Here is a 42,412-nt window from a genome sequence, read left to right on the forward strand (position 1 = left end):
TTTGTATACTATAATAATTTAAATTTTATATAGAGATTTACATGAAAACAGCAGTAATTACAGGCATTACAGGCCAAGATGCAGCATACCTTGCAGAATTGTTACTAGAAAAAGGTTACAAAGTATACGGTACCTACCGTCGTACAAGCTCTGTGAACTTTTGGCGTATCGAAGAGTTAGGGATTGAGAATCACCCTAACCTGGAACTTGTTGAATACGATCTAACGGATCTTTCTAGCAGTATTCGTTTACTACAAAATACTGGTGCAGATGAAGTGTATAACCTTGCTGCGCTTAGTTTTGTGGGCGTATCATTTGATCAACCACTTACTACTGCAGAAATTACCGGTATCGGTCCGGTTAATCTTTTAGAAGCTATTCGTATTGTTAACCCTAAGATTCGTTTTTACCAAGCATCTACTTCAGAAATGTTTGGTAAAGTACAAGAAATCCCTCAACGTGAATCTACGCCATTTTACCCACGTAGCCCATACGGTGTTGCTAAACTGTATGCTCACTGGATGGTGATTAACTATCGTGAGTCTTACGATATTTTTGCGACAAGCGGTATTTTGTTTAACCATGAATCACCGTTGCGTGGTCAAGAATTCGTTACACGTAAAATCACTGACTCTGTAGCGAAAATCAAGCTAGGTAAGCTAGATGTGCTTGAGCTTGGTAACATGGATGCGAAGCGTGACTGGGGCTTTGCTAAAGATTATGTAGAAGGTATGTGGCGTATGCTTCAAGTAGACAAGCCTGATACTTATGTGCTTGCTACAAACCGCACTGAAACAGTTCGTGATTTTGTTACGATGGCATTCAAAGCTGCTGACATTGAATTAGAGTGGAACGGTTCTGAAGAGAACGAAACAGCAACAGATAAAGCGACTGGAAAAGTGGTTATGAGAATTAACCCTAAATTCTACCGCCCTGCAGAAGTTGAGCTGTTGATTGGTAATCCAGAAAAGGCGAAGAAAGAGCTTGGTTGGGAACCTACAACGACACTTGAAGAATTGTGTGCAATGATGGTTGAAGCTGATCTTCGTCGTAATGAGCAAGGTTTCTCATTCTAGTATTTGACGTTTTTTGTAAAATGGCAGCAGTTTTCTGTTGCCATTTTTTTTGAGATTAAATTATGAAAAAAGTATTGTTAACTGGCGCTGATGGTTTCACTGGCAAGTATGTTGAAAGTGAACTGCTCTCAAGAGGCTACTCAGTGGTTGGGCTCGTTTACCGCGAAGCTAAAGATGGTCAGGTTGCTTGCGATCTAACTGATCGTAACGCTGTGTTGGAGTGCCTCAAAGAAATAAAGCCGGACTACATTATCCATCTTGCTGCGCTGTCTTTTGTTGGGCATTCTGACCAAAAAGCATTTTATGATGTTAATGTTTTTGGTGCTTTGAATTTGCTAGAAGCCGCGAAAGAACTTGGGCTAGAATTAAAGAAAGTGGTACTTGCAAGCAGTGCCAATATATACGGCAACCCCGAGAATGTGCAGCGTATTTCGGAAACCGTTTTACCTTCGCCAGTTAACCATTATGCAATGAGCAAACTTGCTATGGAACATATGGCGAAGTTATGGTTCAGCCAGTACCCAATGATCATTACTAGACCATTCAACTACACTGGTCCTGGTCAAGCTGGGCAGTTTTTGATCCCGAAAATTGTGTCTCACTTTCAGAAAAAGGCTTCTGAAATTGAGTTAGGTAATACCGATGTGTCTAGAGACTTTAGCGATGTCCGTGATATAGCATTAGCCTATGCGAACCTTTTGGAATCTGGTGCTCAATCTGAAATCGTGAACTTGTGTTCTGGTCAAGTGACTTCACTACAATCGATTATCTCGATGATGGAAGATATTGCTGGTTACAATATCAAGGTTCGAGTTAACCCTGACTTCGTTCGCGAAAATGAGATAAAAATATTAGGTGGTGATAATACTAAACTTACATCGTTAACAGGCAAGGCCCCCTCGATCATGATCGAGAAAACTCTGGCTGACATGTATCATGCAAAATAAGTTGTTGATCAACGTATCGCCAATCAGGGAACCATTGACGGGTATAGGCTACTATACCCTTAATATCCTTAGTGAACTGCTCTCGCGTGATGTGGATGTTATTGGTATAAGGAATGGCAAGTTGTTAACTCCAGAATTACTGGTTGAACTTGTCTCTCAATTTCAAAATCCGATGTCAAATGATAAGTCTTTAAGCAGTAAGAAACGATTGATTGTAGAGTTTTTAAGAGCAATTCCAGGTGTTTATCAACTTAAGAACTATTTGTTGTCTTTGCGAGCACAAAAGCGATTAAAAGGTTTGGCAAATCAAGGGTATGTCTATTTTGAACCAAGCTTCATACCCTTTGATTACGAAGGAGTAACAATTACTACTGTCCATGATTTGTCGTTCCTGTCTCATCCTAGTTTCCATCCTGCAACAAGAGTTTCATACCTAACGAATAAAATGCAGGGCTCAATTTCTAAATCTGATCATATAGTTGTAGATTCTGATTTTATTTTGAAAGAGCTTCATGACTTCTTTCCTGACAGCAAGGATAAGAGTTCCACGTTGTATTTGGGAGTAGCCGATGGTTTTAGGCCTTATGTAAAAGGCGAGTGTGATGGGTTACTTCGTTCACTGAAAATAAAGCATAATCACTTTGTTCTGAGCGTGGCAACGTTAGAGCCTAGGAAAAATTTAAGCAAGCTGATTGATGCTTATAAGCTGTTACCCATATCGATTCGTAATCAGTGCCCTTTAGTCTTGGTTGGAGATCAAGGTTGGAAAAATACAGAGCTTATGAATAATGCGAAAGATTTGGTTGAGCGTGGTCAAATAATTTTTACAGGTTACGTAGCTGATGGTGACTTAAAGCGTTTGTATGCATCGACCGCTGCTTTTGTTTACCCGTCATTATATGAAGGCTTTGGATTGCCGGTTATTGAAGCGATGGCGTCTGGAGCCCCTGTGATTACGTCTGATATTGGCGCGACAGCTGAGGTGGCTGCAAGTGGAGCTCTTCTTGTCGACCCTTGTGATGAAGTTGCTATTTCTGATGCGCTTGTAAAGCTTATTCTGCACCCTCTAGATAAAGTGAAACTGGCAGAGAGCGGTATTAACAGAGCTTCTAAGTTTAAATGGTCAAATACGGTTGAGCAACTCCTTGAGATAGCGTCTGTTACCTCAAGAAGTTCATAACTTAGTTCCTTGTAAGCTTATGCGATGCAATGAGTTGGTTATATAGCGCTATGTAATTATCCGCATAGCGTTTTGCTGTAAATTCATTTTCAAAACGTTGGCGTGCTCTTTGTCCGAGCCTTTGGCATAGCTGCTCATCATTGTCCAACGTTTGCATAGCCTCTGAAAATGCTGAACCATCTGCAGGTAGAACTGTGAGCCCTGTTTCTCCATTTGCATTCACATAAGAAGAGCCGGTTCCTATATCGGCACTTACAATAGGCTTACCAAACATCTGCGCTTCTACTAATGAAATCCCGAATGCTTCAGAGCGCAAGTGCGAGGGAAAGACAAAGGCTTTTGACAAAGAGTGAAGTGCGACTTTATCTTCTTCAGAAATGAATCCAACGAGTCTCACATTCGTGAGTGAGTGCTCTTTGATATACGCTTCTAGATTATCCCTTTCTGGACCATCACCAGCAATTACAATAGGTAATCCATTTAATTTAGCCGCCTCAAGAAGGTATTGCAGTCCTTTATAGTATCGAAGTACACCTACAAACAAGAAAAAACCTCTACCAACGCGGTTCTCCCACTTTTTCAGTTCGTTTTCATTTACAGTTGGATAAGTAGATTCATCGATTGCAAGAGGAATAACATCGACTTTATTCGCATATTTGATCAGGTTTTCGCTTGTCTGCGCATATTGAGGTGAACTGGCAATGATTCGGTCAACTTTAGTCAGGAAATGTTGCTCAAGGGGCTGGTAAATTTTCTTTAGTAACTTTTGTTTAACTATGTCGGACTGATAGCTTACTAAACATGGTTTTTTAGGTGCGACGAGGCTGAGCAAATCACCAGTAGGCCAAGGATATTGATAATGGATTATATCGTGTTGCTTACTTAACTTTCTAAAACGGCGAATTAGACTAAATGAAAACCCGTTAGACGAGATCTCGAAATCTTTTTTGACGACAATGATTCGACTACCTTCAAAGTCATACTCTTTATTCTCTGAGCCTAAAGTTAGGATGGTATTTTTGATGCCTTGCTCACTGCTACCTTTACAAATATAACGAATTGCTTGCTCTAAGCCTCCTTTTGTTTCTGGGTAACAAGTGCGGTAAACATGTAGTACTTTCATTAGGTTCTTAATCCATCAACTTAAATTAGGTTTATATCCAGTTGGAGCTTCTAACAATATTTGAATAATGCATTCTTCATCAAAGTTATGGCAGCACAAATCCAGTTGATCCAACAGGGGCTGCATTTCGTTCCAACTGAGTATCTGTTCTCTAGCCGTCATTATTTTCTGGTGGCCGCTGCCTTCCACATTATCCCCAATTAACAGCTCTTCATAGAGCTTTTCGCCTGGACGTAGTCCGGTGAATTTTATAGAAATATCGCCCTCTTGAGGTGATCCTTCTATATTTTCTTGCATACCCATGAGGTGAATCATTCGTTTCGCTAGGTCTAAAATCTTGACTGGTTCACCCATATCGAGGACGAACACTTGACCATTGTTACCCATTGCTCCTGCTTGTATAACAAGTTGAGCAGCTTCGGGGATCAGCATGAAATAACGAATGATATCAGGGTGAGTGACAGTTACAGGGCCGCCACATTTGATTTGCTTTTTGAATAATGGAACAACCGAACCTGAAGAGCCTAAGACATTCCCAAAACGTACCATTGTGAAATTTGTGGTGTTTTGCTTATCTGCCAACGCTTGAAGAACCAACTCAGCCATGCGCTTGGTTGCCCCCATTACGTTGGTTGGTCTCACTGCCTTATCTGTTGAGATTAGAGTGAAGTTTTTTACCCCGGTCTGGATCGCAGCTTCAGCGCAAGCAAGTGTGCCAAACACATTATTACGAACGCCTTCAACAATATTATCTTCAACTAATGGAACATGTTTATATGCTGCAGCATGGTAAACAGTTTCAACTCCATGCGCTGCCATCACTTTTTCTAAGCGGTTTTGTCTCTGAACGGAGCCAAGAGCTGCAACAATTCGAGTTTCGCTTTTTAAGTTTATTTTTGTCGAATTTAGTTCTTGGTCGATTTTGTAAAGGTTGTATTCATTTAACTCAAACAGCACAAGAGTTTTGGGTTTCTGTGACATGATTTGACGACATAGCTCAGAGCCAATAGAGCCTCCAGCACCAGTGACAAGAACATTCTTATTAAAAATATTTTGCGCTAAAAGTGCCTTGTCAGGGTCAACTGCAGCTCTTCCAAGTAGATCTGCAACGTCTAAGTCCTTTACGTCAGTTGCTGTCGCTTTTCCAGCAGCAATATCTTCTACTGATGGAACGGATTGTACTGCGATTGGCCAATGTGACAACTTTTCAACCAGCCTCAAGCGCTCTCCTTTATTTATCCCATTAATGGCTAAAAGCAGCTTTACGGGTTGATAAAGGGATTGAAGGTGTTCAAATTCACTTGGGTGATGGACCTTTAGTCCGAACATTATTTGACCTGACTTTGTAGGGTCATCATCAAGTAAAACTACTGGGTTGTATTCGTCTCCCTGAATTAGGGCATATGTTAGATCGCGACCAGTTGCTCCCGCGCCATAAATAAATACATTGGGCTTCTGACGTTTAAACCAGTGATAATAAATTGAACGGATGAGGATTCTGGGGCCACCTAAAGTCAGCGTTGCCAAACCTGCATAGATAAATGGAACACTTCTAGGGATGAACGAGTGGAAAAAAAAGCCGCTCATAATTAAAGCTAAGGTGGAAATTATTACGCCAAAGAAGATGTTGCCAACTGCGGGCAACATCATATAACGTAAAACTGCTCGGTACATCCCTAGCTTAACAAAGCTATAAATAGTGATCGATACAGTAACAAATAGTGTTATTAGTTCTTCGACTTCTACTTCAAAAAATGCGTTTCCAAGTCGTAAGACAATCGCCAAATAGAGTGAAATAACGATAGCAAAAATATCATAGCCAATACTGATGAAACGCTTATGCTTGCGTTTAGCATTTAGCAAAATGTGTATTGGTCTGATCATGATATTCCTTAACGTGTCACTGAGCGTCTTGAGTTTGATTGTTGTTAGTTTTTAGCGTGTATTTTAATGTTCTTAAGTGCGGTAAGCTAGATGTAATTGGTTGTTATGTGTTACCTAATCGGTTTACTGTTTATTTTGTTTGTTATTTGTTCGATTGTTGAGCGGTTTGTTTTATGAAACTTTTGGTTACAGGTAGTACTGGTTTTGTCGGCTCTAGAGTTGTTGAGTTGGCCAAAAAGCGAGACTGGGCAGTCATTCCGGTTGTGCGTAAGCAAATAGAGCCACTAACTAATAGCTTGGTTATCCCTTCCATTGATGCTTCTACCGATTGGTCTGGTGCATTCGAAGGTGTGGATTGTGTTGTTCATTGTGCTGCTCGAGTGCATCAAATGAATGAGAGTGAGCAAGGTGCTTTAACTGCCTATCGAGATATCAACACCCTTGGCACTTTGAACCTAGCGAAGCAAGCCGCTGTAGCGGGCGTTAAAAGGTTTGTATTTGTCAGCTCTATTAAAGTTAACGGTGAATTCAGTGAGCCAAATTTACCCTTTGAACCGAATTTAAAGAATACTCCGCAAGACCCTTATGGTTTGAGCAAGTATGAAGCTGAAGTTGAGTTGGCTAAGCTTTCAAAAGAGACAGGGCTAGAAGTGGTTATCATTAGGCCTCCATTAGTTTATGGGCCTGGCGTCAAAGTAAATTTCTTATCTATGATGCGTTTGATTGATAAAGGCATTCCGTTACCGTTTGGTGCTATAAAGAACCAGAGAAGCTTGGTTTATTTGGATAATTTGTCCGATTTGATACTAACTTGTTGCGAGCACCCTTCAGCTCCGGGCTATACCTTCTTAGCTTCTGATGATCAGGATGTATCGACAACTCAATTGATGCAAACCATCGCTCATGCTATGGGGAAATCACCGCGATTAATTCCAATCCCAATGTCTTGGATACAAGCTGGATCGTCAGTTTTAAATAAACAGCACATAGCGCAAAGAATATGCGGCAACCTCCAAGTGGATATAGGTTTGACGAAAGAGATCTTGGGATGGAAACCTCCTGTAAGTTTTGAACAAGGGATCAAAAGAACCGTAGAAGCTTACTTGAAGTCGCATTGATGCGTTTTAGGTAGCTTATGGCTTTCATATCCATAAATTCTTCAGGTATCCTTTATTGATTAGTGGTGCTTATAGCGCCCCATGTTTTCAATCCGAATTTGATAGGACACATATTTTGATTCGTTTGTTAGATTTTGTTTTTGCTTTCTTTGGCCTGCTGTTCCTATGGCCAGTATTTCTCATTATTTGTATCCTTGGTTACTTTGATACGGGGTCGCCTGTCTTTTTTCAGACCCGTGTAGGTCGTAACAAAAAACCTTTCACCTTGGTCAAATTCCGCACCATGCCAGTCGAAACCAAGTCTGTAGCGACTCATTTAGTTGGAGCGAGTTCAGTGACTAAGCTTGGTGGATTCCTGCGTAAGACCAAGCTTGATGAACTGCCTCAGTTATACAACGTACTTAAAGGTGAAATGAGTTTAGTTGGTCCAAGGCCATGCCTGTTTAACCAGCAAGAGCTGATTGATGAGAGAGAGTCGAGAGGAGTGTTGTCGGTTAGACCGGGTGTGACGGGGTTAGCTCAAATTAATGATATCGATATGTCGACGCCTAAGCTGTTGGCGGAGTGGGATAAAACGATGATTCAAACGCTCTCAGTAAAACTCTACTTTATTTATATTCTACAGACAGTTTCAGGTAAGGGCTCTGGAGATAGGGTTTAGTGAATAATGGCGTAAGTAAGCCGAGTGGATTGATTAAGCAGGGAATTCAACTTGGTTCTCTTAAGGTTATAGGTGCAATCGGGGCTTTACTAGTTAACCTATTGCTGGCTCGTTCATATCAACCTGAGATTATTGGACAATATTTTATCTCTCTTGGCATTCTTGTTTTTGTATCACAATTGGCTACATTAGGAGGGGGGCGATTACTCGTAAAGAAGATTGCCGCTAGTTATGACTTAAAAGAAAAATACTGCGCTATTTCTGCTACTTTTTTGCTCTCATTATTGGGTTCATTGCTCTGTTTTGGATTGTATTTTGGGGTGTTAGTTAGGCTACTTGACTTTACTGTCAGATTAGGTTTATTTGAAATATACGTAATGTCATTGTTTTTTTTAACAATTGCTATATTTCAAGGGTATAATAAATCGCCTTTGGGGGCGTTTTTTCAATTTGTTTTACAACCATTTCTATTTGTTTTTTTAGTTCTGATTATACCTCAACATTCTCTTATTAAATTGTATTCTTTTAGTGTCTTTTTGACGCTAGTTATTGCGCTAGGTTATTTGATTAAAATGGGTGATATAGGGTTTAGTCGAATATCAGTTGTTGAGTTAAATAAGACATTCAAAAGCACATTGCCATACCTGTCGATTATGGTTCTTGGTCTTGCGGTTACACATCTGGTGCTGCCTTTATCTTCATTTTGGTTAGATGATAAGAGTATTGCAGTGATGGGAGTTACTGCTCGTTTAATGAATGTTTTGTTCTTTGTTGTTGTTGGAGTAAGAATATTACTCTTACCTCGTTTTACTAAAGCGGTGAGTCTTAAAGATTCAAAAGCAGTATTGAAGTTGGGTTATGTGGGGGCATTCTTTCCTGTCGTTACCATGCTGTTTGGTGTGATGATTATATTTGTTTCCAGTGAAGATATTATGAGGATGTTTGGGGAGGAGTATGTATCTTTTCATGAATTATTGATTTATAGCTCACTATTGCTGATTCCTGCAGCTTTTTTGGGGTGGACTGAAAGCTTTTTAATAGCCCAAAATAAATTAGGCTATATTACTATTTCAACAATTATGTCAGCACTAGTCGTTTTTGTTTTACTCGCTGTGTTAACTATTAACTATGGAGTATGGGGGGCTGTGTTAACCTCGATTGGAGGAAAAACTATTTATACTTTATTCACGGCTTACTTTTCATGTAATTTTCAAAGGAGCGTACAGAAAAGTTAATTCTTATATTGAGCAATTAAAACAATATCACCGCTGTGTGTGAATAGTTTTGACTTTACTATTGACCATAAGGTTCCCAATACTCGGTGTTTTTTACCTGATTTTATTCTTCTATCTTGGTCAAAATAGAGTGCTTTTACTTCAAAGTTCAATCCTTTGATAAGCTTTACAAAGGTGATTGGTGTAAAAGTGTAATAGTGGTCATTACTGACTTTTTCTCTTTGTAGTAATAGAGCGGGGAGCGCATGTTTTATATTGTATGCATTTGGTACCGCAAAAATAACTTGTTTGGTTTTTACAGTGTTCATTACTTTGTTTATGAAGCCCGTTAAATCAATCATATGCTCTAAAACATGAGACAAAACGACATAATCATACTCTTCCTCTAGATACTTACTTTGACCGTTGAATATGTCGCAATGATCAACATGGTATCCTTTTTCTTGCAGTAATTTAACGCCCTTTTCATTGATATCAAGTCCTGCCGTATAGCTGGCTTTCTGGGAAATATTGTGGAATTGATGTTCTCCTTGTTCTATGTACTTTTGCATAGAGAGCATATCAATCATATCTACACAGCCAACCACTAAAACTCGCTTATCTTCACATAGTTCCGGGATTGATTTGCGTCGGATATCTAGTACCCCTACTTTCTTAAATGAGAGTTGAGCATTATCCCCAACTTTGGTAGATGTAGTAATTATGTTCACTATTGTTTCCTTTTATGGGGTAGGAGAGTACAGCTCTTGAAGTAAATATTGGTGGTAAAGGACAACATCGCTGGCTTTCCAATCTTGATAAAAACTGTTGCCATAAAGGGTTACTGGTTTTTCAAGGAGTAAAGAATGTAACCCTCCAGTGGAGTTTATTGTATATATATGCTCACTTTGAAGAACGCTTTCAAGTAAAGCTCCTTGGTTGCAAATGAGGATGCCTTCTTGTTTACAAAAATGGATTTGTTCCTGTATTACGCAAAGTTGTTTTTCTCCAGGGTGAAGCCGAACGATAAGGGGGAGTCCTTTTGATTCTGAGTCTTGGTGTGCTTTTTTAATTGAATCAATGGCATTTGTATTAGATTGAAATAGGGTTTGTGAATCTTGTGCTACTTGACCTATGAATAAATTGAAGTTACTTGGGTGTTGTAAGCTCTTATGGCTATGAATTACCTTTCTAACTCGATAGATCTCTATTGCTGTTTTTAATTGCTGCAAGGGTGATGAATGAGGTGCTGTTGTTTTTAGGCAATAAAAACCTATCAGGTTCACAAACTGTTCTAGAGCTTTGCTTAATATTGATGAGTCAACGTGTGGTGGACGAAAAGTTAGTAATCGTTTTTTTAGCAGTTCTATTTCTCTAGGCGTCACAGTACGAGTTCTTCGCAATTCTTCTATTTTATGATGATGATCTGCATCCGCATTTACCCCTGTATAACTTGACTGGTATTTATTCGGGAAATTAGCTATTTCAAAGTAACGAATATTATGATGTGTAGTCTTTATTTCTAAAGCGACGTATTGAAATCCTGAGAATACCCATAGTTCATCATTTGGTTCTACTAATTTTTTAAAGTTACTTCGGTTAATACCATAGTGATATTCTCTTTGTCCCTTAATCTCTTCAATGCTTGACTGTACTGTGTTTTTCTTAACTTTACTTTGTCTAAGTAAAATATGGCTGCCAGGATACTTTTTTGTTTTTGCTAGCACATAGGTATAGATGTTCGAATGAAGTACATAAGAGGGTGTAGTATTTTCATTCTTAAGGACTCGTTGGAAAAATTCAAGTCGAGTGGCATTGTCAATGAGTATATGTACTACTTTTTTTTGCTTCATTACGCAGATCCATCAGTTGTTAGTAAGGTCCTAACCGTTTTTATTGCGATAGTTAAATCTAACTCGAAGCTGTAGTGCTTAATATAATAGATATCATAGCCTAGCTTTGTCTGCGTTGATTCTGAATTGTCGGTATATCCTTGATTTATCTGTGCCCAGCCGGTGATTCCTGGCTTTACCGTATGGCGATAGTTGTAAAATGGGATTTGCTGTTTGTAGGACTTAACAAATTCAGGTTGCTCAGGTCGAGGGCCAATTAGGGACATATCTCCCTTTAATACATTATAAAACTGCGGTATTTCATCCAATCTAAATTTTCTTAACCAAGCACCAATAATATGAATTCGATGTTTTTCTTGAGTAGCAAATTGTGTACTTTTGATTGATGCTGAATTGTACATGGTTCTGAATTTATACAGAGTAAATGTTGTACCATTTTTTCCAACTCGAGTTTGGGTGTATATTACTTTTCCTGGATCTTGTATATAAAGTAGAGCTGAAACAATAGAGCATAAAATAAGAGTTATAGGCAAAAATAGTAAGATAAGAGTTGCTTCTAGTACGGGCTTTATTTTTAAGTATCTAGAGTTTGGGATGAGAGATTGTAAGGTGGTTTCGGATAAATGAGTAGTTGATACTTGTTTATTTAATCGCTCAGTAATCACTTCCGAATGATAAACGGGTATTTGAGCAAGAGCACAATCTGCAAGGAATTGAGCTGTATCTCTTGAGTGTATTTCATGGAGATTAGTAACCAGTCCATCGGAGTTTTTTTTGATTTGATGTAGTGATATGTCTTTTTGATACTGATATATGGTAATGTTTTTATAACGTGAGTCAACACTATCTACTGATCCAGTAAGAGAATATAGTGTAATTTTTTGTTTTTTATGTAAACGATAATAGATGAGAATCCAAATAAAGGTTAAGGCAGCCCCTATAAGCAAAGCAGGACGAGAGTAATCTATTCGGATGAGTGTAATAAATAGAGCTGAAACGCCATAACTACTTATAAGTGTAATAATGAACTCATGCTGTTTATTTGAAAATAGTCTATTTTTTGACGGAAGAGTATAAGTAGTTAATAAAAATACAAACATAACCAAAATCATAGAATTAAGAACAGTGTTTGGTAAATGAGAGTATGTGAATAGACACCAACTTGTTATGATTAATTGAATGCTAAGAAGTGCCAATGAATGTTGGATCGTATAAAGCTTCATAGTAATTCGTATATTGTATTTCCTGTGGTGGAGTGTATCAAAATTTTAGGTTAGCAGCGAGGTTATAAGGTGCAGGTTTTTCCTAAATTTAGGGAGCTTAATCTCAATTTTCGACCTGTTTTACTCAGCTTTCATTCCAAGATCTAGATTAATGACCAAACTTAGTAAATCCTGGGTCACTGACGTTTGGATTGGTGAAGGAGCATGCTAACAATGACAACAACACAACCATTGCGGATCTAGTTTGACTCATGCGAACTAGCTCATTAACCAAGCGTGCATTGTTACTAGTTCCGATAATGGAGGCCAGCATTCTGGGAATTGGTTATCATCGGGAGCTAGGTGTTAGTTGTCAGAATTTATATGCTTCAAACTAGCATTGGTAAAAAGGGTGCTTCGATCATAAGTATTCTCTTTTAGATAGCGTTGTATGAAGAGTTAGAACCTTACGTGCTGATGCGTGAATTTAAGAAGCAACAACACTCAAGTTTGTTAGACTTATCCGATAAACAAAGCTTTAAGCAAGCTGGCCTGATGGATTAGCGATCACCGAATACTTAGCCTCTGCGGAATTATTTATAAAAACTTTAATTTGGAAATAAAGCATTGGTCACCATCAAATGACGCTTTTTTTCACATTCGATCATCCTACCTGCGCCCTTTCTTGATCTTCCACTACAGTTTTGACTGTAAACTGTAGTAAAATTACGCTAATTTGTTTTTATACCGATTTATTTTGAATTGAACGAGGTCAGTCCTATGTCAGCTAAGAAGCCAATGGCTCTAGTGATCCTTGACGGTTACGGTTACCGTGAAGACAACCAAGACAACGCTATCGCGAACGCTAAGACTCCAGTTTTAGACGGTCTTATTGCTAACCAACCTAACACGCTAATCTCGGCTTCTGGCTTAGATGTAGGCCTACCTGATGGCCAAATGGGTAACTCTGAAGTGGGTCACACCAACATTGGTGCGGGTCGCGTGGTATACCAAGATCTTACTCGTATTACTAAGTCAATTTCAGATGGTGAATTCGGTCAAACTGAAACACTCGTGAATGCTATCGATAAAGCAGTAAAAGCGGAGAAAGCGGTTCACATCATGGGCCTTATGTCTCCAGGTGGCGTTCACTCTCATGAAGATCACATCTACGCGGCTGTTGAAATGGCAGCAGAGCGTGGCGCAGAGAAAATCTACCTGCATGCATTCCTAGACGGCCGTGATACGCCGCCACGTAGCGCAGAAAACACACTGGCACGTTTCCAAGAACTGTTCGCTAAGCTAGGTAAAGGCCGTGTGGCTTCTCTTATTGGTCGTTACTACGCAATGGACCGTGATAACAACTGGGATCGCGTTCAAGAGTCTTACGACCTGCTGACTCAAGCAAAAGCAGAATTCACATTCGACACAGCTGTTGCTGGCCTAGAAGCGGCTTACGCTCGTGACGAAAACGATGAGTTCGTAAAAGCGACTGAAATCAAAGCGGAAGGCGAAGAGTCTGCCGCTATCGTTGATGGCGATGCGGTAATCTTCATGAACTACCGTGCTGACCGTGCTCGTGAAATTACACGTGCATTCGTTCCTGATTTCGATGGTTTTGCTCGTAACGTATTCCCAGCGATCGATTTCGTGATGCTGACTCAATACGCAGCAGACATCCCACTTCTATGTGCATTCCCACCGGCTTCTCTAGAGAACACCTACGGTGAATGGCTATCGAAAGAAGGCAAAACGCAGCTACGTATCTCTGAAACAGAGAAATACGCGCACGTGACTTTCTTCTTCAACGGCGGTAAAGAAGATGAGTTTGAAGGTGAAGAGCGTCAGCTTGTTGCTTCTCCAAAAGTAGCAACGTACGACCTACAGCCAGAAATGAGCGCACCAGAGCTAACTGAAAAGCTTGTTGCAGCAATCAAAGGTGGTAAATACGACGCGATCGTTTGTAACTTCCCTAACTGTGACATGGTTGGCCACACTGGCGTTTACGATGCAGCAGTTAAAGCGGTAGAGTCGCTAGACGAATGTCTTGGCAAAGTGGTTGAAGCAATCAAAGAAGCCGATGGCCAACTGCTTATCACTGCAGACCACGGTAACGCGGAAATGATGGTAAACCCAGAAACGGGCGGCATCCACACAGCGCACACGAACCTACCAGTGCCACTTATCTACGTAGGTAACAAAGACGTTGAGTTCAAAGAGGGCGGTAAACTGTCTGACTTAGCGCCAACGATGCTTTCTTTATCTGGTATCGCAATCCCGGCTGAAATGTCAGGCGATGTGATCGTTAAATAGTCAGTAGTTAAATAGTTGTTTGGCTCAGCGGTTCACTGAGCTTTAACGATTTTGAAAGCCCGCACTTAAAAGTGCGGGCTTTTTTATAGATGTGAGATACGAGTAAGCGAGATGAGAAGAGCTTAAGAACGGATGCGTGATGTGAGATACGGGTAAACGAGTAGCGAAGAGCTTAAGGACAGGTATTGGGTAAGAAAAACATGCAGGGGAGAACATAAGGGCACGACCTTAAACAAAAGACGAAAAGAACAGTCTTGATGAATATCGAAAGAGTGACATTGCTTGAATGATTAGGTAGCTTAAGGCTCATACTATACTTGTCTTTTACCTTATATTTAGGCTGTTTATATGAACTCAAACCCAGACCGTTGGAAGCAACGACTGCAAAACTTAATGAAAGCGCAGCAAAGGCTTGAGAGAGCGTGCTCACAAGATAGCTACAATGAGTTAGAGCTCGCTGGGTTAGTACAAACTTTTGAATTTTCTTTCGAACTGACATGGAAGACCCTTAAAGACTTACTTGAGTTTGAAGGGTTTGATGTGGCTTCGCCGAGGAGCGTTTTTCGTACGGCCTTAGAAGCTAAGCACCTGTCTTCGGAGCAGTGTGAGATTATGCTTGAAGCACTCATAAAACGAAATTTATTGTCCCACACCTATGATGAGGAAAATGTCCTTGAAGCTCAGTCACTGATCTTAGAGTCATTTTCACCAGTGATAGGGCAAGTCACACTCTATTTAAAGCTTAAATGTGATCAAGAGGGTCAATGCGAACAAGAGGTTAAATGTGATCGATAGTTATTTGGTTAAACCAGACTCGGTCGGCCTTAAGCCTCATCAGTATCAGCTGATTGAGGATATTGTTTTGAGTCATGCCGCAGTCATTCATGCCTGGGTATTCGGTTCTAGAGCCCTTGGAACTTATAAAGATAACTCCGACATCGATATTGTTATCGAGGGGCATGGGATTTCGTTAAGTGTCGTCGCAGGCTTGCAAGATCGTTTAGAACAGTCGCCGCTTCCATTCAAGGTTGACTTGCTCGTTAAGCATAGAATTACATCAAGCGAGTTACTTGCCCATATTGACACTTATGGGATTAAACTAAAGTAACCGAACGTATTATTATCAGCGTAACGGTGATGTTGATTCTTGAACCGATTGTTTACGTTTTGCCAGTTTATCTCGAATCTGAGTACCTGAATTGACTCGGTCATGTTTTTTATCATCAATAGAAAACGATAATAGTTTCATTAGCGCTATAGCTCCATCTCTACGCTTTCGATCTTCATAAGATTAAATCGTATCAGTGGACATTACCATCACCTCTTTGTATGAAATTTTAAATATAGACTATATGTTGTCTGGTGATAATGGCGCTTCTTGATGGTGAAACTTTATATTATTGATCTAGCGAGGTAAGGCTTATTGCGTTCTATCTACAACCGAACGCTCAAAATCCAGTAACCACTCTTTGCGGTTCATGCCGCCGGTGTAGCCGGTTAATGTGCCATTTGCGCCGATGACTCGATGGCAAGGTACAACAATACTAAATGGGTTCTTGCTGTTCGCACCACCCACTGCTCTTACGGCTTTTGGGTTGTCCATTCTCTTTGCTTGCTCACCGTAACTGATGGTTTCGCCATAAGGAATGGTTGTTAAAGCTTGCCAAGCTACTTTTTGAAAGTCAGTGCCTTTTATCGCTCTTAATGGCAAATCGAATTCTATTCGATGACCTGCGAAGTACTCATCTAACTGTTTCGCTGCCAGTTGGCAAAGGTCATCTGGATTGCTAATCATTAGCTCTTCGTGATTTACATGGTCAATTTCAATAAGCGACACACCATTGCTCACAATGATCATCTTGCCAATTGGTGCGTCATAGAACATTTTGTAAGTGGTGTCTTCCATGTCATCTTCCTTTTTTTAGTCTTTTTCTGCTCTCAAGCTCTTCGAATCTCGTAACTGCTCTTAAGCTCTTAAATCTTTTCGCATCCCGGTTACTCGCATCTCGTATCTGCTCTTATATCTTTTCGCATCCCGTAGCTGCTCTTATATCTTTTCGTATCCCGCATCTGCTTTAGCCCTCACACGAAGTGCAAAGCAATACCCTGAAATACCGCCGACAATGTTCCCCAAGGCTAAGCCTATAAACAGCCCTTCGACACCATCAATTTGGCTGCCTATCCAAGCGAATGGCAAGGTAAAGACAAACAAACGCATGAAGCTCCATTGAAAGGCTTTGAGTGGTTGATGCATGGCATTCATCCCACTGATCAGCATCATCACAATGCCTTGGAATCCATAGCTAAAGGGCACGACTAACAGGTAATGCCACAATATGCCTCGGACGGATTCTTCTTGAGAGAACAGGGCAGCCAAAGGAATGCTCAACGGCACCATCATTAAGAAAATCAAACCTTGGAACATCACAGCAAAACGCATACTCAGAAACAGTGCCTTAAAACTGCGTTGTGGGTTGTTTGCGCCAAAGTTCTGCGCCATGAAAGGCGTAAGCGCCGAAGTAAGAGACATCAACACAATGATAAGAATGGACTCGATACGTTGCGCTGCGCCATACGCCGCCACGGCTTCAGTCCCTTGTTTGGCCAGCATCATCATGATGATAGCGCCGGCAAGTGGGTTCAGAGCGTTAGACAAAGCCGCTGGGGTGCCTATTTTTAAGATCTGTCGCCAGTCACTGACGATGTTTGTCAGCTTAGGCGGCGCAAGCAGTTTTTCTCGCACTATCAATACGTAGAGTGAGCCACACAAAGCACCAAACCAACTGAAACCACTGGCAATCGCAGCGCCTTGAATCCCCAGTTCAGGAAAAGGCCCATACCCGAAGATGAGTAGCGGATCTAAAACGCCATTGATAAGGCCAGCCAGTAGCATGATCTTAGCGGGTGTTTTCGTATCACCGGTCGCTCGAATCGCGCTGTTGCCTGCCATGGGGATGACCAAAAATGGGATCGCGAGATACCACACCGACATGTATTCCGATATCAGCGGCAACAACTCTTGCTTTGCTCCTAGCAGGCTAAACAGTGGTTCTAAGGCGATAATACCTAATGTAGACGCGCAGCCGACCAGAAGCAGAGCCAGCAATAAGCCATGACAGGTAAAGCGTGCTGCATTTTGTGCGCTGCCTTGGCCAAGCAATCGACCGATACATGTCGATAAGCCAATACCAATCCCCATGGTGATGCAGTTAATCGCAAAGGTGACTGGAAAGGTAAAACTCACCGCGGCTAAGGCTTGGGTGCCAAGCAATGAGATGAAGAAAGTATCGACGAGGTTAAACATCAAGATCGCCACCATACCGAATATGGTCGGTATGGTCATGGTACGCAATGTACTCTCAATTGGGGCAGTTAATAGCCCGTGCTTATCTTGCATGCAAAACGCCGATAGAAACCAAAAGCGTAGGATAAACAGATGCGGGATACGAGTAAACGAAAAGCAGGGAAAGATGAGGGGTGAGAATCTGCACTTTAGCTCACAATTTTTTCGTTCCCCCCTTGGGATCTTTCACATCGCCCCCAACATATTGTTTGACCCACGCTAATCGTGGCAACTATCAAAATTTAAATGGAAATTATCAGGAGATAAGACCGATGAATATCCGTCCTCTACATGACCGAGTTATCGTTGAGCGCCAAGAAGTTGAATCTAAATCTGCTGGTGGCATCGTTCTAACTGGTTCTGCCGCAGAAAAATCGACTCGCGGTATCATTCTAGCTGTTGGCAAAGGCCGCATTCTAGAAAACGGTTCAGTGCAACCGTTGGACGTAAAAGTTGGCGATACCGTTATCTTTGCTGAAGGTTACGGCACGAAAACTGAAAAAATCGACGGCAAAGAAGTTCTGATCATGTCTGAAAACGACATCATGGCGATCGTCGAGTAATCTATTTTTCATTTAACTCTCAGTAAAAGTTATCAGAGCCAGTATTGGATGATTCATATCGTCATTCCAGAAATGAGGAACGAATTATCTGGAATCTAAACAGAGTGCGATTTGAGTAGATTCTGAATCACGTTCGTCCCTCACTGTTCAGAATGACGCGATAACGCTGAGACGCCCCGAAACAAAGAATTTGAAAGGAAATTAAGATGGCTGCTAAAGACGTTAAATTTGGTAATGACGCACGTATTAAAATGCTAGAAGGTGTAAACGTTCTGGCTGACGCAGTAAAAGTAACACTAGGTCCTAAAGGCCGTAACGTTGTTTTAGACAAATCATTTGGCGCACCGACTATCACTAAAGATGGTGTTTCAGTTGCACGTGAAATCGAACTTGAAGACAAGTTCCAAAACATGGGCGCGCAAATGGTTAAAGAAGTGGCTTCGCAAGCGAATGACGCGGCGGGCGACGGTACGACTACAGCAACAGTTCTTGCTCAAGCAATCATCACTGAAGGCTTAAAAGCCGTTGCTGCTGGCATGAATCCAATGGATCTTAAGCGCGGTATCGACAAAGCAGTTATCGCTGCAGTTGAAGAGCTAAAAGGCCTTTCTGTTCCATGTGCAGATACAAAAGCTATCGCGCAAGTAGGTACTATCTCTGCGAACTCTGATTCGACAGTAGGTAACATCATTGCTGAAGCGATGGAAAAAGTAGGTCGTGATGGCGTAATCACGGTTGAAGAAGGTCAGGCTCTACAAGACGAGCTAGACGTAGTTGAAGGTATGCAGTTCGACCGTGGTTACCTATCTCCTTACTTCATCAACAACCAAGAAGCGGGTTCTGTTGATCTAGAAAGCCCATTCATTCTTCTTATCGACAAGAAAGTTTCGAACATCCGTGAACTTCTTCCGACTCTAGAAGCGGTTGCTAAGGCATCTCGTCCACTTCTTATCATCGCTGAAGATGTAGAAGGCGAAGCGCTTGCAACTCTAGTTGTGAACAACATGCGTGGCATCGTTAAAGTGGCTGCTGTTAAAGCGCCTGGTTTCGGTGACCGTCGTAAGTCTATGCTGCAAGACATCGCTATCCTAACTGGCGGTACGGTTATCTCTGAAGAGATCGGCCTAGACCTAGAGAAAGTAACGCTAGAAGACCTAGGTCAAGCTAAGCGTGTAACTATCACTAAAGAAAACTCAACCATCATCGATGGCGCGGGCGAAGAAACAATGATCCAAGGTCGTGTTTCTCAAATCCGTCAACAAATCGAAGATGCAACGTCTGACTACGACAAAGAGAAACTTCAAGAGCGCGTAGCTAAGCTAGCTGGCGGTGTTGCAGTAATCAAAGTAGGCGCTGCAACTGAAGTTGAGATGAAAGAGAAGAAAGACCGCGTTGAAGATGCACTTCACGCAACTCGCGCTGCCGTTGAAGAAGGTGTGGTTGCTGGTGGTGGTGTTGCACTTATCCGCGCTGCATCTAAAGTTGCTGGCCTTGAAGGCGACAACGAAGAGCAAAACGTCGGTATCCGTGTTGCACTACGTGCAATGGAAGCGCCTATCCGTCAAATCACGAAGAACGCAGGTGATGAAGAATCTGTTGTTGCTAACAACGTTCGTGCTGGCGAAGGTAACTACGGTTACAACGCGGCGACTGGCGAATACGGCGACATGATTGCAATGGGTATCCTAGATCCAACTAAGGTAACTCGCTCTGCACTTCAGTTCGCAGCGTCAGTTGCTGGTCTTATGATCACAACAGAAGCGATGATCACTGATAAGCCACAAGATTCTGGCCCTGCAATGCCTGATATGGGTGGCATGGGCGGTATGGGTGGCATGGGCGGCATGATGTAGTGCGACAAGGGTCGCATTGACTGTTCCTCAGGATAATGTACTGAGGTGGGCGGAAATATCGTTGGATATAACCGCCCTAGTTATCAACTCCGAGGATGTAATGATAACGCTCTGCCTAGAGTTCCTCTCACCCAACCTCCATACCCGAAAGGGTCTTCGAAACGGAAATATGTCAGAGGCAGCGTGCTGCCTCTTAGTTAACTATGCCGATGTGCATTCAAAGTAATAATCTTTGGCACCAACGCGCAGGAAACTGCCTTTAAAAAGGAAAGACATGGGACCGACATGCCAATGGTTTGGCATGCCCTCATAAACTGCAGCTCTTGGCTTCTTAGCTGAAAGTGAGTACTCCTCACTGACAGAACAAGAAGAGGTGCTTCAACAGTCAATTGACTGAAGCTTGTGTTTGTATTGTCTTACTCTCAACAACAGTTTGAGTGATAAGACCTACTTTGTAGCAAGTAGTAGCCTAGGGATAGTGCGAATCTGGTAACGGATTGGTGCGAAGCTTCCTGACAATGTACTCCCTGAAAAGGTGTGTCGTTTGCGCGAGCAAATAATACAGATATCGGTAATGACGACCGATTGAGAGGCTAGGCTTGGTTATAAGGTTAACGTATGTGAACTACTGATAAACAACGTCAGCCGCGACGAGCGAAATGTCTTTGTTTGTAGCAATCAATCTAGGTTGATTACTGCAAGGCGCTCTGACCAAAAGGTATGTGGACAGGTTATTCCTTTTACATCTGGGATTACGCTACTGTTGTGCCACCGTTGAATAGGTAGAACCTAAGTAACTAATTGTACAAATACAGGAACTTGGTAAGCCCAATTATTCGCCCTCGAGGCAGGTAACCCGTAAGGGGAGCTGTTGGATGAGTGGGTATGGGAGCGATGGATAAAGCGAATGCTTGGCTGTAATCGCCAAGATAGAGGTTCAGACTTTGCCTCAACTCGAAAGAGTGCAGACTTCCATTAGGTCTTTAATCGTAAGAAGGCTTGTAAAGCCGAAGGATGACTAGCGAACTTCGTTCGCTGGTTGATACTTGTCCCCCTAAGGGTGAATGATACTTCACCCTTAGGGGAGATCTATCTTCACTCCACATGGGGGATCCACCATGAGGAAAGCAAGATGAGTAAGGCACAGTGTCTACCTGCATTCTCATACTCGAACGATAGCTGGCAAACCATTAATTGGAAGCTATGCCATCAAAGAGTAAAGAAGCTACAAGTACGGATTGCGAAGGCAACTAAACACGGCGATAACAGGCAAATTAAAAAGCTACAGCGCATGTTAATACGCTCTTTTTCTGCCAAAGCGATAGCGGTAAAACGGGTAACCGAAAACCGTGGAAAGAAAACATCAGGTGTCGACAAAGTACTTTGGAATACACCAACTTTGAAATGGGATGCTATTCAATCTCTAACGAGTAAAGGCTACAAGCCAATGCCGTTAAGGAGGGTTTACATTCCTAAATCTAATGGTAAAGAACGTCCGCTAGGAATACCGACCATGCGTGATAGAGCAATGCAGGCACTGCACCTGTTAGCGCTAGAACCTGTATCGGAAACCAAAGCGGACAGACATAGCTATGGATTTCGTCCTCACCGCAATTGTGCTGATGCTATTGAACAATGTTTCGTAAACCTCAGTCGCAAGAGTAGTGCCCAATGGGTATTAGAGGGGGATATTAAAGGGTGTTTTGATTTCATTAGTCACGATTGGTTAATCGCTAATATCCCTATGGATAAAGTGATACTCAAGAAGTGGCTTAAATCCGGATTTATGGAATCTGGAAGTTGGAATCCAACAGAAGCAGGTACACCGCAAGGAGGAATTATTTCTCCTGTACTTGCGAATATGGCTTTAGACGGGCTAGATGCGGTGCTGGAATCTCATTTCGGGAAGAAAAACACCAAAGCTAGTTATAAAACTAAGGTTAACTATGTGCGATATGCTGACGACTTCGTCATCACTGGCATCTCGAAAGAGTTGTTAGAGCAAGAAGTACTGCCAATAGTTGAAGCCTTTATGGCGGATCGTGGGTTAGAACTGTCGAAGGAAAAAACATTAATCACACATATAGAGAATGGGTTTGATTTCCTAGGGCAGAACGTTCGGAAATACAAAGGCAAGATGTTAATCAAGCCTGCGAAAAAGAATGTGAAAGTCTTTTTGAAAAACATAAAAGATTATCTCGATAGTCACAAAACGGCTCCAGCGAGTGCAATCATTGCCAAGTTGAACCCGATGATCAGAGGGTGGTGTAATTACCATCGTTGGATCTGTGCTAGTGAGACATTCAAGTATGTAGATTACCGAATCTGGAAGATGCTTTGGCGTTGGTGTCGACGTATCCATTCTAATCGCCGAAAACGCTGGATTAAAGATAAATACTTTAAGTCAGTAGGGGATAGGAATTGGGTATTCAGTGCACCAAGACCAAAAGAGGAAGATGGCTACTACCGTTTGCTTTACGCATCGAGAGTGAAAATCGACAAGCATGTAAAGATTAAGGCATTAGCGAATTGTTACTTACCAGAAGATGAGCAATATTTTGAAAGTTTGACGATCAGAAGATTGAAGAAATCTTTATCAGGTAACATGAAGCTTTGGAAGATTGCCGAAAGGCAGGGTTTCCAGTGTGCGGTATGCCACCGGCAGTTTGCCTCTGAAGATGAATGGGATGTTCACCATATCATTCGACGAGTCGATGGTGGTTCGGACAATAGCGAAAATCTTATGATGTTGCATATTAATTGTCATAGGCAATTACATGTTTGAGTTGCTGGCATTTACTTAGGTAGGTGCTTATAAAGGCTTGAGCCGTATGCGGGGAAACTCGCACGTACGGTTCTTAGGGGGCGGTGTCGCAGTAATGCGTCGCTGCTACCCTACATCATCCCCCTTTCTCTATAGCAGAGAAAGTCACACATAAGCTTTAGAAAACGGAGACTTCGGTCTCCGTTTTTTTGCTCTTAAGCCTTATTTATTCGCATCCCGTATCTGTATTTCAGCTTCACCATCACCCTTTTCCCCAAAGCTCCTTGGTCAGCCTGCCTTGTGCGTAAACTGTTGTTCATCAATTTTTTGCAGCATCATGTCACGCTTAAATGGTTTTGGAAGATAATCGTTCATTCCACACTCGAAGCAACGTTTAATATCATCATCGAGCACGGATGCCGTTAAAGCGAGGATATGTGTTGCCTGAAGTTGCAGGTTTTCTTCATAGCGCCTGATTCGCTCTGTTGCCTCAAAGCCATCTACATTCGGCATCATGCAGTCCATCAAGATAAGGCCGATGTCTTGATGATGCCCTTTATATAAATCAATCGCTTCTTGTCCATCATTGGCAACCCAATATTCAATCCCTAACTTATCTAAATTGATACATACCACCTTCTGGTTTACGCGGTTATCTTCAACTACGAGGACTTTTTGACGTACAGTCGCTTCTATCGGCTCAGGTTGATGTTGAGGGGGTTGTGGCTGTGACCTTTCAAGCACGGAGTTCAACATGCTACTTAAGCGGGAACCGAGCATAGGAAGAGTCACATAGCCTGAGATAAAATGACACTCACTCATAGGATCACTAAGATTATCTTTCACTATGATGATTTTCTCCTCTGGTGCTAAGCGATGCAGTGTTTTGGCTTGGTTAATATCTTCCATCAAAGCGATCTCTGGGAGGTCAGTTGCCGCCAAGTTTGTTTCGATTGATTTTAGTTGTGGTGAGTAACCAAGGCGGAACAAGTCATCGAGTAAAAGTTTCGATGGCGCATCTGAATAATAGACAACGGTTTGTTTACGATTTTTATGTTCAGAATGATCTGATGGCACTACGGTTAATTGGAAATGAAAGCAACTTCCCACATCTTTCTCTGACTCAACGTTTATCGAGCCTCCCATCATTTCCACCATACGTGACGAAATACTAAGCCCTAATCCGGTCCCCGCAATATTGGAGGTGATGTTGGTATCTTCTTGGCAAAACGCTTTGAAAATGTGCTCTTGTTGGTCTGCTGCGATACCAATACCCGTATCTCGAACAGAAAACTCGACCACACACTCTGTTTCCAATGATGGAAGCCGTTTAGCGGTGAATACGATAGAGCCTTGTTCTGTAAATTTGATCGCATTTGAGGCTAAATTCATCAACACTTGGCGAATTTTATTCCCATCAACATGAATGTACTCTGGGAGCTCGCCATCAATTTCAACTTCCAACTTAATCTGCTTTTGATAAGCTTTAGAAGAAATCAGAGTCACGCTATCAAACAGCAGCTCTCTTAAGTCTGTCGTATGTGGATTAATTTCCAGTTTACCCGATTCAATTTTGGACAGATCGAGAACATCGTTGATCAACATAAGTAAGGTTTGAGAAGAGGTATAGATAGTCCCAAGGCAGTCTTTCTGTTCTGCGGATAGTTTGGTTTCTGCCAGTATTTCTGACATACCAATCACGCCATTAAGCGGTGTCCGTATCTCATGAGACATATTGGCAAGAAAGGCACTTTTTGCACGGTTTGCTTGTCGTGCTTTCTCTTGTGAAACAATCAATTGAGTTTCAAGTTGACTGGCACGCCACACAACATAAAGCAGCACCAGTAACGTCACCCCTCCTAATGCGGCTGTCGATAAGTAGCTGTACGACTTTATCTGCGTCAGGCTCTCTGCGATCTGCTTGGGTGTTTCGGTGAAAAGTAAGTTGAGCTCATCTTCAACATGATAAATACTGCTGGTGAGTTCTCCTTTGAGGCCGCTATCAGAGCTGTACCCGACACTCTTTAACCCTCGCTGCAATCGCCAAAAGTGGCGTTTAAAATTATTAAACGAAGCTAATGCACTGATCGTTCGGGAATTCTGTTCTATTTCATCTTGGATTTTGAACAATGAATCGACAATCTTATCTAATGTTGTCTGATCAAAATCGGTAAAGAACTGATACATGAGATCTTGTGTTTCTAAAGTCAATTCTTCAAGCTGCACATTATTGGATTCATGTACGAAGCGCTCAAGTGTCAACGCTGCATTTTTTAGTTTCTCAATGAGCCCAATTTGGTCCCTCTTGCCATGTATGCTGACTAACTCAAGGGCTAATAATGTAAAGGCGGTGTGGTACTCGTCGAGATACTCGACAACTTTGGCATAATTAAAAGAAATATTGAGGTCGCTTCGTACGATTTTCCCATCGATCTCAGCCAGCTTTTCGATCAGCTGACTTCGCTTTATATTGAGTTGTTCTTGAATCTCTGGTTGCCTTGTGGAAACAAACTGCTGCTCTTGTCGTCTGACAGAGAGCATAACGCTATAAGCTTCAGAAAGACTGAGCTGGAGATTAATCATGTCCTGCTCTTTGTTCTTCAGAGCATGGCTAACATAGATATAGAGGCCTAAAAATAACACGATAGCCAAAAAACCACGCGAAATAATTGCTTTAATGGTCTGTTTATTCGTAGGTTCCTTAACCATGCTATTCCCACTGTTTCATATCGTTCTATTCCTATATTAGAATTTAGTTTATTTTCAGAATTTTACGAACATTAGTTTTTGAATACCTGAGGTCTGTTGAGCTTTTATCAATAAATTTTTTAGGATGACATCGCTTTAGATGCGGCAATAAGTGTGTGGGCTATAAGCTTGTGAAACATGTTGATTTTCTCGCCTAGATTTTTGTTTGGAATAATAAGCGTTAGAGCGGAGGTTTCGGTCTCTGTTTTTTTTGCTTTTCGCATCTCGTTCACTCGAATCCCGCATCTGCTCTTAACCATTGCTCTTTATGATTTAGCGGCTTATATTCAACAGTACAGTTATTACATTGATTTAACATGGGTAGCTGTTGAATAAAGGACAATAAATGCTTGATTAAAAATGGATTAATCAAGTGAACAATAAGTCAGTGGAGACTCCCCAATGAAAAAACTACTTTCAGTACTTGCTGTGTCGGCAGCAGTAATGGCACCGGCAGCATTTGCTTCTTCGCCTGTTATGTTTTCAACGATTAACGGTTTCAACGCACCTGATTCAGATGCGGTTGGCGGTGTGCGTTTGGCTCTGCTTCACGGACAAGTAAACGACCTTAAAGGTGTCGATCTTGCCGTTGTTGGTATGTCTGAGACGCAAACGACCACAGGTGTGAACCTTGGTATTTTTGGTGCATCAAAAGTGAACCAAGAAATGACCGGTGCATCTCTGGGTTTCTTCAACTGGAATACGGGTAAAACAACCGGTGTTAACCTGGGTGCTGTGAACATTACTAATGATGTGAAAGGCGCGAACGTGAGTTTTGTAAACTACTCAGAAGGTAACACTATGGTTGATGTTGGTGCAGCGAACCTTTCAGAAGTGTCTACGGTTCAGGTTGGTATCTTCAACAAAACCAACAAAATCGAAGGCGTACAAGTTGGTCTGATCAACTGTGCTGACAACGGTTTCTTCCCGTGCTTCCCGATTGTAAACTTTGCTAAATAACGCTGTCGTTTAGCCTTTGGTTCTCCCATTGGCGAGCAACGTTCAGTTAATGCATTAGCTTTTAGTTACGCATACGCGATTAAAGACTAAGCCTATCAACGCCTAAACCCTTGTTTGGGCGTTATTACATTCAATTCTACTTCCACGATAAACTTCTCAAATTACCCAATAAGCATGTTGTTTTATATTTGTTGTTGCGATGTTTGAATTTATAGGTACAATGTGCGATAAATCCCTAATGATGATTTATATGCTTTGATTAACCACCATACCGTCGATTTTAAAAGGGCTTTCTTAGGCCTGACCGCCAGTTTTTTAGTAGTTTTGAGCTTGTTGCTCGTTGATTCAGCGGAAGAATCAGATAAACAGTATGGAATGGAAAACCAAGGCGTAACACGCTCTTTAGCGGAGCTCACACAGATCATAAATGCGCTTGAGTACAACATCACTGCGCTTTATCCACTGCATGGGGATACCTACGTATTCTCGCATGACAAAAAGATCGAGGGTGAGACGTGTTACTTCACCAGTGAGGAGCAACATGCCCCTCGTTTTGATTTTATGTTCTCTGGCCCTCGCGAGATGTGCAACCCGGAATCGGACCTTTATACCGAAGCGGGTAAACGCCTGTTCATCGCGCCGACCATGGCTTATTTTGCCAATACCATTGATACCATCTCTGCGATTTATTTCATTTCAAAAGAGAAATTCATTATCTCTTCGCCTTCTGATTTTGCCAGTTACATTAAGGGCGACACCTTTGATTCGGTTGTGAATAGCAGGCCTTATTGGGTGAACACGATTCGCTTTGGCTTAGCTCAAGGGCAAGACCAAGTGGTGTATACCGGCCAATATGATGACTACCTGACAGGTCAGAAAGTGGTGACCTTAACCAAAGGGATCTACGTTAATGGTGAGTTTAAAGGGGTATTGGGTGTCGATGGCTATGTCTCTAACCTAGTATCGAACCCTACCCATGGTTATAAAGTCACCAGTACTCGAGGCGCAAACAAGTACGGGTTTATGGACTTTACTTATTCCAAGCCTCTCTATGTTGATGATATTAACACCCAGCTATATCTGAGTATTGAAGAAGATAAGAGCGAGCACTTTCTGCATGTATTGGAGATGGAGAAGATTCAGCTTTCGATACTGTTGGTTTTGTATCTGCTCTCGGTTTTATGGCTATGGCGCTTCTATACAAGACAAGAGCACCAGCGTTTAAATGAGCTAGCAATGCGCGACCCATTAACGGGCTTGCTGAATCGACGTGGTTTTGAGGCTCGATTACTGGCGCAAGATGAAGAGCCGATTATTGGTGTTGGCGTGTTTGATATCGATGATTTCAAAGTCGTTAATGATCAGCATGGCCATAAAGTGGGGGACGAGGTGATTTGCCATGTTGCTCGGTTGATGCTGAACAGCGTTAGACAGCAAGATATCGTGGCTCGATTTGGTGGCGAAGAGTTTGTTGTCGCGATTACGGGTGAATCGTCTGAGTTGCTTTCATCGATCTTTGAGCGAATTCAAAACGACATTAGCCTACAGAGTTATCGATGCCCTACGGGTGACAAGATTAGTATCTCAGTGTCTGGTGGCGCGACGCTCTACTCTCTGTATAAGTTCGACAGCGTAGGGCACTTGTGGGAAAACCAGAGCATTCGTTCGTCTGATGAGCAGCTTTATAAGGCCAAGGCTGCAGGTAAGAACCAGGTGTGTATTCAGGTGTATTAATTAGTTGGATACACAAAGACCTAGTCGTGTGACTAGGCCTTTTTAATGTCTGTTTCAGGTTGAGGTTACTTCTTCACGCGGCCTTTTCTCATCCACTTCTGATGCACACCACGGCGTAGGCTCTGGAAGCTATTTTCCACTTTGTCGACACCAAGTAGGATAACCAGCGCCATTAGCGTGATGATGACAGACTGAGAAAGGTGCCCTAAGGCAATCATCATCCCTAATGCAGCGAGTACCCAGATAATCGCAGCTGAAGTCACGCCATGAATCTTGCCATCCAATGTCATCATGACCCCTGCACCAAGGAATCCAACACCCGTAATGATCTGACCAAGTACACGGGCCTGATCGAGCGTGTTGGGGGATAGGCTAATCGCCATCGTAAGGAAGAAGTAGGTACCACTGATGATCAGAATCGACGTTCGGATTCCGACGGGTTTACCGCGTGTTTGCCTTTCGATTCCGATTAAAGAACCACACAGCATGCATGCAGCGAGGCCTGCCCAGCTAAAGGGGGCAAGGTTGAGAGTTTGTTCTATAAATTGTGACATATCACCCCTCCTAAAAATTTAGAATAGAGCCGAGTATGCTAATAATAGACCGGACGATCGAACAAAAACTTTTTGTCTTAACGATTGATAAAGATTACTTAAAACCTAGCAGCCGCTTGTTGTTAAGGTGAAGGCTGGTGTCGTGGTCTCTGTCGCTTCTTGGTACTCAAGATAACAGTTATCTGCCTGATTTTTTCGGCTCGAAGGCGCATAAAGAATAATGCCATCGTTCGCGTCAGTGTTGGTAAAGAACCAGTCAGCTCTACCCGTATCCCAAACCGCATCCAAGAACGTGGATTCGACAAGCATTGACCAAGTTTGATCGTTCATCGCTGCAGGATAACCATAGACCACTGAGATATTGTCACCCTCAACATTAATCGATGCGCTAGCTGCTTTATCTAAGCCCAATGCTGATGTCTTACCATAAAGCATAGCACTTGCGCCCTCCATTCCGCCTTTAAGGCCGTTTAATGTCGAGATACGAGCATCGGTTTGAAGGTTGAGGAACTTAGAAGCTGCAGTGACCGACACAATACCTAGAATCACGATCACCACGACCAGCTCGATGATGGTGAAACCTCTTGAGCTGAACCTAAGCGCTGGTTGAGATGTGGTTGCTGGTGGAGCAACTGAGGTATTGTGTTTCATTGATACAACTTCTCTATTCAATGTGTAGGTCGAGCGGTGTCTTGCTGCTGCGTCCGCCAATCTCACGGGTTAATTTAGGTACTAGGTAGCCAGAAACCTCAGAGATTAATCCTTTAAAGTGATGCTTCGCCTCTTCATCTGAAATATAGAAGTGCGCTGCGCCCTGAACCTTATCAAGTACATGCATATAGTAAGGTGAAATACCGGCGTCGAATAGCTTTTCGCTTAATTCTTTCAATGAGTTAGCGCTGTTGTTTACGCCTTTAAGCATCACGCCTTGGTTGAGCAGAGTAGCACCACTTAACTTAAGCTTGTGGAAAGCTTGTTTGAGCTCTAAGTTAATTTCGTTGGCATGGTTAATATGGCTCACCATCACCACATTAAGGCGAGTTTGAGCTAACAATTGGCATAGTTCATCCGTTACTCGAGCGGGAATCACAACCGGTAATCGGCTATGAATTCGAGCGGTCTTTACATGTGGAATCTGTTCGATGGCATTGATCAGCCATTCGAGTTCGCTATCTTTTGCCATCAGTGGATCACCACCTGACAAGATAACTTCGTTGATCTCTGGGTGAGCCGCCACATAGTCGAGACTGGTTTGCCAAACCGACTTCGAGCCCTTGTTATCTTGGTAAGGGAAGTGACGACGAAAGCAGTAGCGGCAGTTAATCGCACAACCGCCTTTTACAATCATCAATGCACGATTTTTGTATTTGTGCAGTAAGCCCGGAATTGCATTTTCTTGTTCTTCCAAAGGATCGGCGGAATAGCCTTGGTGTACCTCAAACTCTTCGCTTAGCGGTAAAACCTGTCGTAGCAATGGATCGTGTGGGTTGCCTTTTTCCATTCGTTCGACAAAGCTAAGAGGTACCCGAAGTGCAAATAACTCACGAGCAGCGAAGCCTGCTTGCCACGGTGTTGGGTCTATTTCCAATGCCTCAAGCAGTTTTGTCGGGTCAGAGATCGCATTCGATAGTTGTTTGAGCCAGTTTTGCTCAACAGATTCGACTTTTCGGGTTATGATATGCGGCATTGAAATTAACTCAAAGATGTGGAAGAGAAAATCATGGCGTCAGTAAGCACCAATGAATTCAAAGGCGGTTTAAAATTCATGTTAGATAATGAGCCTTGCTCAATTATCGAAAATGAATACGTTAAGCCAGGTAAAGGCCAAGCGTTTAACCGTGTTAAACTTCGTAAACTGCTGTCAGGCAAAGTGTTAGAGAAAACATTTAAGTCAGGCGATACAGTAGAACTAGCGGACGTTGTAGACGTTGAACTAGGCTACCTATACAGCGATGGCGAATTCTACCACTTCATGAACAACGAAACATTCGAGCAAATCGCTGCTGATGCAAAAGCAGTAGGCGAGACTTCTAAATGGTTAGTTGAAAACGACGTATGTACTCTAACGTTGTGGAATGATAACCCTATCACAGTAACTCCACCAAACTTTGTTGAGATCGCAGTAACAGAAACCGATCCTGGCCTTAAGGGCGACACACAAGGTACTGGCGGTAAGCCTGCAACTCTAGCAACAGGCGCGGTAGTTCGCGTACCTCTATTCATCGCTATCGGTGAAGTTGTTAAAGTTGATACTCGTACTGGCGAATACGTTGGTCGTGTGAAGTAATTGACTTCAAGTATCTGAAAAAGGTCGCTTAGGCGGCCTTTTTTTGTATCCCAAGATCAGATTCGCGTAAACGAGATGCGGGATGCGAGATACGAAGAGCTGGAAGAGCAGATATGTGTGAACGAGATGCGAGATACGAAAAGCAGGAAGATCAGAGCCGAGTCAGAGAGATAAGATATTCAACAAATAACAAAAAAGCAGAGCTGGATAACCTAGCTCTGCTTTCGTTTTTCTGCTCTTAAGCTCTTCGATACTCGATTACTCGATTACTCGAATCCCGTATCTGCTTTTAGATCATAAAGATGAAAATAACAGACAACGCGCTGATTAGGCCTGCAACGAAGTAGCAGCCCACTTTACCTGCAACGCCGACATGGAACTTAAGGTCGTGCATGCCGTGGTGAAGACGGTGCATTGCGTGCCACATTGGCAGTGCTAGCGTACCGATGATGAATAGCGCACCGATAATGCTGGTGGCGAATTCAGACACACGCTCGTAGCTCATTGCGTCCGCATCGATAATGCCCATTGGCACTAAGATACCTAACACTAGAACCGTGATTGGTGTGATCATCGCAAACCAAGTACCGCCAGCGCCAAATAGGCCCCACCAGATTGGCTCATCAGAGCGTTGTGGGTTGTGGTTAACAGGTTTTACTTTGTAATTTGTGTTCATAACGAAAGCTCCTTACACCACAACAAGAACGATTAAAGAAATAAAAGCCACCGCTGCCCACTGGGTCAGTACGATGATTTTTTTATCAACCAATTTGCCTTTAAGACGGATTGGCATTACTTGAGGCATCATGCTGAAGAAGGTTTGAGCGTGCAGCAAGCTGCCTAGCAGTGCCACGATGTTGATACCAACGACGATAGGGTTAGCCATAAAGCTCAACCAACCAGCCCAAGCTTCAGGCCCTTTCACTAGTGCACCCAAACCGAAGGTTAGGAACAGAGTGAATAGAATCAAAGGCAGTACAGTCGCTTCACGTAGCATGTAGAAGCGGTAGAACGGATGGTTGCTCCACCACGTTCTCTTCATCTCACGAACATAAGGCTTACGATTGCTCATATTATGCCTCCTCTGCTGTTTTTACTTGCGATCCGTCTGGCTTGAACATCGAAATAACGAAGTCCATTGAAGACTCAACTTTACCTTGGTTTACTGCAGCCGCTGGGTCTACTTTCTTCGGACATACGTCAGAACAGTAACCTACAAACGTACAGCCCCAAGCGCCATTGTCGCCATTGATAAGCTTCATACGTTCAGCTTTACCATTGTCACGGCTATCTAGGTTGTATCGGTGAGCAAGAGCAAGTGCCGCAGGGCCGATGAACTCAGGGTTTAGACCAAACTGAGGACATGCTGCGTAACACAAACCACAGTTGATGCAGCCAGCGAACTGCTTGTATTTCGCCATTTGCTCTGGAGTTTGGATGTTCGTGCCGTCTTCTGGCTTACGGTCGTTACCAATGATGTAAGGCTTGATTGCTTCAAGGCGTTCGATGAACGGTGTCATGTCGACAATCAAATCTTTTTCGATTGGGAAGTTAGCCAAAGGCTCAATCTTGAAGCCATTCGGGTAATCACGTAAGAAGCTCTTACATGCCAGTTTTGGCACGCCATCAACCATGATGCCGCAAGAACCACAAATCGCCATACGACAAGACCAACGGTAAGACAGGTCTTTATCTAGGTTGTCTTTGATGTAACCGATCGCATCAAGTACTGACATGGTTTCATCAAACGGAACTTCAAAGGTTTGAAAGTGAGGTTCTGCATCGTGCTCAGGGTCATAACGCAGGATTTCAATTTTTTGGATTCGATTCGCTGACATTATGCTTGCTCCTCTTCGCTCTTCTTAGCATTCTCTTCTGCTGCTTTTTCAGCGGCAGCGGCTTTCTCTGCAGCTTCACCGTACAGACGAGCTTTAGGTTGAGATTTGGTGATCTTAACGCCGCTGTAGTCGATGGTTGGTGCTGCATCTTCGTTGTAGAAAGATAGAGAGTGTTTCAGGAAGTTCACGTCATCACGTTCTGTGCAGTTGTCGTCTAGACGTTGGTGTGCACCGCGAGACTCTTTACGAAGAATCGCTGAGTGAACCATCGCTTCTGCAACTTCAAGGCCGTAACCCACTTCGATAGCGTAAAGTAGGTCAGTGTTGAACACTTTGCCTTTGTCTTTAATGCTGATCTTCTTGTAGCGAGCTTTCAGTTCAGTGATTTTGTCGATGGTTTCTTGCATCAAGTCTTCTTGACGGTAGATACCACAACCCGCTTCCATGGTGTGACCCATTTCAGTACGGATATCAGCCCAGTTCTCATCGCCTTCTTGAGCCAAGATGCCTGCGATGCGATCTTCAACTGCTTTAACTTGCTTAGCAATAGACTCTTCGTTCCAGCCTTTGAATTCAGCAGCGCGTTTCACGGCTTGTTCACCGGCTACGCGGCCAAACACTACGAACTCAGCCAGAGAGTTAGAACCTAGACGGTTTGCACCGTGCAGACCAACTGAAGCACATTCACCAACAGCGAATAGGCCTTTAATGCGAGTTTCACAGGTACCGTTAGTTTCAATACCACCCATGGTGTAGTGAACGGTCGGGCGAATCGGGATTGGCTCTTTTGCTGGGTCGACGTTTACGTACGCTTTTGCAAGCTCACAGATGAACGGAAGACGCTCTTGCAGGTACTCTTCACCAAGGTGGCGAAGGTCAAGGTGTACGACATCACCAAGTGGGTGCTTGATGGTGTTGCCTTTCTGCTGCTCGTGCCAGAATGCTTGAGAAACTTTGTCACGAGGACCCAGTTCCATGTATTTGTTCTTCGGCTCGCCCACTGGAGTTTCAGGGCCCATGCCGTAATCTTGTAGGTAACGGTAGCCGTTCTTGTTGACGATGATACCGCCTTCACCACGACAACCTTCGGTCATCAAGATGCCAGTGCCCGGTAGGCCTGTTGGGTGGTATTGAACGAACTCCATATCACGCAGTGGCACACCGTGGCGATAAGCCATTGCCATACCGTCGCCCGTTACGATGCCGCCGTTGGTATTGCAGTGGTAAACACGACCTGCGCCACCGGTTGCTAACACAACAGATTTCGCTTTGATCGTAACAAGTTCACCTTCAGACATGTGAATCGCGATTAGGCCTTGTACTTCGCCATCTTCAACGCCGCTCTGGTTTTCTACGAGAAGGTCCACCACAAAGTACTCATCAAATCGTTTGATTGTGTCGTACTTCATCGAAGTCTGGAACAGAGTATGAAGCATGTGGAAGCCGGTTTTATCCGCTGCGAACCACGTTCTCTCTACCTTCATACCGCCGAATCGGCGTACGTTTACTTCACCGTTTTCTTTACGACTCCATGGGCAGCCCCATTGTTCCATTTGGATCATTTCGCGAGTCGAGTTTTCAACAAAGTATTCAACAACATCCTGTTCACATAGCCAGTCGCCACCGCCAACAGTATCGTTGAAGTGGTTATCTAAGCTATCTTCGTCTTTAATTACTGCTGCTGAACCGCCTTCTGCCGCTACCGTGTGCGAACGCATTGGGTAAACTTTAGAAATCAGTGCTACTTCCAGTTCAGGATTAGCTTCAGCCGCAGCAATAGCTGTACGAAGACCAGCGCCGCCTGCGCCGATGACTGCGATATCTGTGGTAATTGTCTTCACAGTTATTCTCCAGTGTGATGCGGAGTATTCCGCTTGTAATTATAAAAAGCCTATTTAGGAGGTTCTAAATCGTAGGAACCATTTAGCGCCCCTAAGCCTTAAGTGGTAGGTTCAGTGTAAGAGAGGACGGTATTCGAAAAGTTGATGCATTTGGGTTTTTAGGTCGGTAATGCATATGGAGGCATAGAAATTATAGGTTATGTGACTGCAATCACGGCAATGAATCGTTGATAACGATTAACCCACAGGACGGGTGTTAACGGCTTGTTGAGTATGATTTTTGTTATCAATGTTGATGTGAAATCTGTATTGATAATTGTATTGTAGAACGTAATTTTCTGGCTTCATTAAAACAACATTTTGCTTTCACGAATAGAAAGATAGAAGCTTACAAAAGCGATGAAAGGTGGTAATTTTCGTCGCCTAGAATTCAGTAATATGGAACTCAATAATGCACTCTACATGGCAACCGGCCGCAACCATTAAACAGTTAAAGCAACGTGCTGATATCCTTAATCAAATTCGTCAGTTCTTTGCTGAGCGAAACGTGATGGAAGTGGATACGCCTGCGATGAGCCACGCCACGGTGACGGACGTGCATTTGCATACTTTCAAAACTGAATTCGTAGGGCCGGGTTATGCGCACGGTCAGCCTCTATTCTTTATGACTAGCCCTGAGTTTCATATGAAACGTCTATTAGCGGCCGGCAGTGGCTGTATTTATCAAATTTGTAAGTCTTTCCGGAATGAAGAAAATGGCCGTTACCACAACCCTGAGTTCACCATGTTGGAGTGGTATCGCGTTGGCTTTGATCACCATGACCTGATGGATGAAATGGATTTGCTGTTACAGCAGGTACTTAAATCGGGCTCAGCAGAGCGAATGACTTACCAACAAGCCTTTATTGACGTGTTAGGTGTGTGTCCCCTGGAAGATTCGATGGCTACGCTAAAGCAAGCCGCAGCAAAACTTGGGCTCAGCGATATAGCTGACCCTGAAGAAGATCGTGATACCTTGCTGCAGTTGCTGTTTAGTATTGGGGTTGAAGCCAAAATAGGGCAACAAGTCCCTGCGTTTGTTTATGACTTTCCGGCTTCACAAGCGGCATTGGCTAAGATTAATCCTGAGGATTCGCGAGTGGCGGATCGCTTTGAGGTGTATTTCAAAGGCATCGAGTTAGCAAACGGCTTCCATGAGCTAGATAAACCACAAGAGCAGCTCAAGCGCTTTGAAGATGACAATGCCAAACGTATTGAGATGGGCTTATCGCCTCAACCGATTGACCATCACTTGATTGAGGCATTAAAAGCGGGCTTACCAGACTGTGCGGGTGTTGCTTTAGGTATTGATCGTCTGATCATGCTGGCGTTAGGTTATGACCACATCGATGACGTGACGGCTTTTCCTTTCCCACGTTCTTAACTTTTTGCTTTTGTTTTTACTGAGAGTGAATAGTCATTAGCTATTCACTCTCAGTTTCCAATCAGCTGCCAATTAACTTCACTAGCTAGCTGACTAGAATACCAGTACCCACTACGGCAACAATGGCACCGATCCAAGCGTAGGCATTTGGTCTCTGTTTGGTGTACAGCCAAAGTATTGGTAACAACATGATAGGTGTGGTTGAAGACAACAGAGCAACCATGCCGACATTTCCTTCTTGCAGTGCATACAAGATCAGCGTCATTCCCACCGCCATAGCAAGAAAGCCGTTCACTGCGGTAATCGCGAATATTTGACCATTCATCGGGTTAATTGCGCGTGAGAGCTTAGCGCCAGTTAGACGAAATGCGGAGTGAGCAACAAAAGCGGTGATCATACGAATCGCTGAAGCGGCAACAGGGTCTATGCTGGTTTGCATCACGGGTTTTGCAATAATACCGCCCAAGGCTTGGCAGATAGCCGCTGTGATTCCGAGAGCTACACCAATCCACACGGTGCCCTTGATGGTTTCGAGTTGGTTGTTGGCTTGTCCTCGACGACCAAAGAATATCGCGGTTAATACACCACTGAACACCAAAGCCGAGCCAATCAGCTCAACCGAAGTCATACTTTCGCTAAATAGGAAGTAACCAAGAATTGCCGAGAACACGGCGTGACAAGAGAACAGCAAACCTGCTTGGCGCGGTCCCATTCTGTTCAAACAGGCAAATAGGGCGGTATCACCAATGAAGATGCCAATTAGCCCAGACAGCATCATCGGCGTGACTAGGTCTGCTTCGACCGTTGACCAGCCACCAGTAAACCAAGCCATGCTCGATAAGATGATAGCAGTGCAACCCATGCGCCAACGGCTATAGGCGAAAGAACCTAAGTGTTGAGCAGGCTTTACTGACATCAGGCTCGCGATAGCCCAAAGAAAAGCGGCAGCAAGAGCCAGCCATTCGAATCCCATTGAAGTGTACGTCCGTGTCAAAATGTAGAAGTGGGGGATTCAATATGCACTAAACCTTCCAGATAGCAAAGACGTGATTACTATCTGGAAGGGCATTAGTAGGGATTAACGTGCTAGGTGATGATAAACAGGGCGAGGTAAACCATCAGCAAGCCGACAACACCTAAGATGATGCCCATCTTCGCCATGTCTTTGCTTTCGATAAGCCCGGTCGAGTAGGCCAGTGAGTTTGGTGGTGTCGATACTGGCAGAATCATGCCAAGTGACGCAGAGAAGGCGACCACAACCAGCAAGCCTTGCAGACCACCAATCGCAACTAGGCTTTCCATGGAAGCACCAATTGCAGCGGCTATCGGCATCAGCAAGTTGGCCGTCGCAGTGTTTGACATGAAGTTCGCCATTAACCAACACACGATAGACAATGTCAGTACCACAGCTGCAGGTGAGAGCGATTCATAGTCAATTGCGTGTGCGAGTGCAGCGGCTAAGCCTGTTTTATCTAAGCCAATACCAATCGCAATACCACCTGCGACCAGCCACAACACATCCCAGTTAATCAGCTTGAGTTCTTCTTTGCCCATGATGCCAGTGAGCGTAAACACAGCCAGTGGAATGATAGACACGACATAGGTGTTCATGCCGTGCAGTTTGGTGGTCATCCACAATAAGATTGTCGCAGCGAAGGTGATGTAAACCACAATCGCTCGCCAGCTCTTTCTAAATTGTCCATCAAGCTTGAGCACCATGTTTCTTTCTTTAGAAGGGAAGAGTTTTTGTAGAAGAAACCAAGCGATGGTGAGTTGGATGATCACAAAGGGTAAGCCCATCATCATCCAGCTGAGGAAGTCGATGGTATTTTCACCCGTTAGGTATTGCAGCGCGATGGCATTGGGCGGTGTACCGATTGGGGTTGCGATACCGCCAGTATTGGCAGCAATTGGAATACACAACACGAGCGCTTTGATACCCATATCGCCTTTTGGTGCAGATGCCACGATAGGGCCGAGCAGTGCAAGCATCATTACCGTCGTTGCGGTATTTGACATGAACATTGAGAACACGGCGGTGATCAGCATTAAGCCGAGCATAATGAAGCGCGGTTCTGTACCAAATGGTTTAAGTAGCACTCGAGCTAGGTTGTTATCGAGTTCATACTTGGATGCGGATATCGCAAGAGCAAAACCACCCATGAAAAGGATGATGATCGGTGACGAAAATGCACCGAAGATGTCGGTATATTTGATTAACTCACCGAGATCGTGCCCCGCTGGTGGATTTCTAAATAGGTGTAAACCTTTGTCAGATATCATCACCAGTTCAAGCGCAATGATCAAAATGGAAGTGGCGAATACCGGAACAGGTTCAAGCACCCACAGCAGGGCTGCTAATAAGAATATCGCCAACAGGCGGTGTTGAATCAGCGTGAGATCATCGATTGGTATTGAATCTATCGGCATGAATAACACGCCTAAGGGAATCGCAAAACAAATCAACAGCTTGACCAGAACGCCAACATTGAGTTTAGGCATGTACAAAGACCCTATAAATAAAATATCTTCAAATAGAGTAAGTTATCTGGATTTCTGGTACTTGGAGACGGGTTGGAAAATCAAAAAGTTGTTTAAGGTTTCGACAGTTGTTTTGTTTTTGGTCAATCTTTTATCTGGGCAATTAGAGACAAGAGTGAGAAGCAGCAGGTGGCTGGGCAGGGTTTGAAAGATTGAGTTGTTAGAGCTTGAGTAGCAAATGAATCGGTAGAGTTAAGAAAAAGGCGCGTTCTTCTCTGAAATAGAAAAAGTAACGCGCCTTGAAAGCTTAAATGAGTTAACTCAAATTGTTAAGCTTGGTCAGTGTTCTCAGCAGAATCGGTAACAACATCGTCATTTGCTTGCGCTTCTTTGCCAGCAATGTGCGCGAAAGGTGTACCAAGAACCGTTTTCTCGCCATTTTGCATAGTGTCGTCAAACTTGATCGCATCTTTAGCGAACAGGTTGATAACGGTTGAACCAAGCTTAAAGCGGCCCATCTCTTCGCCTTTCTTCAAGATGATTGCTTTGTCACCTTGTGCAGGGTAATCCCATTTGTAAACCGAGTTACCACGAGGTGGGGTGATGGTACCTGCCCATACTTGCTCGATGCTACCTACGATCGTTGCGCCAACCAGCACTTGTGCCATTGGGCCAAATTCCGTATCGAAGATACAAACGACACGCTCATTACGTGCGAATAGGTTTGGAACGTTTTCTGCCGTTAACGGGTTAACTGAGAAAAGGTCACCTGGAACGTAGATCATCTGGCGCAGTGTGCCGTCGCATGGCATGTGCACGCGGTGGTAATCACTTGGAGACAGGTAAAGCGTTGCGAATTCACCGTCTTTAAATTCATCCGCTAGCGCAGCATCACCACCCAATAGCTCGCGAGCTGAGTAGTTATGGCCTTTCGCTTGAATCAGTTGACCGTCAGTAATTGGGCCAAATTGGCTCACACGTGCATCTGCAGGGTGAACAATAACAGACTCACCTTCAGCGATAGGACGCATGCCTTCTTTCAATTCACGCACGAAGAATTCATTGAATGTTTTAAAGTGTTTTGGATCGCTATGCAGAGCTTCATCCATGTTCACTTTGTATTGCTTGATGAACCAGTTGATGATCGCTGTCGTTAAGCCGCCCGCTTTAGCAGACGCAAGTTTGCCGACTAGGCGAGTTAATCCATGTTGTGGAATCCAGTACTGCAATCCAACTTTAATCTTATCCATTGTATTAATTTTCCAATGCTAATTGTTTTTCAATTAAATCTGTCGATGACGGTTTAGGGCGCGAGATGTTACTTAAATTCGCGCCAATTGTCAGTAAATGCACACATTTGTTCACAAAAACGCGATTAGAGATCGGCTTTTTTGTTGCGTGAATACTGACGGTTATCTTTGTTACTCGCCATGCTTTCAATGATGCGGTGGTAGTTGTCGAAACGTAATCGACTGATCTTTCCGTTTTCTACCGCTTCGCGCAGGATGCAGCCTGGGTCATCAATGTGTTTACAGTCACGGAACTTACAACCGCCAAGGTAAGGCTTGAACTCGATAAAGGCTTCAGTGATTTCGTCGGCCTCTAGGTGCCATAGGCCGAATTCACGCACTCCTGGTGAATCAATCAGATCACCACCAGAAGGGAAGTGGTATAAACGAGCTGCCGTGGTTGTGTGCTGACCAAGACCTGAGTTCTCAGAGACTTCGCCTTCTTCAATGTCTAGCGTAGGCATTAATGCATTCACTAGGCTTGATTTACCCACACCCGATTGACCAACAAAGATGTTGATACGGTCTTTGAGTTCAGCTTCCAGCTCTTTGATGCCGTAGCCAGACTCTTTACTCACGAACATCACTTTATAGCCGATCTTCTCGTACTCTTTAAGTGTTTCACGGTATTCAGCAATCTGCTCATCAGTCAGTAGATCGACCTTGTTCAGTACAACAAGCGGCGCGATGTTTACCGTTTCTGAAGCAATTAGGTAACGGTCGATAATATTAAGTGATAGCTCTGGTAGCACAGCCGATACGATAACCATTTGGTCGACGTTCGCAGCTACTGGCTTTAGGCCATCGTAGTAATCAGGGCGAGTCAGCATTGAAGTTCTCGGCTCAACCGCTTCCACAACGCCAGAAATACCGGCCATTGATTCTAAGCCTGCGCGCCAAGTCACTCGGTCACCAGAAACTAAAGTCTCGATACTACGGCGTAAGTTACAACGATGAACTTCGTTAGTTTCAAGATCTTCGATATCAGCATGTTGGCCAAAGCGCGTAATCACGAGTCCGCTTTTGGTTCCGCCAAGCATGTTCTCATCCCATTGGATAGAATCTTCTTTCTTGAGTCGCTTGTTCTGGTTGCTACGTACACGACGTACTTGACCTTTGGTTAACTTCTTTTTTTTAGCCACAATTTTTCACTTAACACATCTAACTTGATGATTGGGGACTCAAACAGGATGTTGCTGGTACCACGTGATTTCGATGGTCCTAAAGCTAGTTTGAGTATAGTTATTTGGGTATAGTACCTCTTTTACACATAAACAAATAGGCGACGCCTTATGTCCTTTAGCGATCAGAACCTTATTTGGGTTGATCTAGAGATGACAGGACTTGATCCTGAAACTCATAAAATCATTGAAATTGCTACTATCGTTACTGATAGTGAGCTTAACATCCTGGCTGAAGGACCTGTTTTGGCTATTCACCAACCTCAGAGTGAATTGGACAAGATGGATGAGTGGTGCACAACGACTCACACTGGCAGCGGCCTCGTGAAGCGAATTCAAGAAAGCACGGTTTCAGAGCAAGATGCCATCCAACAAACGATTGAGTTTCTTGAAAAATGGGTACCAAAAGGTAAGTCACCAATTTGTGGCAACAGCATTGGTCAAGACCGCCGTTTCCTATACAAGCACATGCCAGAGTTAGAAGAGTACTTCCACTACCGCTATGTTGACGTAAGCACTCTGAAAGAGCTGACTCGTCGTTGGAAACCTGAAGTGTTAGATGGTTTTTCTAAGTCGGGAAGTCACCTTGCGTTAGACGATATTCGAGAGTCGATCGCCGAGCTGCAGTACTACCGAAAAACGATTATTAACATCTAGTCGAATAAAATGATCACGTTTATCTAACTTTTCAGGGACATAAGAGCCGTTTTTTTTGCAAATCTGTGTGCTTTTACAGCAGTTGAGTAAAAAGTTTCGTAATTTTGCATTAAGGACTTGCATCACAAAAAAATGCTCTTATAATTCGCAGCCCTGAACGGAGAAAGACGTTTTCAGATTGCGATACTAGCTCAGTTGGTAGAGCGCAACCTTGCCAAGGTTGAGGTCATCGGTTCGAACCCGATGTATCGCTCCAATTTGTAGGTTACGGCGAAAGCGGTAATCGAAAGGTGAAAGACCTTTTATAATGCGATACTAGCTCAGT

37 protein-coding genes and 1 tRNA gene are annotated in these 42,412 nt (G+C 43.3%); 18 read left to right on the top strand and 20 right to left on the bottom strand.

Translation table 11 applies throughout. From position 1 onward, the window contains the following. Positions 1-41: 41 nt before the first annotated feature. From gmd to AB4351_RS16825, 3 genes are all read left to right on the top strand, one after another. A complete protein-coding gene (gene gmd / locus AB4351_RS16815; protein ID WP_102540610.1) occupies positions 42-1,076 on the top strand; it encodes a GDP-mannose 4,6-dehydratase in 1,035 nt (344 codons plus the stop codon). Between the two features lie 62 nt (positions 1,077-1,138). After that, positions 1,139-2,023: a GDP-mannose 4,6-dehydratase gene (locus AB4351_RS16820; protein ID WP_372126643.1), complete on the top strand. Its 885-nt coding sequence runs from the start codon at positions 1,139-1,141 to the stop codon at positions 2,021-2,023. Further along, positions 2,013-3,203 carry a glycosyltransferase family 4 protein gene (locus AB4351_RS16825; RefSeq protein WP_372126644.1) on the top strand — a complete coding sequence of 397 codons (1,191 nt, stop codon included), beginning with the start codon at positions 2,013-2,015 and terminating at the stop codon, positions 3,201-3,203. Before AB4351_RS16820 ends, AB4351_RS16825 begins: the two co-directional genes overlap by 11 nt. 1 nt (position 3,204) lies before the next feature. Here AB4351_RS16825 and AB4351_RS16830 read toward each other — a convergent pair whose 3' ends face one another. After that, positions 3,205-4,326, bottom strand: a complete 1,122-nt coding sequence (locus AB4351_RS16830) for a glycosyltransferase family 4 protein (RefSeq protein ID WP_371713979.1) — start codon at positions 4,324-4,326, stop codon at positions 3,205-3,207. Positions 4,327-4,341: 15 nt separating this feature from the next. Next, a complete protein-coding gene (locus AB4351_RS16835) occupies positions 4,342-6,210 on the bottom strand; it encodes a polysaccharide biosynthesis protein (protein WP_372126646.1) in 1,869 nt (622 codons plus the stop codon). A gap of 173 nt (positions 6,211-6,383) precedes the next feature. Here AB4351_RS16835 and AB4351_RS16840 point away from each other — a divergent pair, with 173 nt between their 5' ends. From AB4351_RS16840 to AB4351_RS16850, 3 genes are all read left to right on the top strand, one after another. Beyond that, the gene (locus AB4351_RS16840; RefSeq protein ID WP_372118276.1) at positions 6,384-7,328 is read left to right on the top strand and encodes a UDP-glucose 4-epimerase family protein; all 945 of its coding nucleotides are present in this window, start codon (positions 6,384-6,386) and stop codon (positions 7,326-7,328) included. 112 nt (positions 7,329-7,440) lie between these two features. Then, positions 7,441-7,989, top strand: a complete 549-nt coding sequence (locus AB4351_RS16845) for a sugar transferase (RefSeq protein WP_372126670.1) — start codon at positions 7,441-7,443, stop codon at positions 7,987-7,989. Then, positions 7,989-9,224, top strand: a complete 1,236-nt coding sequence (locus AB4351_RS16850) for a lipopolysaccharide biosynthesis protein (RefSeq protein ID WP_372126648.1) — start codon at positions 7,989-7,991, stop codon at positions 9,222-9,224. The genes AB4351_RS16845 and AB4351_RS16850 overlap by 1 nt, the downstream gene beginning before the upstream one ends. Here the strand turns inward: AB4351_RS16850 and AB4351_RS16855 are convergent. Genes AB4351_RS16855 through AB4351_RS16865 form a run of 3 tightly spaced genes read right to left on the bottom strand, consistent with a single transcriptional unit; the run spans position 9,221 to position 12,156 of the window. Beyond that, positions 9,221-9,934: a bifunctional 2-polyprenyl-6-hydroxyphenol methylase/3-demethylubiquinol 3-O-methyltransferase UbiG gene (locus AB4351_RS16855; RefSeq protein WP_017067152.1), complete on the bottom strand. Its 714-nt coding sequence runs from the start codon at positions 9,932-9,934 to the stop codon at positions 9,221-9,223. The two genes, AB4351_RS16850 and AB4351_RS16855, sit on opposite strands and share 4 nt — an antisense overlap. A gap of 12 nt (positions 9,935-9,946) precedes the next feature. Further along, on the bottom strand, positions 9,947-11,056 hold the full coding sequence (locus AB4351_RS16860) for a hypothetical protein (protein WP_017067153.1): 1,110 nt from the start codon (positions 11,054-11,056) through the stop codon (positions 9,947-9,949). Next, a complete protein-coding gene (locus AB4351_RS16865; RefSeq protein WP_372126650.1) occupies positions 11,056-12,156 on the bottom strand; it encodes a sugar transferase in 1,101 nt (366 codons plus the stop codon). The genes AB4351_RS16860 and AB4351_RS16865 overlap by 1 nt, the downstream gene beginning before the upstream one ends. A gap of 882 nt (positions 12,157-13,038) precedes the next feature. On the opposite strand from AB4351_RS16865, the gene gpmM reads away from it, so the two are divergent. The 3 genes from gpmM to AB4351_RS16880 all read left to right on the top strand — a co-directional run bounded on the left by gpmM (position 13,039) and on the right by AB4351_RS16880 (position 15,679). Then, the gene (gpmM, locus tag AB4351_RS16870) at positions 13,039-14,571 is read left to right on the top strand and encodes a 2,3-bisphosphoglycerate-independent phosphoglycerate mutase (protein WP_017063155.1); all 1,533 of its coding nucleotides are present in this window, start codon (positions 13,039-13,041) and stop codon (positions 14,569-14,571) included. Positions 14,572-14,919: 348 nt separating this feature from the next. Next, positions 14,920-15,366 (top strand): HI0074 family nucleotidyltransferase substrate-binding subunit, encoded by a 447-nt coding sequence (locus tag AB4351_RS16875; protein ID WP_017093683.1) that lies wholly within the window; start codon positions 14,920-14,922, stop codon positions 15,364-15,366. Beyond that, the gene (locus AB4351_RS16880; protein ID WP_372126652.1) at positions 15,356-15,679 is read left to right on the top strand and encodes a nucleotidyltransferase family protein; all 324 of its coding nucleotides are present in this window, start codon (positions 15,356-15,358) and stop codon (positions 15,677-15,679) included. Before AB4351_RS16875 ends, AB4351_RS16880 begins: the two co-directional genes overlap by 11 nt. A gap of 15 nt (positions 15,680-15,694) precedes the next feature. Here the strand turns inward: AB4351_RS16880 and AB4351_RS16885 are convergent, their stop codons facing one another. From AB4351_RS16885 to AB4351_RS16895, 3 genes are all read right to left on the bottom strand, one after another. Beyond that, on the bottom strand, positions 15,695-15,820 hold the full coding sequence (locus AB4351_RS16885; protein WP_260302023.1) for a hypothetical protein: 126 nt from the start codon (positions 15,818-15,820) through the stop codon (positions 15,695-15,697). Positions 15,821-15,991: 171 nt separating this feature from the next. Beyond that, positions 15,992-16,477, bottom strand: coding sequence for a methylated-DNA--[protein]-cysteine S-methyltransferase (locus tag AB4351_RS16890; RefSeq protein ID WP_372126654.1), 486 nt, complete (start codon positions 16,475-16,477; stop codon positions 15,992-15,994). A 141-nt stretch (positions 16,478-16,618) separates the two neighbouring features. After that, entirely contained in the window at positions 16,619-17,968 is a 1,350-nt protein-coding gene (locus AB4351_RS16895) for an MATE family efflux transporter (RefSeq protein WP_372126655.1), read from the bottom strand. Positions 17,969-18,186: 218 nt separating this feature from the next. Between AB4351_RS16895 and AB4351_RS16900 the strand changes: the two genes are divergently transcribed. The 3 genes from AB4351_RS16900 (at position 18,187) to ltrA (ending at position 23,115) form a co-directional block, all read left to right on the top strand. Next, entirely contained in the window at positions 18,187-18,477 is a 291-nt protein-coding gene (locus AB4351_RS16900; RefSeq protein ID WP_010433998.1) for a co-chaperone GroES, read from the top strand. 206 nt (positions 18,478-18,683) lie between these two features. Next, a complete protein-coding gene (gene groL / locus AB4351_RS16905; protein WP_017061290.1) occupies positions 18,684-20,330 on the top strand; it encodes a chaperonin GroEL in 1,647 nt (548 codons plus the stop codon). A gap of 1,132 nt (positions 20,331-21,462) precedes the next feature. Further along, a complete protein-coding gene (gene ltrA / locus AB4351_RS16910) occupies positions 21,463-23,115 on the top strand; it encodes a group II intron reverse transcriptase/maturase (protein WP_108156761.1) in 1,653 nt (550 codons plus the stop codon). Between the two features lie 267 nt (positions 23,116-23,382). Here ltrA and AB4351_RS16915 read toward each other — a convergent pair whose 3' ends face one another. Continuing rightward, the gene (locus AB4351_RS16915; protein WP_372126656.1) at positions 23,383-25,803 is read right to left on the bottom strand and encodes an ATP-binding protein; all 2,421 of its coding nucleotides are present in this window, start codon (positions 25,801-25,803) and stop codon (positions 23,383-23,385) included. A gap of 441 nt (positions 25,804-26,244) precedes the next feature. Between AB4351_RS16915 and AB4351_RS16920 the strand changes: the two genes are divergently transcribed. Together AB4351_RS16920 and AB4351_RS16925 are read left to right on the top strand one after the other, a co-directional pair. Further along, entirely contained in the window at positions 26,245-26,802 is a 558-nt protein-coding gene (locus AB4351_RS16920; protein WP_017068001.1) for a VC2662 family protein, read from the top strand. Positions 26,803-27,057: 255 nt separating this feature from the next. Then, the gene (locus tag AB4351_RS16925; protein ID WP_372126658.1) at positions 27,058-28,536 is read left to right on the top strand and encodes a diguanylate cyclase; all 1,479 of its coding nucleotides are present in this window, start codon (positions 27,058-27,060) and stop codon (positions 28,534-28,536) included. 65 nt (positions 28,537-28,601) lie between these two features. Here AB4351_RS16925 and AB4351_RS16930 read toward each other — a convergent pair whose 3' ends face one another. The 3 genes from AB4351_RS16930 to epmB form a co-directional block, all read right to left on the bottom strand. Then, positions 28,602-29,090, bottom strand: a complete 489-nt coding sequence (locus AB4351_RS16930) for an MgtC/SapB family protein (protein WP_004733333.1) — start codon at positions 29,088-29,090, stop codon at positions 28,602-28,604. A gap of 105 nt (positions 29,091-29,195) precedes the next feature. Further along, positions 29,196-29,741: a prepilin-type N-terminal cleavage/methylation domain-containing protein gene (locus AB4351_RS16935; RefSeq protein ID WP_372126660.1), complete on the bottom strand. Its 546-nt coding sequence runs from the start codon at positions 29,739-29,741 to the stop codon at positions 29,196-29,198. A gap of 13 nt (positions 29,742-29,754) precedes the next feature. Next, entirely contained in the window at positions 29,755-30,777 is a 1,023-nt protein-coding gene (gene epmB / locus AB4351_RS16940; protein WP_372126662.1) for an EF-P beta-lysylation protein EpmB, read from the bottom strand. 33 nt (positions 30,778-30,810) lie between these two features. Between epmB and efp the strand changes: the two genes are divergently transcribed. After that, positions 30,811-31,377: an elongation factor P gene (gene efp / locus AB4351_RS16945; RefSeq protein ID WP_372126664.1), complete on the top strand. Its 567-nt coding sequence runs from the start codon at positions 30,811-30,813 to the stop codon at positions 31,375-31,377. Between the two features lie 289 nt (positions 31,378-31,666). Here efp and frdD read toward each other — a convergent pair whose 3' ends face one another. The 4 genes from frdD to frdA are packed head-to-tail and all read right to left on the bottom strand — an operon-like array spanning position 31,667 to position 35,056. Next, positions 31,667-32,053 carry a fumarate reductase subunit FrdD gene (gene frdD / locus AB4351_RS16950; protein WP_017063167.1) on the bottom strand — a complete coding sequence of 129 codons (387 nt, stop codon included), beginning with the start codon at positions 32,051-32,053 and terminating at the stop codon, positions 31,667-31,669. A 12-nt stretch (positions 32,054-32,065) separates the two neighbouring features. Beyond that, positions 32,066-32,449: a fumarate reductase subunit FrdC gene (gene frdC / locus AB4351_RS16955; protein WP_017061300.1), complete on the bottom strand. Its 384-nt coding sequence runs from the start codon at positions 32,447-32,449 to the stop codon at positions 32,066-32,068. Between the two features lies 1 nt (position 32,450). After that, entirely contained in the window at positions 32,451-33,215 is a 765-nt protein-coding gene (locus AB4351_RS16960) for a succinate dehydrogenase/fumarate reductase iron-sulfur subunit (RefSeq protein WP_009847917.1), read from the bottom strand. Beyond that, a complete protein-coding gene (gene frdA / locus AB4351_RS16965) occupies positions 33,215-35,056 on the bottom strand; it encodes a fumarate reductase (quinol) flavoprotein subunit (RefSeq protein ID WP_372126666.1) in 1,842 nt (613 codons plus the stop codon). Before frdA ends, AB4351_RS16960 begins: the two co-directional genes overlap by 1 nt. Positions 35,057-35,507: 451 nt before the next feature. Between frdA and epmA the strand changes: the two genes are divergently transcribed. Further along, positions 35,508-36,479, top strand: a complete 972-nt coding sequence (gene epmA / locus AB4351_RS16970) for an elongation factor P--(R)-beta-lysine ligase (RefSeq protein WP_017071212.1) — start codon at positions 35,508-35,510, stop codon at positions 36,477-36,479. Between the two features lie 85 nt (positions 36,480-36,564). Here epmA and AB4351_RS16975 read toward each other — a convergent pair whose 3' ends face one another. From AB4351_RS16975 to rsgA, 4 genes are all read right to left on the bottom strand, one after another. Then, positions 36,565-37,452: a DMT family transporter gene (locus tag AB4351_RS16975; protein ID WP_017071213.1), complete on the bottom strand. Its 888-nt coding sequence runs from the start codon at positions 37,450-37,452 to the stop codon at positions 36,565-36,567. A gap of 113 nt (positions 37,453-37,565) precedes the next feature. Further along, positions 37,566-38,981: a DASS family sodium-coupled anion symporter gene (locus AB4351_RS16980; RefSeq protein WP_372126668.1), complete on the bottom strand. Its 1,416-nt coding sequence runs from the start codon at positions 38,979-38,981 to the stop codon at positions 37,566-37,568. 308 nt (positions 38,982-39,289) lie between these two features. Beyond that, positions 39,290-40,210, bottom strand: a complete 921-nt coding sequence (asd, locus tag AB4351_RS16985; RefSeq protein WP_017063172.1) for an archaetidylserine decarboxylase — start codon at positions 40,208-40,210, stop codon at positions 39,290-39,292. A gap of 125 nt (positions 40,211-40,335) precedes the next feature. Continuing rightward, positions 40,336-41,391 carry a small ribosomal subunit biogenesis GTPase RsgA gene (gene rsgA, locus AB4351_RS16990; RefSeq protein ID WP_017061306.1) on the bottom strand — a complete coding sequence of 352 codons (1,056 nt, stop codon included), beginning with the start codon at positions 41,389-41,391 and terminating at the stop codon, positions 40,336-40,338. Between the two features lie 150 nt (positions 41,392-41,541). On the opposite strand from rsgA, the gene orn reads away from it, so the two are divergent. Together orn and AB4351_RS17000 are read left to right on the top strand one after the other, a co-directional pair. Continuing rightward, positions 41,542-42,087, top strand: a complete 546-nt coding sequence (gene orn, locus AB4351_RS16995) for an oligoribonuclease (RefSeq protein WP_010434065.1) — start codon at positions 41,542-41,544, stop codon at positions 42,085-42,087. Between the two features lie 180 nt (positions 42,088-42,267). Then, positions 42,268-42,343, top strand: a tRNA-Gly gene (locus tag AB4351_RS17000). Positions 42,344-42,412 lie beyond the last annotated feature (69 nt).

Source organism: Vibrio sp. 10N.261.51.F11 (assembly GCF_041471665.1).
GTDB classification, from domain to species: Bacteria; Pseudomonadota; Gammaproteobacteria; order Enterobacterales; family Vibrionaceae; genus Vibrio; species Vibrio crassostreae_C.

Excerpts from the sequence above, each read along its gene's own strand:
- gmd (WP_102540610.1), top strand. The coding sequence starts at position 42 with ATGAAAACAGCAGTAATTACAGGCATTACAGGCCAAGATGCAGCATAC.
- AB4351_RS16820 (WP_372126643.1), top strand. The coding sequence starts at position 1,139 with ATGAAAAAAGTATTGTTAACTGGCGCTGATGGTTTCACTGGCAAGTAT.
- AB4351_RS16825 (WP_372126644.1), top strand. The coding sequence starts at position 2,013 with ATGCAAAATAAGTTGTTGATCAACGTATCGCCAATCAGGGAACCATTG.
- AB4351_RS16830 (WP_371713979.1), bottom strand. The coding sequence starts at position 4,326 with ATGAAAGTACTACATGTTTACCGCACTTGTTACCCAGAAACAAAAGGA.
- AB4351_RS16835 (WP_372126646.1), bottom strand. The coding sequence starts at position 6,210 with ATGATCAGACCAATACACATTTTGCTAAATGCTAAACGCAAGCATAAG.
- AB4351_RS16840 (WP_372118276.1), top strand. The coding sequence starts at position 6,384 with ATGAAACTTTTGGTTACAGGTAGTACTGGTTTTGTCGGCTCTAGAGTT.
- AB4351_RS16860 (WP_017067153.1), bottom strand. The coding sequence starts at position 11,056 with ATGAAGCAAAAAAAAGTAGTACATATACTCATTGACAATGCCACTCGA.
- AB4351_RS16865 (WP_372126650.1), bottom strand. The coding sequence starts at position 12,156 with ATGTTTGTATTTTTATTAACTACTTATACTCTTCCGTCAAAAAATAGA.
- gpmM (WP_017063155.1), top strand. The coding sequence starts at position 13,039 with ATGTCAGCTAAGAAGCCAATGGCTCTAGTGATCCTTGACGGTTACGGT.
- AB4351_RS16875 (WP_017093683.1), top strand. The coding sequence starts at position 14,920 with ATGAACTCAAACCCAGACCGTTGGAAGCAACGACTGCAAAACTTAATG.
- AB4351_RS16885 (WP_260302023.1), bottom strand. The coding sequence starts at position 15,820 with ATGAAACTATTATCGTTTTCTATTGATGATAAAAAACATGACCGAGTC.
- AB4351_RS16890 (WP_372126654.1), bottom strand. The coding sequence starts at position 16,477 with ATGGAAGACACCACTTACAAAATGTTCTATGACGCACCAATTGGCAAG.
- AB4351_RS16895 (WP_372126655.1), bottom strand. The coding sequence starts at position 17,968 with ATGCAAGATAAGCACGGGCTATTAACTGCCCCAATTGAGAGTACATTG.
- AB4351_RS16900 (WP_010433998.1), top strand. The coding sequence starts at position 18,187 with ATGAATATCCGTCCTCTACATGACCGAGTTATCGTTGAGCGCCAAGAA.
- groL (WP_017061290.1), top strand. The coding sequence starts at position 18,684 with ATGGCTGCTAAAGACGTTAAATTTGGTAATGACGCACGTATTAAAATG.
- ltrA (WP_108156761.1), top strand. The coding sequence starts at position 21,463 with ATGAGTAAGGCACAGTGTCTACCTGCATTCTCATACTCGAACGATAGC.
- AB4351_RS16915 (WP_372126656.1), bottom strand. The coding sequence starts at position 25,803 with ATGGTTAAGGAACCTACGAATAAACAGACCATTAAAGCAATTATTTCG.
- AB4351_RS16920 (WP_017068001.1), top strand. The coding sequence starts at position 26,245 with ATGAAAAAACTACTTTCAGTACTTGCTGTGTCGGCAGCAGTAATGGCA.
- AB4351_RS16930 (WP_004733333.1), bottom strand. The coding sequence starts at position 29,090 with ATGTCACAATTTATAGAACAAACTCTCAACCTTGCCCCCTTTAGCTGG.
- AB4351_RS16935 (WP_372126660.1), bottom strand. The coding sequence starts at position 29,741 with ATGAAACACAATACCTCAGTTGCTCCACCAGCAACCACATCTCAACCA.
- epmB (WP_372126662.1), bottom strand. The coding sequence starts at position 30,777 with ATGCCGCATATCATAACCCGAAAAGTCGAATCTGTTGAGCAAAACTGG.
- efp (WP_372126664.1), top strand. The coding sequence starts at position 30,811 with ATGGCGTCAGTAAGCACCAATGAATTCAAAGGCGGTTTAAAATTCATG.
- frdD (WP_017063167.1), bottom strand. The coding sequence starts at position 32,053 with ATGAACACAAATTACAAAGTAAAACCTGTTAACCACAACCCACAACGC.
- frdC (WP_017061300.1), bottom strand. The coding sequence starts at position 32,449 with ATGAGCAATCGTAAGCCTTATGTTCGTGAGATGAAGAGAACGTGGTGG.
- AB4351_RS16960 (WP_009847917.1), bottom strand. The coding sequence starts at position 33,215 with ATGTCAGCGAATCGAATCCAAAAAATTGAAATCCTGCGTTATGACCCT.
- epmA (WP_017071212.1), top strand. The coding sequence starts at position 35,508 with ATGCACTCTACATGGCAACCGGCCGCAACCATTAAACAGTTAAAGCAA.
- AB4351_RS16975 (WP_017071213.1), bottom strand. The coding sequence starts at position 37,452 with ATGGGATTCGAATGGCTGGCTCTTGCTGCCGCTTTTCTTTGGGCTATC.
- AB4351_RS16980 (WP_372126668.1), bottom strand. The coding sequence starts at position 38,981 with ATGCCTAAACTCAATGTTGGCGTTCTGGTCAAGCTGTTGATTTGTTTT.
- asd (WP_017063172.1), bottom strand. The coding sequence starts at position 40,210 with ATGGATAAGATTAAAGTTGGATTGCAGTACTGGATTCCACAACATGGA.
- orn (WP_010434065.1), top strand. The coding sequence starts at position 41,542 with ATGTCCTTTAGCGATCAGAACCTTATTTGGGTTGATCTAGAGATGACA.